Here is a 57,671-nt window from a genome sequence, read left to right on the forward strand (position 1 = left end):
TCTGCTGGAAGGCGAACCGGGCACGGGCAAGACCACGCTGGCGCTGCAGTTCCTGATGGAAGGCGTGCGCGCCGGCGAAGCGGTGCTGTACGTGGCGCTGGCCGAATCGGAAATCGAACTGCGCGGCGCGGCGCTGTCGCACGGCTGGGACCTGGCCGGCATCGGCATCGAAGAGGTGGCGCCCAGCGACGACATGCTCGATCCGGAGCGCCAGTACACCATCTTCCACCCGTCCGAAATCGAACTGGCCGCCACCAACCAGCGCATCCTGGCCGCCATCGACAAGCACCGGCCCGCCAGGCTGGTGCTCGACTCGCTGTCGGAACTGCAACTGCTGGCGGAAAATCCGCTGCGCTACCGGCGCCAGGTGGTGGCGCTGAAACAATACCTGGCCAGCCGCCATTGCACCACCATCCTGATCGATGACCGTTCCGCGCAGGACGATGGCCTGCAGGTGCGCAGCGTGGCGCACTGCGTGGTCTCGCTCGAACTGCAGAACCAGGACTATGGCAATGACCGGCGCCGCGTGCGCGTGGTGAAATACCGCGGCGTGCCGTTTCGCGGTGGCGCGCACGACTATAAAATCGCCCGCCACGGGCTGGTGGTCTATCCGCGCCTGGTGGCGGCCGAGAGCCGGCGCGAAGTCCAGGGCACTGTCCTGTCCTCCGGCGTGCCGGAACTCGACGCGATGGTGGGCGGCGGCCTGGAAGAAGGCATGAGCACGCTTATTTCCGGTCCGGCCGGCAGCGGCAAGTCGACGCTGGCGGCGCAGTTCGTGCACGCGGCCACCGTGCGCGGCGAGCCGTGCGCCATGTTCTTGTTCGAAGAAGCGCGCAGCAAGCTGCTCAAGCGCACCGATGGCGTGGGCATGCGCCTGCGCGCAGCGCAGGACAGCGGCCTGCTGCTGGTGCGGCAGGTCGACCCGGCCGAACTGCCCCCTGGCGAATTTGCCCATGCGGTGGTCGATGCGGCCGAACGGGGCGCGCGCGTGATCGTGATCGACAGCCTGAACGGCTACATGAACGCGGTGCCCGACGAGCGTTTCCAGAATACCTACCTGCACGAACTGCTGAACTACCTGAGCCAGCGCGGCGTGGCCACGCTATTGGTGGGGGTGCAGCAGAACATGCTGGGTACGGCCATGACCACCTCGGCCGACGCCAGCTACCTGGCCGACAGCGTAATCATGCTGCGCTATTACGAAACGGAAGGCGAGGTGCGGCAAGCCATTTCGGTGTTCAAGAAGCGCGGCAGCGTCCATGAGCGCAGCATCCGCCGCTTTGAAATCGGCCCGCAGGGTGTCCATATCGGTCCGCCGCTGGCCGGCTTTCACGGCATTTTGTCCGGCATGCCCACGGTCGGCGGCACGCCATTCCCCTGAGGCAGGCGATGGAACAGCGCATCCTGATCTACGCGCCGGCCGGCCAGGACGCCGCCCTGGCCGTCAAGGTGCTGGCCAGCGGCGCCATCGACAGCCTGGCCTGCCAGTCGGCCGGCGAACTGGCGCAGCAGCTGAACCAGGGCGCGGGCGGCGTGGTGACGGTGGAAGAAGCGCTGCAGGCGGGCGCCTGGCAAGTATTGGACGATTACGCACGGCAACAGCCACAATGGTCGGACCTGCCCATCATCGTGCTGACCCATAGCGGCCAGGACACCCTGCCCCTGCGCCAGGCCATTTCCACGCTGGGCAACCTGACCCTGCTGGAACGCCCGGTGCACACGCTGACGCTGATTACCTCGGCGCACGCCATGCTGCGCGCGCGCACGCGCCAGTACCAGGTGCGCGAAAGCCAACGGCGCAAGGACGAGTTCCTGGCCAGCCTGGGGCACGAACTGCGCAATCCGCTGGCGCCGATCCGTACCTCGGCCGCCGTGCTGGGCCGGCTGTATCCCGCATCGGAACAGATCGCCAGGGTGCAAGGCGTGATCGAGCGGCAAGTCACGCAACTGACGCGGCTGGTCGACGACCTGCTCGACGTGGGCCGCATTACCAGCGGCAAGGTAGCGCTGCAGCGCCAGCAGGTGGGCTTCGAGCAGATCATCCATCACGTGATCGAGCTGTGCCAGGAAGCGGCCGCCAGCCGCCAGTTGGCCCTGACAGCCGACCTGCCGCCCCGCCCTGTCGTGCTGCATGCCGACTATGCGCGCATGGTGCAGATCTTCACCAACATCGTCTCGAATGCGATCAAGTTTACGCCGCCGGGCGGCCATATCCATATCAGTGCGCAGATGGCGGACGGCCTGTTGCATACCACGATCGAGGACGATGGCATCGGCCTCGACGCGGAGGCGATTCCGCGCATCTTTTCCCTGTTCGAGCAAAGCCGTACGGTGGCCGGGCAACTGGCCAGTGGCCTGGGCATTGGCCTGAGCCTGGCACGCCAGTTTGCCGAAATGCATGGCGGCAGCGTGCAGGCCTACAGCGCCGGCCCCGGGCGTGGCAGCCGCTTCGTGGTGACCCTGCCGGCCAGCGTGGAAGCGGCGCCGGCAGCGGCGGCGCCGGCGCCAGCCGTGTCGCCGGACGCGCATGGCGCGTTGCAGGTGCTGGTGGTGGACGACAATATGGATGCGGCCGATGCGCTGCAGACCCTGTTTCAGCTGGAAGGCCATCGCGCCGATGTCGCCTACGACGGCCGGCAGGCGTTGCAGGCCATCAGCCACAGCTGGCCGCAGCTGGTCGTAATGGACCTGGGCATGCCCGGCATGGATGGCTATGAAACGGCGCGCCAGATCCGCCAGCTGGCCCATGGCCGCCCGACCCTGATGATCGCCCTGACCGGCTGGGGCCAGGGCGACGCCCGCCAGCGCACGCTGGAAGCGGGCTTTGACCACCACCTGACCAAACCGGTCGACTTCGAGGCGATCGATGCGCTGCTGCAACAGTATCTTGCCGGGTCAGCGTCGCAGTGAGCTTACTTCCACTTGCCCCGCAGGTCCTGCACCTTCTGCTGCAGCAGTTCCGGCGTGGCCAGCTCGGGCGCCACCGGCACGCCGACGGCCAGCGCCAGGTGCGAACGCAGCCCCGCCTTGAAGGCGCGCTCGAACAGATGGCCGTTGCGGTGGCTCAGCAGATGGCCCCACAGGCCGCGCAGCGCCAGCGGAATCACCGGCACCTTGCTGCGCGCGACGATTTTCGACACGCCGCCCTTGAATTCGTTGATCTGTCCGGTGCGCGTGAGCTTGCCTTCCGGGAAGATACACACCAGCTCGCCTTCGTGCAGCGCTTGGGCGATATCGACAAACGCGCGCTCCATCAGGAAAGGATCGTCCTTGGCCGAGGCGATCGGAATCGCCTTGGCGGTGCGGAAGATCCAGCCCATCAGCGGCATCTTGAATATCTTGTGGTCCATCACGAAGCGGATCGGGCGCGGGCTGGCCGCCACGATGACGATGGCATCCACATAGCTGACATGATTGCACACCAGCACGGCCGCCCCTTCGGCCGGAATGCGGTCGCCATCGACCACTTTCACGCGGTGCACGGTGTGGATCAGGATCCAGGCCAGGAAGCGCATCAGGAATTCCGGCACCAGCGAGAAGATATATGCGGCCACCAGCGCATTGAGGATGGCGGTCACCAGGAACAGCTGCGGAATGGTAAAGCCTTGTCCCAGCAGCACGATGGCCACGCCGGCCGCCGCCACCATGAACAAGGCGTTGAGGATATTCATGCCGGCGATCGTGCGCGATATATGTTTCGGGTCGCAGCGCGTCTGGATCAGCGCAAACAGCGGCACGATAAAGAAGCCGCCAAACACGCCGATCATCACGATGTCGAACAGGATGCGCGGCACGCCGGCCTGGCCGACAAACGCCAGCGCATCGACGAGCTGGGTATTGGCATAGGCATTGCTGGCGAAAAACAGGTCGATGCCGAACAGCGACAGGCCGATCGAGCCGAACGGCACCAGGCCGATCTCGACCTTGTGTCCGGACAATTTTTCGCACAGCAGCGAACCGGTGCCGATGCCGACCGAAAACACGGTCAGCAGCAGCACGAACACGCCATGGTCGCCATGCAGGAAATCCTTGGCGTAGACGGGGAACTGCGCCAGGATCAGCGCGCCATAAAACCAGAACCACGAGTTGCCCAGCATGGCCAGGAACACGGGACGGTTCTTGCGCGAGAAATTGAGGTTGCGGAACGACTCGGCGACAAAGTTGATGCTCACTTTCAGGTCGGGTTCGGGCGCCGGCGTGCGCGGCACGCGGTAGCTGGCGATCAGGCCGAAGACGGCCACCACGATGGTGGCGCCGGCCACCAGCTCCACGCCCAGCGGTTTGTGCACGATCAGCACGGCACCAAGGATTTCGCCGAGCAAAATGCCGACAAAGGTACCCATCTCGATCAGGCCATTGCCGCCGACCAGCTCCTCGGGTTTCAGCTGCTGCGGCAGGTACGCGTACTTGACGGGCCCGAACAGGGTCGAGTGCACGCCCATGCCGACCACCGCGGCCACCAGCAGCCACAGGGTATGCGTCATCCAGCCGGCGGCGGCCACCGCCATGATGGCCAGTTCCATCCATTTGACGAAACGGGCCAGGCCCGCCTTTTCAAACTTGTCGGCCAGCTGGCCGGCGGTGGCCGAAAACACCACGTAGGGCAGGATGAACAGGCCCGGGATCAGGTTGGTGATGGTGGAGGCATCGAGCTTGGTCCAGCTCAGCGCGTCGTAGGCGAGGATCACCATCAGTGCCGTCTTGAACAGATTGTCGTTGAAGGCGCCAAAGAACTGGGTCCAGAAAAACGGCCCGAAGCGGCGCTGCGACAATAAGGAGAACTGGCTGCTTTGACTCATGGCGTGGGAATGGAAAGTGAACGAATTGCTAAAATACAGCACTATCCTGCGCACGACAATCTGAATGTCGGGGTCTTGCTTCTAATCAATACCGCCAGCGGCCCGGCATTACATGCTCGCATCGAGGCCAAGAAATTTCCACATGGCTATAAGAAAACCGTCATTCTTAATAATAAGGTAAGGTGCGCATACACATCGGGGGCGGCGCGCGCCCTGTCCTGCCAGGAAAACCAAACTATGTTCGTACTGATACCGTTGCTATTGGTGGTCGTGTTGTTCACGGCTTTCGTTATAACGATGAGAAACCGCGGCAAGGTCGCGGAGCTGGAAGCGCTCACGGTGCGCCTGCGCCGCGAAGTCGACAGCATGCAGCAGCGCCTGCAAGCGCTCGAGCGAGGGTCGGCCGCCACAACGCCGGCCACAATGGTGGCGGCCGCGCCGGTAGCAAGCACGCCGGCAACGCCCGTGCCCGAACCGGCTGCGCCTGCCCAACCTGCCGTGCCGGCGCCGCCTGCACAGCCAGCCGCGCCCGCGCCAGCGTTCATCCCGCCCGCCATTACCATTTCGCTCGACAAGCCACGGCCTGCCAGCACCGCCGCGCCCGCAGCCGCCGCGCCGCCAGCCCCCGCGCCAGCGGCCACTCCACCGGTCCGGCCTGCTCCAGCGCCTGTTCCGGTGCGGGTCACGCCAAATACCCCCGCCTGGGCCAGCGATGCGGAAGACATGTTTGCCAAGGCCAAGGCCTGGCTGTTTACGGGCAACCTGGTCGCCAAGCTGGGCCTCTTGATCCTGTTCCTTGGCGTCAGCTTCCTGCTCAAATACGTGTCGGCGCAGATCACAGTGCCGATCGAGCTGCGCCTGGCCGGCATCGCGCTGGCCGATATTGCCCTTTTGGCCTGGGCCTGGCGCATCCGCCTCGCGCGTCCCGGCATCAGCCTGCCGCTGCAGGGCACGGCGCTGGCGATCCTGATGCTGGTGACGTTTGGCGCCTTCCGCCTGTACGAACTGATGCCGGCCAGCCTGGCCTTTATTTTGCTGTTCGTGCTGACCGGCTTTACCTGCCTGCTGGCGGTGGTGCAGAACGCCGTCTGGCTGGCCGTGTTCGGCATTATCGGCGGCTTTGCCGTGCCGATACTTGTCTCCACCGGCGGCGGCAGCCATATCGGCCTGTTCAGCTATTACGCGCTGCTCAACGCCGGCGTGTTCGCGATTGCCCTGAAACGCTCGTGGCGCGTGTTGAATGTGCTCAGCTTCGGCTTCACGTTCGTGGTGGCCACCGCCTGGGGCCTGCTGCGCTATGTGCCGGAAAATTATCTGTCGAGCCAGCTGTTCCTGATCCTGTTCGTGCTGTTTTATGTCGGCATCGCGATTGCCTACTGCGCGCGCCAGGCGCCGCGCCTGAAACACTATGTGGACGGCACGCTGGTGTTCGGCACGCCACTGGCCGCAATGGGCCTGCAATTTGGCCTCGTCAAGCACATGCATTTCGGCCTGGCGTTTTCGGCGCTGGTCGCCGGCCTGTTCTATACGGGCTTGGCGGTGGCGCTGTGGCGCCGCCGCAGCGGCCACTTCAAATTGCTGGCCGAAGCGTTCCTGGCGCTGGGCATTGTGTTCGGCACGCTGGCGATTCCGTTCGCGCTCGACGGCCGCTGGACCTCGGCCGCCTGGGCGCTGGAAGGCGCCGGCATCGTCTGGGTCGGCCTGCGCCAGCGCCAGCCGCTGGCCTGGGCGTTTGGCCTGCTGGTGCAGGCAGGCGCGTGGATCTCTTTCCTCGGCATCCTGGCCGACATGAATACCGACATCGCGCTGCAATCGAACCTGTGGCTGGGCTTTTTGCTGCTGGCCGCCGCCGCGCTGCTGATGGCGATCAACTTCCGCCGCCAGCAAGGCGTGGCACACGCCAAACTGGGGCCGGAACTGATGCAGGGCCTGTCGGTGGTGTTCCTGGCCGGCGCCACCGCCTGGCTGCTGGGCGGACTGTGGACCGAGATTTTGCTGCGCACCGACGCCATCACGCAGCTGAACCTGCTGACCCTCAGCGCGCTGGCGGTGGCCGCCGGCCTGTTCTGGCTGGCGCAGCGCCTGCAATGGACGGTGCCGCGCGTGCTGTTGCTGCTGGTACAACTGCTGGCCGGCGCCGTGCTGTTGCTGCGCATGGGGCTGGAATGGAACGATCACCCGAGCAACCTGTTGCATGGCACCTTCGTCAGCGCGCTGCTGCTGGGCGCCGCCGCGCTGGCCAGCGCCTGGTTTGCCCAGCGCCAGGCGCGCGTGGAAATCAATGCAAAACTGTCGCTGGCCGCGCTGCCATTGCTGCAGTGGAGCGGTCTGCTGTGGTTTGTCGGCGTGCTGTTCCCGCTCACCAGTTGGCTGCTGCGCATGCTTGATGGCAATGACAGCATGCATCCGCATGCGGGCGAACACTGGCTGGCGCTGTATCTGATTGCCGTCAGTCTCGTCACGCCGCTGTTCGCGCTGCTGGCGCGCCGCCTGGCCTGGCCGCAGCTGCGCTGGCTGACGCCGCCCGTCTGGATCGGCCTGGGCCTGTGGAGCGCCAATATGCTGATGGCCCTGTACCTGCGCGAATACCTGCCGACCGGCCTGTCCTGGCTGGCGCTGGCCTGCATGCTGGCCAGCGGTGAATTCATGCTGCGCACCTGGTCGCGCGCCGGCTGGCACCTGAACCTGCGCGTGCTGCGCCTGCTGCACACGGTGCGCATTGCCGGTCCATGGCTGATGCTGTGGCCGGTCGGTGCGATCCATATCGACGCCTGGCTGGCAGGGCAAGGCGAGGCCGTCAGCCCGGCCTGGTCGCGCTATCTGCCGGCCTGGGCCATGATGCTGGCGCTGGCCTTGCTGATCCGCCGCTGCCGCGCAGGCGGTTGGCCGGTGGCGCCGATTGCCAGCTGGTACCAGCGCTATCTGATACCGCTGGGCGCGCTGTGGTCGGTGGTGCTGATCGCCGCCTGGAATTTCATGGACAACGGCGCCATGGCGCCGCTGCCCTACCTGCCTCTGCTCAATCCGCTCGATATCAGCAGTGGCCTGGCGATTTTGCTGGGCATTGCCGCCTACCGCCTGCTGCGTGCCGGCCAGCCGCTGTGGCTGGAGCCGCTACAGGCGCGCGTAAAGGTGGCCGCCGCCTGCTTCGTCTACGGCTGGTTCAACCTGATGCTGCTGCGCACGGTATCGAATTACATGGGGGTACCGTATGCATTCGACGACATGATGGCGTCGCAGTTCGTGCAGGCCATGCTGTCGCTGGTGTGGAGCATTACCGCCCTGCTGCTGATGCGCCATGCGGCCCAACACCAGCGGCGCCAGCAATGGACGCTGGGCGCCGTGCTGCTGGCGCTGGTGGTGGCCAAACTGTTCCTGGTCGACCTGTCGAACGTGGGCGGCATTGCCCGTATCGTCTCGTTTGTCGGCGTGGGTCTGCTGATGCTGCTGATCGGCTACCTGGCGCCGTTTCCCAAGGCGGCAGACAGCATCGCCGAACCCGCAATCAAACCGGAGAGCGCATGAAACTTGTCCTGTCGATCGTGAGCCTGCTGGCGTGTGGCACGGCGCTGGCGCAAAATGTGCCGGACCATCCATCCAGCTATGGCTGGAGCATGCCGGTCACCGTGCCGGCCGGCGCCGGCGTGGCGCGCCTGCCGTTGCCCAGGGAGGTGTATCTGCATGCGCGCACCGGCAACCTGGCCGACGTGCGGCTGGTCGACCGCGACGGCCAGCGCCTGCCGTTTGCCATCAGCACGCCGCCGGCGCAGTCCAGCACGCAGCGCAGCAGCGTGGCCGCGCGCATCTTTCCCGTAACGGGCAGCACGGCCGGCGGTGGCGGCTTGCAGAACGTCGAGATCCGCACCGGCAGCGATGGACGGCTGCTGTCGGTCAGCGCCAGCGCCGGTGCCGGCAGCGGCGCCGTCGGCAAGACGCTGCAGGCGCTGATCCTCGATATCGGCCAGCAGGCGCCTGGCAGCCGCATCGGCGCGCTGCGCTTTACGCCACCGGCCAACACCGGCGACTACAGCGCGCAGGTGCTGCTCGAAGCGAGCGACGACCTGAAACAATGGGATGCGGTCGGCACCACCACCCTGAACTGGCTCAGCAACAGCGACACGCAGACGCTGGCCAATGACAGCATCGCCTTTGCGCCGCGCGCCTTCCGCTATGCGCGCCTGAGCTGGCAGGAAGGCGCGCCGCTGGTGTTTGCCGGCATCGCGGCGCAGGCCGTGAGCGAATCGGAAGCGGCGCCGCCGCGCGCTTCCATCGTACTGCGGGGAGCGCCCGGCAAGCAGGCCAATGAATGGAGTTACGCCACGCCGGTCGCGATTCCGGCCGACAGCATCGCGCTGCAATTTACGCAATCGAATGTGGTACTGCCGGTGACCTTGGGCGTGTATCGCCGGAGTAATGAGGTGCCGCAGCGCCGCCTGCATCTGCACCGCCAGACGCGCCAGCAGCCGACCGGCGACTATTTCGATCCGCTGCTGAGCACCAGCTTCTACCGCATCAGCGACGCCGGCAAGGAGCGCGTCTCGGGCGAGCTGGCGATGCCGGTGGTGCAGACCACGCAATGGATCTTGCGCCCGCAGACGCAAGGCACGGCGCTGCCGGCCGAGGCGCCCTCGCTGCGCCTGGGCTGGACGCCGGAAACGCTGGTATTTTTGGCCGGCGGCAAGGGACCCTACCGCCTGGTGTTCGGCAAAGCCGACGCGCAACCGGTGGCGCAGCCGCTGTCGCAGGTGGCGCCCGGCTACCGCGACGGAGAATTGCAGGCGCTGCCGGTTGCCACGGCCGGTGCGCTGACGGCGCATGCCGGCACCGGCGACACGGCGCCTTCCCCGGCTGACCACGGCGCGCCATGGCGCCTGGCCGCGCTGTGGGCGGCCCTGCTGCTGGGCGTGGGCGTGCTGGGCTTTTTTGCCTGGCGCCTGCTGTCGCAGATCAAGGACGAGCAGCCGCCCGCGCCGTAAGCCGTTACTGCCGCAATAATGCCTTGAAGGTCTGCGGCATCCACGGCCGCGCCGCCAGCATGAAGCTGATGGCCAGGCGCTCCTCGCCCGGCAGGCGCGCGTCTTCCTGGTGCTGGCGCGAAAACTCGACCGCCACCTGCTGCAGCCGTTCCAGCAGGGCCGCCGTGGATTTTTTCGACAGCATCACGTTGACCAGGCGCAGCAATTCGCTGTCGCCGTCGAACTGCGAGTTCAGGTAGTCGTCATACGCTTCCTGCTTGAAATAGGTGTGAATGGGGCCGTTCGGTATCCAGGCGAACGTGCGCGCCACCAGCAGCTTGACGCGGTTGTTCGGCAACAGTTCCAGGAAACCGATCTTGTCGAGGCGCAGCAGATATTTCACGGCCTGCGCCTCGCTGATGTCGTAGATGGCAATGATCTGTTCCAGCGGCAGCAGGTTCAGCGCCGAGACGGCCACGATAAACAGCTTGGTGTCCTCGATGATTTCCTTTTCCTGTGCATACGTCAGACCCGTGATCAGGGCCGGCGCCGCCTGCGCTGCCTGCACGGCCAATGCCAGTTGCTGGAAATCGCTGTCGATCGCCACCAGGATCTGCTCCAGCCGCTGCAGGGTAAATTGTTTCAGTGAAAACATGCGCTTGACGCTGGCTTCGGACACGCTGATCCTGCGCGCCAGTTCGGCATACGTCACGGCGCGCTGCTTCAGCAGTCGCTTCAGGGCTTCGATCAGGGCGTGGGTATGCGGCATGGCCATCCTTGGCGTGATAAAGAACAACATAGTATCAAAAAGTGATACCCGCAGTACGGCTGCCCACTACGAGTAGCATTCCGATTGACCAAACACCTGCCATCGACAATCATGACGTTGCCAATTGGCACATATGAAGGAGACCTTGATGAACCTGACCACCAAATACCTGTTGCCCCTTTGCCTGACCCTGGCGCTGTCGGCCGCCATGCCGGGCCTGGCCCATGCCGACGGCTCGCGCAATCTGTCGCGCGGCTCCGAAGGGCTGAGCGAAGGGTCCGCCATTGTTGTGGCTGGCTCGCTGTCGATGCTGGTAGCCTCGGGCCAGGTAGTCGTCGCCAGCGTCGAAACGGTCGGGGAAGGCATCGTGGTGGTGCTGAAAGGCGCGTCCGAAGCGGGCGGCGCCTCGATCCGGATGAGCGCGAAAGCGGCCGAGGGCCTGTCGCTGGCCGCCGGCACGATGGTCAGCGTGGTAGCCATGTCGACTGGCCATATGCTGGTGCTGTCCGGCAAGGCCATCGCCTTTATTCCGAACGAAGTGGGCAAGGCGCTGTTGCACCATTCGAAGGCATAAGACCATGAAACGCCTGACGATACTCGTTTTCAGCCTGCTGCTGGCCGGCGCCGCCCACGCGGGGCGCTCGTGCGAAGAAAAACCGACCGACGCCGGCACGCTGGTCAAGTCGATGGAGCTGGCGCAAAAGACCTGGCAGGCGCTCGACGCCTCCGGCGCGCAGGTGGCGCTGGTGGCACGCGCCGGGCAGGATCTGTCGAAATACAATCTGCGCTACTCGCACATGGCGCTGGCCTGGCGCGACCATCCGCAGGGACGCTGGCTGGTGGTGCATGAACTGAACGAATGCGGCACGGCGCAATCGTCGCTGTACAACGAGGGCCTCGGCAATTTCTTCATGGATGACATCTTCATGTACGAAACGCTGATCATGGTGCCATCGCAGGAAACCCAGCAGCAGCTGGCGCGCCTGCTGGCCTCGAACACGCCCAAGCGCCTGCATGAAGGCCACTACAATATGCTGGCCTATCCGTTTTCCACCAAATACCAGAATTCGAACCAGTGGGTACTGGAAACGCTGGCGGCCGCCAGCAACGACCCCGGCAAGATCGAGACGCGCGGCGAAGCGCAAACCTGGCTGCGCAGCGCCAGCTACGCGCCGCAGACGCTCAGCATTCCCGCCGCCACGCGCCTCGGTGCGCGCATGTTCCGCGCCAATATCGCGTTTGACGACCACCCGTTCGAGCGCCGCATGACGCGCCAGATCGACGTCGTCACGGTTGACTCCATCGTGCGCTTCCTGCGCCAGCGCGATCCCCAGGTGCAGGAAATCGTGGTGCGGTGACTCGGCCGGCCAGCGCGGCGACCTGCAAGTCGGGCAAGCCCGCCAGCGGTGCGGCGCTGCACAGCACGATCGACAGTTCGGGATGGGCCAGCGCCACGCAGCTGGCCGCCTCCCCGGCCTCCCCGCCCAGCTTGTAGCGTGCCTCGGACTCGCTCCAGCGCCGGTAAAACGACGCCAGCTGTTGCTCACGCGGCATGGCCGCCAGGTGGTTTGCCACCGCGTCGCCGAAGGCCTGCCGCGCTAGCGCCAGCACATCGCGCTTGGCATCCATCACCTCGATATCGAGCCCCAGCGCCGTTTGCCGGCTGACCGCGCAGGCGATCCAGTGGCCGCTGTGCGACAGGCTGAAAGATGGCGCGCCGGCAGGCGACAGCGGCGCCTGCCCTGCCCGCTCTTCCAGCACGATGATGGCGGGCGGCACGCCGAGCGCCTGGGCCAGCACCGTGCGCAGCAAGGCGCGCCCCAGCACGAACTGGCGCTGGCGCTGCGGCCGCATGAAGCGGGCATGGCGCGCCAGTTCGCCGGGCGACAGCCAGGACATATATCCGCGCAGCAGAGCGTCACCGATGGTACGCGCGTCAAGGAGCCAGACGGCGGCCACTGAGGTGTCAGGCATGGGAGACAGCGGCGCCACCATGCTTGCGCTATGAAAGATCGGCAGGCTCGAGCAGCGCCAGCAACAGCGCCTGCGTGGTCTTGCCCTGCGCATTGATCGGCAACTGCTCCAGGTAGCGCCAGCGGCGCGGCATGGCCACCGCATCTACCTGGCCATGCAGCGCCTGCCGCAGTCGCCGGTTCAGTGCCAGCTTGCCTTCGCCGGCCAGCAGCGCGCGGCCAGCTGCGCTGCAGACGATAACAGCGGCTACTTGCTGGCGCTCGCCAGCCGGCGCTTCGCACACCAGTACGCGCGCGTCCGCGACCTGAGGCGCAGCGAGCAGCGCCGCTTCGATGACGGACAGGGAGATGCGCTTTTCCTCGATCTTGACGATGCGGTCGCTGCGCCCCAGCAGCACAAAATGACCACCATCAGTGTGCTGCGCGCGGTCGGCCAGCTGCAGCCAGCCCTCGTCGGCCAGGTGCGCCGAGCGCACGTGCAGCGCGCCATCCTCGTCAATGCGCCAGGCCACGCCGGGCAACGCCTGCCAGCTGTCGTCGCCGGGCACTGCATGCGAGCGCTGGCGCCAGGCCACGCCGCCCGTCTCGGAACTGCCATATATTTCAAATGGCACGCGACCCAGCAGAGCGCCGGCGGCCAGCGCGCTATCGTATGGCAGCGGACCGCCAGACGAAAACACGGCGCGCAGCTGCGTGGCAGCCGCACGCCAGGCAAGCTGGTCCGGCAGGCGCTTCAGGTGGGCCGGGCTGGCAACCAGCACGCACGGCCCGTGCGCGAGCAGCGGAGCCAATTGTTCCGGGAACGCCACGCTATGGGCATGCACCGGCCGCCCGGCCACCAGCGGCCACAGTACCTTGAACAGAAGGCCATAGATATGCTGGTGCGTGACGGTGGCGACCACGGCGGCGCCTGCGGCATGGCGGCCGAAGAGTTGCTCGAGCGTCTGCACTTCAGTGCCCAGCTGCGCCAGCTTTTTGGGGATCGCCTGCGCGGCGCCGGTGCTGCCGGAGGTATGCACGACCAGCGCGGGAAACTCGTCGGCCAGCTGGCCCCAGTCCGGCGCGGCGCAGCCGCCGGCGCTTGCCGTCAATGGCGCGTGCTCGGGCGGAAACTGGCCCAGGAATCCGTCGACCGAGGCCGCCAGCGCGGCGCAGCTCGCAGGCAGCACGTCGGCGGTCAGCCAGATTGTCTTGCCGGCCTGCCATGCGCCCAGCAGGGCTGCGCCGAATTCCAGGCTGTCGTCGAGATACAGCGCGAACTGCTGTCCAGGATGCCGCTCCAGCAAGGCTGACCAGTCGGCCATGCGCGCGGCAAGTTCGCCATACGATACCATTTGACCGGCGCGCCAGCCGGCCAGGTCCTGCACAGGGCGGCCACTGATCGTTTGCGCCAGCCTGGCCAGGGAAAATACGGATTCAGCCATGGAAACTGTGAAGCATGGCCGCCAGCGCCCGCACTGACGCAAAATGATGGCTCGCATCGGCCGGCAGGGAAATCCCGTATTTCTTTTGCACAGCCAGGCGCAATGCAAGAGCATCGATCGAGTCCAGTCCCAGCCCTTCGCCGAACAGGGGCGCATCCGTATCAATATCGGCGACACTCAGGTCTTCCAGTTGCAGCGCCGCGATGATCAATTGCTTCACTTCCAGTTCAAGCATGGTGTTCCTGTATCGAGCCTTGGCAATGTCGCAGATGATAAGCCACATTGCGCACCGACATAGTCGACAGGATAAATAAAAACACCGTGGCGATAAAACAACAAATCACTTTTTTTGATATTTGAAAAGTGCTTGCCTTACATAAAAACACACCAGCATATAAAATCCGGCTCCCTTCAAACGATGAATTCCTCATCGTGTTGATACTCAAGGATTAAAAATGAAAAAGCAGATGTTTGCAGTTATCGTTGGCGCCGCTTTGGCCATGCCTTTGTTTGCACAAGCACAAAACGCTTATGTCGGCGTCAATGCCGGCAATGCGGAATTGAAATTGTCGGGCGATTTGGGTTCGGGCAAGGAAGATAAAACTGGCTATAAAGCCTATGCCGGCTACGACTTCAACCAGAATTTCGGCCTGGAAGCCGGTTACGCCAATTTCGGCAAGCTGAAAGACCGTGAAGCCGGCGCGTCGGTCAGCATGGAAACGAGCGCGTTCTACCTGGCCGCCACTGCTACCCTGCCTGTCAACCCGCAATTTTCCGCATTCGTCAAAGGTGGCGTTTCGCAAAACCGCACCAAGGCTGTCCTGAGCGGTTTCGGTCAGCGTTTCAGCGGTTCGGAAGACAAGACTTCCGGCATGTTCGGTATTGGCGCCGCTTACCATTTCAACCAGAATATCTCGGCCGTTGCCGAATACGAAAACTTCGGCAAGACCTACAGCGAAAATGGCGCGAAACTGAAAGCCAGCCTGGTATCGATCGGCGTGCGTTACAAGTTCTGATTCCGTAATTCATCGGAAGCATCAGCCAGTCATGGCTGAAATAAAAAACCGGCCGGGTGCATTGCGTCCCGGCCGGTTTTTTTATGCGCGCATGGTGTGCGGCCGCGGCCGATGTTACCATCGCGCCTTGAAGAACTGAATGAAGGCGCTCGCCATGATGACCAAAGAAGAAGTAGCTGAACTGTTTGACAATATCGCCGAAAACGCACCGTGGGACCTGACCCAGCCGCTGCTGTGGGGCTATTACTTCACCAACCCGACCCCGGAAGCGCTGGAACAGGCCGCCGGCGTGCTGGCCATCGACGGCTACCGTCCCGTCGAGCTGTACCAGCCCGAGCTGGAAGACGCGGCCGCGCCACCGGTGTGGGTGCTGCACGTAGAGAAAGAAGAAGTGCACAATGTGGACAGCCTGCATGCGCGCAATGGCGAACTGCAGCAGTTCGCCCAGGAGCAGAAGCTGGCCAGCTATGACGGCATGGATGTGGGGCCGGTGGGCGAAGCAAGGCAATGACCGCGTCCATCGCGGCATGCAGGTCGCGCAAGTGGCGCAGGTCGGGTAGGTCGGGTAGGTCGGGTAGGTCGGGTAGGTCGGATTAGCGGCAAAGCCGCGTAATCCGACACCACCGGCAAAGTCAACAAGGTCGTCGGATTACGCGCTCGCGCGCTAATCCGGCCTACGCGAGACGCATACGCAACTTCATCGAGCATGCAGGTCGGATTAGCTCAGGTTTTCCAGCCTGATCTTGGTCACCGCGCCCTGCACGCTGTCCAGTGCTTCCATTTTTTCAATCGCCGCCGTGACGTTCTTTTCCTGCGTCTGGTGCGTCAGCATGATGATGTCGGTATGCGTCTCGCCTTCGGCCGGCTCTTTCTGCAGCATGGCGTCGATCGAGATGCCGCGGTCGGCCAGGATACGCGTCAGGTCGGCCAGCACGCCCGGCTGGTCGGCCACGTGCATGCGCAGGTAGTAGCTGGTGGTGATTTCCGACATCGGCAGGATCGCAATGTCCGTCATCGCATTCGGCTGGAACGCCAGGTGCGGCACGCGGTGCTCCGGGTCGGCCGTGGCCAGGCGCGTGATGTCGACAAGGTCGGCGATTACCGACGAAGCGGTCGGCTCGGCGCCGGCGCCGCGGCCCGAATACAGGCTGGCGCCGACGGCGTCGCCATGTACCAGCACCGCGTTCATCGCGCCTTCGACGTTGGCGATCAGGCGCTTGGCCGGGATCAGGGTCGGGTGCACGCGCAGCTCGATGCCTTCCACGCCGTCGACGGTAGCGCGCTTGGTGATGCCCAGCAGCTTGATGCGGTAGCCCAGCTCTTCGGCGTAGCGGATATCGATGGCATTGAGATTGCTGATGCCCTCCACGTAGGCCTTGTCGAACTGCACCGGGATGCCGAAGGCGATCGCCGACATGATGGTGGCCTTGTGCGCCGCGTCCACGCCTTCGATGTCGAAGGTCGGGTCGGCTTCCGCATAGCCCAGTGCCTGCGCCTGTTTCAGCACGGTGGCAAAGTCCAGGCCCTTGTCGCGCATCTCGGACAAAATGAAATTGGTGGTGCCGTTGATGATGCCGGCAATCCATTCGATGCGGTTGGCGGTCAGGCCTTCGCGCAGCGCCTTGATGATCGGGATGCCACCGGCCACGGCCGCCTCGAACGCCACCATCACGCCCCGGTCCTGGGCGGCGGCAAAGATTTCGTTGCCGTGCACGGCCAGCAATGCCTTGTTGGCGGTGACCACATGCTTGCCGTTGGCAATCGCCTGCAGCACCAGGGTTTTCGACAGGTCGTAGCCGCCGATCAGCTCGACAATGATATCGATCTCGGGATCGTTGACGAGGATGGCCGGGTCGTTGACGACCTTGCAGGCGCCCTGAATCAGGCCCTCGGCGCGCGCCACGTCGCGCACGGCGACGGCCACCACTTCGATGCCGCGGCCGGCGCGGCGCTTGATTTCTTCCTGGTTGCGCTGCAGGACGCTGAACGTGCCGTAGCCTACATTGCCCAGGCCCAGCAGGCCGATCTTGATGGATTTCATAATGGTCTTGTGCTCATGAGTGGCGCAGGCACCCTGCCCGCGCCAGGTTGATCGATGCTGTTGCTGGCCGGTTCAAACCCGGCTGTGGCGCTTGCGGTAGCCTTCCAAGAAGCGCGCAATGCGTCCCATCGCCTCGGTCAGGTCGTCCGAATTCGGCAGGAAGACGACGCGGAAATGGTCGGGCGCGATCCAGTTGAAGCCGGTGCCCTGCACGATCAGCACCTTGGCCTCGGCCAGCAGTTCATAGGCGAACTGCTGGTCGTCGGCGATCGGGTAGACGGCCGGATCGAGCTTCGGAAACATGTACAGCGCCGCTTTCGGCTTGACGCAGGTAACACCCGGAATATCGGTCAGCAGCTTGTGCGCCAGGTCGCGCTGCTTGAGCAGCCGCCCGCCCGGCCCCACCAGGTCGTCGATGCTCTGGTAGCCGCCCAGCGCCGTCTGGATCGCAAACTGCCCCGGCGCATTGGCGCACAGCCGCATCGAGGCCAGCATGTTGAGGCCCTCGATGTAATCCTTGGCATGGCGCTTTTCGCCCGACACCACCATCCAGCCGGAACGGTAGCCGCAGGAGCGGTAGTTCTTCGACAGGCCGTTGAGGGTAATGAACAGCACGTCGTCGGCCAGCGAGGCGATCGACACGTGCTGGGCCTGGTCGTACAGCACCTTGTCGTAGATCTCGTCGGCGAAAATGATCAGCTGGTGCTGGCGCGCCAGTTCGACGATCTGCTGCAGCACCTCGACCGGATACAGCGCGCCGGTCGGATTGTTGGGGTTGATGACGACGATGGCCTTCGTTTGCGGCGTGATCTTGCGCCGCATGTCCTCGATATCGGGATACCACTCGTTCTGCTCGTCGCACACATAGTGCACCGGGTGGCCGCCCGACAGGCTGACGGCCGCCGTCCACAGCGGATAGTCGGGCGCCGGCACCAGCACCTCGTCGCCGCTGTTGAGCAGCGCGTTCATCGACATGACGATCAGTTCCGACGCGCCATTGCCCAGGTAAATATCCTCGATGGTGACGCCGGCGATGTTCTTGCCCTGCGTGTAGTGCATGACGGCCTTGCGCGGCGCGAACATGCCTTTCGAATCGGTATAGCCGGCGGCGTTCTGCAGGTTGAGCATCATGTCGCGCACGATCTCGTCGGGCGGATCGAAGCCGAACACGGCCAGGTTGCCGATGTTGAGCTTGGTGATCTTGTGGCCTTCTTCCTCCATTTGCCTGGATTTTTCCAGGACCGGGCCGCGGATGTCGTAGCAGACATCCGCCAATTTATTCGATTTCTGAATCGGTCGCAAAATAAATCCCTGTCGTGATGCGGCGCGCCACTCACCAACGCTGCGCGCCTGAAGCCAATAACTATAATTTGCCAGTCGAAAACAATCATTCTCGCCGAAAGCAGGCCATTTTATCAAATTAAACATGGTCAACCGCAGCATTTCGCGCCTATCCTGCCACGCCTGCCTGCAAATCGGGCAGTACCCACTGCCACGGTTCTTCATGTTCTCTTAATCTTTGCCCGCTAGCATGATAACGCTTACCAGGATCAAGATTGCAGTTTGGAAAGGATGACCATTTCCGTTCGCGCTTTGACCTGGTTTATGGCATCCTGACGGCCCTTGCCGCGGCATTGCCCAGTCGGCCCGGCACCCGATCAACTGAACAGAATACGACCGAATCGCCATGAAACTGCACGCTTCCAGCACCCAGCAATACCAGACCGTGACCGGCTACGATGCCACCGGCGTCGAGATCAATGCCCAGCACTATGACTATAGCCTGATCGTGATGCCGGAGACGCCGCCGCGCGCCTGGGAAGTGGCCAGCTTCGAAGAGCTGACCGAGGCCCATTTCGAGCAGATCCTGGCCGATGCGCCGGACGTGGTGATCCTGGGCACCGGCGAGCGCCAGCGCTTCGTGCATCCGAAACTGACGGCGGCGCTGACCATGCGCCGCATCGGCGTTGAATGCATGGACAGCCAGGCTGCCTGCCGTACCTATAACATCCTGATGGGCGAGGGCCGCAAGGCCACGCTGGCCCTGATTTTGCCTGTGACCTCGCCTGTGACCGCTGGTCAGCCTGCATGAACACCGCTGTCCGCGAGTTCCATGCATCGAAGACGGCGATGTGGACCCTGTTCGGGCTCTTCATCGCCGTCACCTTGTATGCATTGAGCATCCGCACCCTGGTGCCGCCCGACGAAGGCCGCTACGCCGAGATGGCGCGCGAGATGTTCGCCAGCGGTGACTGGATCACCACGCGCCTGAACGGCATCAAGTATTTTGAAAAGCCGCCGCTGCAGACCTGGATGAATGCCATGACCTTTGCCGCTTTCGGCCTCGGCGACTGGCAGGCGCGGCTGTGGACGGGTCTGTGCGGCATCCTTGGCGTTTTCATGACCGGCTATGCGGGCAGGAAAGTGTTCGGTACGCGCGTCGGCCTGTATGCGGGCCTGGTGCTGGCGTCGAGCCTGTTCTGGCTGGCCTCGGGCCAGATCAATTCGCTCGACATGGGCCTGTCCGGCATGATGACGGTCACGCTGGCCAGCCTGCTGATCGCCCAGCGCGACGAGGCCACTGCCAGCGAACGCCGCAACTGGATGCTGCTGTGCTGGGCCGGCATGGCGCTGGCGGTGCTGGCCAAGGGCCTGATCGGCCTGGTATTGCCGGGTTCCGTGCTGATCCTGTACAGCCTGCTGGCGCGCGACTGGCGCATCTGGCACCGCTTGCATCTCGTCAAGGGCATGCTGGTGTTCTTCGCCATTGCCGCGCCGTGGTTCGTGCTGGTGGCCATGCGCAATCCCGAGCAGCCCTACTTCTTTTTTGTGCATGAACACTTCCAGCGTTTCCTGATGAAGGGCCACAAGCGCGAAGGCGCGTGGTACTACTTCGTGCTGCTGCTGATTCCCGGCATCATGCCGTGGCTGGGCGTGTTGCCGCAAAGCCTGGCCGCCGCCTGCAAGCGCCAGGCCGGCACCTTCCAGCCGCGCCTGATGCTGTTGATCTGGGCCGTGTTCATCTTCCTGTTCTTCAGCTATTCGACCTCGAAGCTGCCCGGCTATATCGTGCCGGTGTTTCCCGCGCTGGCCCTGCTGACGGCATTGTTCCTGGAAACGGCCTCGCACCGGCAGCGCATGCTGGCGGCCGGCGTGCTGGCCCTGCTGGGACTGGTGGTGCTGGTCGGCGTGCCGGTGACGCTGGCGGCCATCCGGGCCCGCGACGAGGCCCACCTGGCGGCCTTGCAGGGCTACCAGCCGTGGGTCATGACGGCGGGCGCACTGGCGCTGGCCGGCGGCGTGCTGGCGCTGCTGCATGAACGTGCGCTGCGGCGCGACATGACGATATTGACGATCGCCGTGGCCGGCTTCCTGGCCACCCACAGCATCCTGGCAGGCTCGGAACTGTATGGCCAGAACCGCGCCGGCAGCGACCTGCTGCCGCAGATCCGGGCCGAGCTGAAACCCGGCACCAAGCTCTATTCGGTCAGCATCTACGAACAGTCGCTAACCTACTATCTGCAGCGCCCGGTGACCCTGGTGGCTTACACGGATGAATTCGCTTTTGGCCTGCAGCAGCAGCCCGAATTGTCGATTCCGAAGATAGAGACTTTCATCACGCAATGGACCAATGACGCTACCGCAGGCGTACACAGCCTGGCCATCATCAGCCTGGACCGCTATGAAGACCTGAAACACCGCGGTGTTCCCATGCGCGTGGTTGCCGAAGATGCGCGCCGCATGATCATTGCCAACTTGTAATAAAGCCCTGGCGCCTGCTCGCGCCACCGCCGCAACACCGCCAGGAACGGCCTGCCATCAGGGTTTGCCGGTTTTGACGACCCTTCCGCAGTACGGCCATCAGCCCCGCCCCCGCTGAAATCGGCCGTACTGCAAAATTGAGAAGCTTTAGAATGGAAGTGCCTGCAGACGCGGTCTGGCGGGCAGCTTTCGCGACCACGCTGCATGGCGAAAACTACGCCAAATTTGAGAACAAGTGAGTACCCCATGACCTCGACCCTGCCCTTTTTGCCCTTCTCCAGGCCCACCATCGACGAGGCCACCATCGCCGCTGTCGGCGAGGTGCTGCGCTCGGGCTGGATCACCAGCGGCCCGAAGGTGCAAGCCTTTGAAGCCCGGCTGTCCGACTACTTCGGCGGGCGCCCCGTGCGCACCTTCAATTCCGGCACCTGCACCATGGAAATCGCGCTGCGCGTGGCCGGCATAGGCGCCGGCGACGAAGTCATCACCACGCCCGTGTCGTGGGTGGCGACGGCCAATGTGATCATCGAAGTGGGCGCCACGCCCGTGTTTGCCGATATCGATCCCGTCACGCGCAATATCGACCTGGACAAGCTCGAAGCGGCGATCACGCCCAGGACCCGCGCCATCATCCCGGTCTACCTGGCCGGCCTGCCGGTCGACATGGACCGCCTGTACGCGATTGCCAGACAATACAATCTGCGCGTGATCGAAGACGCGGCGCAGGCGCTCGGTTCGTCCTGGAACGGCAAGCCGATCGGCTCGTTTGGCGACTTCGTGTCGTTCAGCTTCCAGGCCAACAAGAACATCACCACCGGCGAAGGCGGCGCGCTGGTGCTGAACAACCTGGAAGAAGCAAAGCTGGCCGAGAAATTCCGCCTGCAAGGCGTCACGCGCAGCGGCGTCGATGGCATCGATGTCGATGTGCTGGGCGGCAAGTACAACATGAGCGACATCATGGCCGCCATCGGCCTGGGCCAGTTTGCCAATCTCGACGCGATTACCGCGCACCGCCGCGCGCTGGCGCGCCACTACTTTGCCCAGTTCGGCAGCGGCTTCGAAGCGGCCAGCGGCGCGCAACTGCCGGTGACGGACTTCGAGCACAGCAACTGGCATCTGTTCCAGATCATCCTGCCCGATCATGGCCCCGACACGCGCGCCAGCTTCATGCGCCAGATGAGTGAACTGAACGTCGGCACCGGTTTTCACTATGCGCCGATCCACCTGTTCAGCCTGTATCGCGCACGCGGCTTTACTGACGGCATGTTCCCCCATGCGGAAAAAGTCGGTCGCCTGACCGTGACCCTGCCGATGTTCTACGCCATGACCCTGGCCGATGTCGAGCGCGCAGTGGCCGCCGTCAAATCCATCCTCATCAAGGGGGAGTGAGCATGAAACCCGAACTGTCGGTCATCATTCCGATCTATAACGAGCAGGAAGGCCTGGCCAGCCTGTTCGCGCGCCTGTACCCGGCGCTCGACGCGCTGCAGACCAGCTACGAAATCATTTTCGTCAACGACGGCAGCCGCGACAATTCCGTGGCGCTGCTGGCCGAGCAGTTCCGCCAGCGCCCGGAAGTCACGCGCGTGGTGCTGTTCAATGGCAACTATGGCCAGCATATGGCGATCCTGGCCGGCTTTGAAGCATCGCGCGGCCAGATCATGATCACGCTTGACGCCGACCTGCAAAACCCGCCCGAGGAAATCGGCAACCTGGTGGCGAAGATGCGCGAAGGCTACGATTATGTGGGCTCGATCCGGCGCAAGCGGCAGGATTCCGCCTGGCGCACGGTGGCCTCGAAGCTGATGAACCGCCTGCGCGAGCGCATCACCAATATCAAGATCACCGACCAGGGCAATATGCTGCGCGCCTATGGCCGCAATGTGATCGACCTGGTCAACCAGTGCGCCGAAGTGAACACCTTCGTGCCGGCGCTCGCGTATACCTTTGCCCGCAAGCCCACCGAGATCACGGTCGAGCACGAAGAGCGGGCAGCCGGCGAATCGAAGTATTCGCTGTACAGCCTGATCCGCCTGAACTTCGACCTGGTGACGGGCTTTTCGCTGATCCCGCTGCAAATCTTTTCCATGCTGGGCATGCTGCTGTCGTTCAGCTCGGCGCTGCTGGTGGTCTACCTGCTGGCGCGCCGCTTCGTGTTCGGCGCCGAAGCCGAGGGCGTGTTCACCCTGTTCGCGATCGCCTTCTTCTTCATGGGCGTGATCCTGTTCGGCATCGGCCTGGTCGGCGAATACGTGGGTCGCATCTTCCAGCAGGTGCGCGCCCGTCCGCGCTACGTGGTGCAGACCATCCTGCAGGATGGCATGGCGCAGGCGCAGGCCGAGGCGGTACCCTACGTGCGCCTGGAAAAACGCCAGGTGGCCCGCTGATGCGCGCCGTCGTGTTTGCCTACCACAGCGTGGGCGTGCGCTGCCTCAAGGTGCTGCTGGCCGGCGGCGTCGATGTCGCGCTGGTCGTCACGCATGAGGACAATCCGCAGGAAAACCTGTGGTTCGACTCGGTGGCCGCCCTGTGCCGCGCCGAGGGCATTGCCTTTGTCACGCCGCCCGATGCCAACGCGCCCGAATTGCTGGCGCAAGTGCAGGCGGCGCAGCCGGACATGCTGTTCAGTTTTTACTACCGCCATATGCTGCCGGCCAGCGTCCTCGACGTGGCGCCGGGGTACAACATGCACGGCTCGCTGCTGCCGCAGTTCCGCGGCCGCGCGCCCGTCAACTGGGCCGTGCTGCACGGCGCCAGCGAGACGGGCGCCACCCTGCATGCGATGACGGTCAAACCGGACGCGGGCGCCATCGTGGCGCAGACCGCCGTGCCGATTTTGCCCGACGATACCGCCTTCGAGGTGTTCGGCAAGGTGACCGTGGCCGCCGAGCAAACCTTGTGGAAAGTCTTGCCGGCCTTGCTGGACGGCAGCGCACCGCTTACGCCCAACGACCTGCGCCAGGGCGGCTACTTTGGCGGCAGGAAACCGGCCGATGGCCGCATCGACTGGAGCTTGCCGGCACAGCAGGTCTACAACCTGCACCGCGCCGTGGCGCCGCCCTACCCCGGCGCATTTACCGAGCTGCACGGCATCACCTATGTGATCCAGCAAGCCAGATTGAGCCGTGCGCCAGCAGTGGACTTGCCGCCCGGCCTGGCCGTGGTCGAAGGGGCCATGGTCGGCGTCTGCGGCGATGGCCGCATGCTGGCCATTTCCTCGCTGCACGCCAACGATCAACCGATTTCTGCCGCACAACTGCAAGACCAGCTGACTTCCCATGCCAGCACCCCCCATACCACCCAAGAGAAATTCACATGAAAAAAGTCCTTATCCTCGGCGTCAACGGTTTTATCGGCCACCACCTGTCCAAGCGCATCCTGGAAACCACCGACTGGGAGGTGTACGGCATGGACATGAACAGCGACCGCATCAGCGATGTGCTGGACAATCCGGCGTACAAGTCGCGCATGCACTTCTTTGAAGGCGACATTACGATCAACAAGGACTGGGTCGAGTACCACGTCAAGAAATGCGACGTGATCCTGCCGCTGGTGGCGATCGCCACGCCGTCGACCTACGTCAAGCAGCCGCTGCGCGTGTTCGAGCTGGACTTCGAAGCGAACTTGCCGATCGTGCGCTCGGCCGCCAAGTACGGCAAGCACCTGGTGTTCCCGTCGACGTCGGAAGTGTATGGCATGTGCCACGACGAGGAATTCGATCCGGAAAACTCGGAACTGATCTGCGGCCCGATCAACAAGCCGCGCTGGATCTATTCGAACGCCAAGCAGCTGATGGACCGCGTGATCTGGGGCTACGGCATGGAAGGGTTGAACTTCACCCTGTTCCGCCCGTTCAACTGGATCGGCGCCGGCCTCGATTCGATCCACACGCCGAAGGAAGGTTCGTCGCGGGTGGTCACGCAATTCTTCGGCCATATCGTGCGCGGCGAGAATATTTCGCTGGTCGACGGCGGTGCGCAAAAACGCGCATTTACCTATATCGACGACGGCATCGATGCGCTGATGCATATCATCGCCAACCGGAACGGCGTTGCCAGCGGCAAGATCTATAATATCGGCAATCCGAGCAATAACTATTCGATCCGCGAACTGGCCGGCATGATGCTGCGCCTGGCCGCCGAATATCCGGAGTACGCCGACGGCGCGCAACACGTCAAGATCGTGGAAACCACCTCGGGTGCCTACTATGGCGCCGGTTACCAGGACGTGCAGAACCGCGTGCCGAAGATCACCAATACCTGCGAAGAACTGGGCTGGGCGCCGACCACCACCATGGGCGACGCGCTGCGCCATATTTTCGACGCCTACCGCAGCCAGGTCACGCAGGCGCAAGCGCTGATGGATTAATGTTGAGCAAACCCTTACTGACACTGAAAATCGACGTCGACACCTATCGCGGCACCCGCGAAGGCGTCGCGCCCCTGGTGCGCATGCTGGCCGCGCACCAGGCCAACGCCACGTTTTTGTTCACCATGGGACCCGACCATACGGGCTGGGCCCTGCGCCGGGCCTTGCGTCCCGGTTTTTTCAGCAAGGTCTCGCGCACTTCGGTGGTCGAGCACTACGGCCTCAAGACCCTGATGTACGGCACGCTGCTGCCGGGCCCCGACATCGGCAAGCGCTGCGCGGAAGAGCTGCGCGCCGTGCGCGACGCCGGTTTCGAATGCGGCATCCACACCTGGGACCACACCTTGTGGCAGGATAATGTGGCGCGCCGCGACGCCGCCTGGACCAGCACCATGATGCGCAAGGCCGCCGCCCGCTTTGCCCAGGTCTTCGGCATGCCGGCGCGCACCATCGGCGCGGCCGGCTGGCAGATGAATGTCAGCGCCTTTGCCGAACACGATACGGCCGGCTATGCGTATGCCTCGGATGGCCGCGCCATGCTGGACGAACGGGGCGCCATGCTGCGTGCCGGCGACGGTCCGCACCGCGTGCGCAACGGCAATACGGTGCTGCGCTGCGTGCAGCTGCCCACCACCCTGCCGACCCTCGACGAATTGCTCGGCTGCCAGATTGATGGCAAAATGCTCACCGCCAGCAATATTGCCGACCATATCCTGTCCCTGACGGCGGAAAATCGCCGCGATCATGTCTATACTTTGCATGCGGAGCTTGAAGGACAGAAACTCGCCCCCATTTTCGAGCAACTGCTGACAGGCTGGCAAGCCCAGGGCTACCAATTGGCCTCGATGGCCGAGTATCATGACAAGGTGAAACAGTCCGAATTGCCCGTCTGCCCCATCACCTGGGACGAACTGCCGGGCCGCTCGGGACGCCTGATCGTGCAGGGTAAAGCCGCCTGAATGCTGTATTGTTCCACCTGGATGCGTTGCCAGATTTAAAACAGCGCTGAAGATCACCGTTCAGGAGAGAACCTGTGGCTGATAGCCTATCCCTCGTTGCCGTACCCGATTTCACTGCCGCCATGACCAGCGGCAAGACCTTCCAATTGCTGGGCCGTCCAGCCAAGGCCAGCGTGCTGTTCTTTTATCCGAAAGACAATACGCCGGGCTGCACCACCGAAAATATCGCGTTTCGCGATGCTTATGAAAAATTTACCGCCGCCAATGTGGAAATCTATGGCATCAGCCGCGATTCGCTGCGTTCGCACGAAAGTTTCAAGACCAAGCTGGACCTGCCGTTCGAACTGATTTCCGACCCCGACGAAACCATGTGTTTGCAATTCAATGTCATGAAGATGAAACAGATGTATGGCAAGACGGTGCGCGGCGTCGAGCGCAGCACGTTTGTGATTGACGCTGAGGGCCGAATAGTGAAAGAATGGCGAGGCGTGAAGGTCGCAACTCACGTGGAAGAAGTGCTGGAATTCGTGGCGCGTCTGAACTGATGCGCATGTCGGGTTTCCAGCAGGCGTCGTTCAACCTATCGTTCAGTTCACAGCAGCTATCGCCATTTTGAGTCAACGAAGCGCCTCACTCCACTCCGCCAGCCGGGCTTTGCGCCCGCTGATGGACCTCCTTACCGGCTCAGCAAGCCGGCCAGCCGGCAGTCATATCGTCCTGTTCCATTGTTGTTCCCGCATCCACCCCATGCTGCGCCGCCATGAATTGGCGGCCCGTGGGCGATTCATTCCAGAAATTTTTTGATTGAGATCCTGATGCCACTGCCAAAATTACCGAGCAAGCCAGCCACCATCCTGGCCACAGAAGATTACCCAACCGCAGGCGCAGCGCGCCCGGCCACCAAAACCCCGGCAGCCAAGAAAGTGGCTGCACCGATGATTGAAGCGGCGATCGCCGAAGCAGCAAAACCGGTCCGCAATGCGGCTACCAAAATCAAGCAAGTGGCGGCCCTGATGGTTGCCAAGCCGGTGCCCGCACCAGTTCCTGCGCCTGTGCCTATGCCTGCGCCCGAAGTTGTGGCAGCCCCGGCGCCAGTCGCCAAAGCCAAGCCTGCCGTCAAGGCAAAAGCCCCGGCCAAGGCCGAAGTCAAGGCAGAAGCCCCGGTCGCCAAGGTTACGCCGATCAAGTCCGCCAAGCAGGCCGAGCAGGCCCATCCGGCCAAGCACAAGCCGGTCGAAGTGCAGCTCAAGTCGTCGGCCAGCCGCGCCGCCGACCAGCGCGGCGTGTCGAAACTGTTTGTGCTCGACACCAACGTGCTGATGCACGACCCGTCGTCGCTGTTCCGCTTTGAAGAGCACGACGTGTATCTGCCGATGATGACATTGGAAGAGCTGGACAACCACAAGAAGGGCATGACGGAAGTGGCGCGCAATGCCCGCCAGGTATCGCGCACGCTCGACGCGCTGATCAGCAATACCGACGACGACGCGATCGAACACGGCATCCCGCTGGCCAAGCTGGGCAACAAGGACGCCAAGGGCCGCCTGTTCTTCCAGACGCGCCTGCAAAGCGCCGACCTGCCAGCCGGCCTGCCGGTTGGCAAGGCCGACAACCAGATCCTGGCCGTGGTGCGTTCGCTCGAATCGGAGCAGGACGGCCGTCCGGTGGTGCTGGTGTCGAAAGACATCAACATGCGCATCAAGGCGCGCGCGCTGGGCCTGCCTGCCGAAGACTACTTCAACGACCATGTGCTGGAAGACACGGACCTGCTGTATTCGGGCATCGTGCAACTGCCGGACGACTTCTGGAACAAGCACGGCAAGGACATGGAATCCTGGCAGGAAAGCAAGAACGGCTACAGCTCGACGTTCTACCGCGTCACCGGCCCGTTCATCCCGTCGCTGCTGGTCAACCAGTTCATCTACCTGGAACCGAAAAACGGCGAAACCCCGTTCTATGGCCAGGTAAAACAGATCAACGGCAAGACGGCCGTGCTGCAAACCTTGCGCGACTTCAGCCACACGAAAAACAACGTGTGGGGCGTCACCGCGCGCAACCGCGAGCAGAACTTCGCGCTGAACCTGCTGATGAATCCGGAATGCGACTTTGTCACCCTGCTGGGCCAGGCCGGTACCGGCAAGACCCTGCTGGCGCTGGCGGCTGGTCTCGCGCAAGTGCTGGAAACCAAGCTCTACAACGAAATCATCGTGACCCGCGTCACGGTGCCGGTCGGCGAAGACATCGGGTTCCTGCCGGGTACGGAAGAAGAGAAGATGTCGCCATGGATGGGCGCGTTCGACGACAACCTGGAAGTGCTGAACAAGTCCGATACGGACGGCGGCGAATGGGGCCGTGCGGCAACGCAGGACCTGATCCGCTCGCGCATCAAGATCAAGTCGCTCAACTTCATGCGCGGCCGCACCTTTGTGAACAAGTTCCTGATCATCGATGAAGCGCAGAATCTGACGCCGAAACAGGTCAAGACCCTGGTCACGCGCGCCGGTCCTGGCACCAAGATTTTGTGCTTGGGCAATATCGCCCAGATCGACACGCCGTACCTGACCGAAGGCTCGAGCGGCCTGACCTATGTGGTCGACCGCTTCAAGGGCTGGTCGCACAGCGGCCACGTGACCCTGGCGCGCGGCGAACGTTCGCGCCTGGCCGATCACGCCAGCGAAGTGTTGTAAATTTTATCGGGCAGCGCCAGCTGTCTTCGGTAACAGAAAGCCCCGGCTGCAGCGATGCAGCCGGGGCTTTTTTCTTGCCGGGCGCTTTATGCGCTGTCCTGCGGCCTCGGTTCAAACACCTCGCCATTCTTTTGCAGCAAGCCGCGCAGCAGCAGCGCATCGAGACGCAGCCTGATGGTTTCACGCAGCTGCGGGCTGGTCGCCTTGAAGCCGAACAGCCGCGCCACATACTGGGCAATTTCCACCAGGCCTGCGCCATAGTTCCTCTGCAAGGTGCCGAGAATGGCCACGTCGATCTCCTGCGGCGGCAGCATGTCGGGTTTGCGCAAGGTATCGGACAGCACGGCGCCGCGGTCGCGGATGGCCACCACGGTGCCGGGCAGGCTCAGGAAACGATCTGTCATGAGCATGCCGTCAAAACGGACAGCGGCATTGATGGCCCGGTCCACCGCCGCCTGGATGCGCGCGCCGCTGCGCTTCAGGCCCCAGGCGGCGCGCAGGCGCACTACGACTTCATCGGCATGCACGGGGCCTTCCAGCATCACGATCTGTTTCACCAGTTCGCTCAGGGCCGCCACCGGCAGCTCATGCAGCTCGCCGGCATAGGCAGGCTTGGCGGGTATCGCCTCGACATACGCTGCCGGGCGCTCGGCGCCACTGCGCTCCAGGCCGATTTCCGCATGATCTTCGCGTTCCACCGCCACCACCGACACGCCCGGCTTGCGCTGCTGGCGTCCCTGAAGTTCCGCGCGCGCCGCCAGTTCCACCTTGGCCGCATCGATGGCGAGGAGCAGGCGCTGCAGCTCATTATTGGGCCGTTGAAACCAGTCCAGGCTCCAGATGCGGTGGATGATCCAGCCGTGGTCTTCCAGCACCGCCTGGCGCAGGCGGTCGCGGTCGCGCGCCGAACGCGAGCGGTGATACGACTCGCCATCGCATTCGATGCCCAGCAGGTAGCGGCCCGGATGTTCGGCATCGGCAATCCCCAGGTCGATGAAAAAGCCGGCGATGCCCACCTGCGGATGCACTTCGTAGCCGCAAGCCTTGACGGCATCGGCCACCTGCACTTCGAATGGGCTGTCGACTTCGCGGCCCGATGTGCGCGACAGGCCCAGCTTGCCGGTGCGCGCAAAATGCAGGAACAGCTTGAAGGCGGCCACGCCACGCCCCTTGGCCCGCTCCAGGTCGATGTCTTCGTCGGTAATCGAGGCAAACACCTCGCAGCGGCGCTTGGCGCGGCTGATCAGGACATTCAGGCGCCGCTCGCCACCCTCGGCGCTCAGCGGCCCGAAGCGCATGGCCATGGTGCCGAGCTTGTTGCGCCCGTAGCCGACCGAAATGAAGATCACGTCGCGCTCGTCGCCCTGCACGTTTTCCAGGTTCTTGATAAAGAACGGCTCGCTCGGGTGCTGCTGGAAGAACGGCTCGACATCAGGCTGCTGGCGGCGCAGCAGTTCCAGCTCATCCTGGATCGCGCGCCGTTGCTTCACCGAAAACGTGGCTACCCCCAGCGAGTGGCCGGGCGAGGTGCGCGCATGCTGGATGATCGCCTCGGCAATCACCTTCGCCTCTTCCGCATTGGTGCCGGTATTGCCCGAATCGAACACGCCGTTGGCGATATGGTGGAACTGCAGGCCCATGCCCGCTTCCTGCGTATACGGACTGGGCACGATGAACAGCTTGTTCTCATAAAACTGGCTGTTCGACACGGCAATCAGCGACTGGTGCCGGCTGCGGTAATGCCAGCGCAACATGCGCTGCGGCAAGCCGCGCGCCGTAAACAGGCCCAGGATGCTTTCGATATCGGACACTTGGGTGTCGTCGTCGCCATCCTCGTCGGGCTCGGCGCTGGTCATCTTGGAAAAGAATTTGGTCGGAGGCAACTGGCGCTCGTCACCGACCACCACCACCTGGCGCGAACGCGCAATTGCCCCCAGCGCATCGACGGGCTGGATCTGGCTGGCCTCGTCCATCACCAGCAAGTCAAAACTCAGTTGCCCGGCGGGCAGGAACTGCGCCACCGACAAGGGGCTCATCATGAAAACGGGTTTCAGGGCCTGGATGGCGGGCGCCGCGCGCTGCATCAGGCGGCGGATCGGCATATGGCCCTTGCGCTTGGCCATCTCGCCGCGCAGCACGCCCAAGGGGCCAATGGCGCCGCCGCCCTGCGGAATGCGCCGGTGATGGGCGCGCACCACTTCCAGGCTGGAGGCGGCGATGCGATCCCGGTCCAGTTGCGCGAAACTGGCGGCCAGCCGGCCGTGCAGGTGGCCGTCAAAATGCGCCAGCGCCTCGTCGCTGCGCACCTGCTCGGCAAACAGCGCCTCGAAGTAGGCCATCGTGAAGGTGCGCATGGCCTCGCGCGGCACCAGCACGCCCGCTTCGAGCCGGGTGACGATCTCGCCGATGCCCAGCTGGCGCGCCCTGGCGCAGCGGTCGCGGTACATCACCCACTTCGACAATTCCTCGGCGAACTCGATCCACAGTCCCATGCGCCCCAGCAAGGCAAACGCGGGCAAATCAAGAATGGCCGGCACCTGGAACAGTTTTTCGTTATTGGTGCACAGCTCGCCGTACAGCGCATCGAGGTCGGCCAGCAACTGGCGCTGCGTGGCGTCGATTTCCAGCGCACGCTGCAGGGGTGCGCCGCGGTCGTCGTGGCGCGCCACCGTCTGCCGCAACTGCCGGTGGCCTGCCAGCCACAGCGCGCTGCTGCGCAAATGGTTCCAGTCCGATTGCGCGCCCTGCCATGCTTCGCCGAAAGCCGCACGGGCCAGCTCACCGGCTGACTCAAGCCGCTGTTGCAGCGCCTGCATCGCGATCAGCAGGTCGAGCCGGGCAATCTTGTCAGCCAGGCCAGGCGGCACGTCCAGCATCACGGAGGCGCAGTCCGCCTGGCACAGTGCCAGCCGCGCCACCTGTTCCGTGATCCGTTGCAGCGGCGCCGCGTCCACGCTGGTCCACTCGCGAAACGCGGCTTCATCCTGCCAGCCGTTGAACCACATCGCGTCGAGCAGCGGCCGGATTTCCTGCAGCAGGCTGCCGACCAGCGCCGCGCGCCGGCTGATTTCGGAGCGGTCCGGCAACCTGCTGGCGATCATGCGCGGCTGCGCACCGAGGCCGCGCAGGCTGCGCATCCATTCCACCAGTGCCAGCAGCGGCGCCGAACGCGTCTGTCCGCCGCGCCAGTCGGCGCCAAACGCGCCGCTGCCAAAGGTATCTTGCGCGGCGATGCGCTCCATCAGTTTCCTGCCTTCGGCCAACTGATCGAGCATTTCCAGCTGCTCCGGCAACGGCGCGTCCGGATTGCGCAGGATGCCCTTGACCTGCTTGCTGGCGGCGCGCCATTCACTGTTGACGAAGCGCAGCAGGCTGTCGCCATGGGCGGCCAGCGCCTGGCGCGCCGGAACCAGGTCAAGCTGCCAGGCGCCGCTGCTGACCTTGCCGTCGAGCCGCGCCTGCAAGCCTTCCAGCGCGGCGACCGCCTGCGCCAGGTCGGCCGCCTGCTCTACCCCCTGGTCCCACACGGTCGAGACGAATACATCGGGGCTGACATCGGGCGCGGTGGCCACTTTCTGCGCCGTCAGCACCAGGCGGTTGATTTCGCCGTAGTTGGCCATCTGGCCGGCCGCATCGACGCCGAGCAGGCGGCCCAGCAGGGCCACTTCGCCGTCGAGCTTGCTCAGCAGCACCTGCAAGGCGCCAGCACGCTCGAATGCCAGCGCATTCGCGTGCGCCGGCAAGCCGGCCAGCTGCTGGCGCAGCGCCTGCACATCCGTATTCCAGGCATCGGGCCGGATCTCGCCGGCCAGCCCGGCCGTGACGCGCTGCAGCTGCAGGCCAGCGTCGACCAGTGCCGTCAATTCCTGCGCCTGGCCGTCCCACACGGGCGAGCGCAAGGCGGCGGCGCACAGCGTGGGCGCTTGCGCCACCTCGCGCGCCAGCTCGGTCAGATAGTCCATATCGCGCAGCACGGCCGGCGCCAGTGTATCGAGCGACAGCGCCAGATCGGCCTGCTGCGCGGCAAGCTCCTGGCAGCGCGCCCGCAAGGCCGTGATGCGCGCCACCAGCCGCTCCACGTCGTTCGGCAGTATCACCTTGAGCGCCACGCCGCGCCATGGATGGTCGAGCGGCTCGCCGATATCGACGATGCGCTGCGCCAGTTCCTCGACCACGGCCAGGCGCTGCTGCACTTCATCGGGCGACCAGCTTTCCGGCTGCTGCAGCCGGATATCGACCGGCTGCACCTTGTCCTGGCGCAGCTTGCTCAGTTCGCCGATCACCTGGTATGGCGTCAACCGGGCGGCGGGGTGCGGCTGGTGCAGCCGCGCGCTGTGTGCGTTCAGTTCGTTGCGCGCCGCCAGCAAGCGGCTGTTCAGGGTGGTGGCAGTATCGCCCTTGGGCGAACCCAGTTCCGAGGTGCGGCGCAGCTCGTCGAGAAACATTTTTTTGTTGGCCTTGTTGCTGTGCAGCTCGATGCAGGCGTCGCCCACGCCGGCCTGGTCCAGGCGCCGCTTGACCACTTCCAGCGCGGCCATTTTTTCCGCCACGAACAGCACCGTCTTGCCGTCGGCAATCGCCGAGGCAATCACATTGGCAATCGTCTGCGATTTGCCGGTGCCGGGCGGTCCCTGGATTACCAGGTTGCGCCCGGCGCGCACATCGTGCACGGCCAGCGTCTGCGAGCTGTCGCAATCGACGATATGCAGCAGCTCGGCCGGCGCGATATGGTCGTCCAGGTTGGCGTCTTCGGGAATGGCCGACTCTTCAAAGGCAAACCCATCAGACAGCAGCCCGCGCATCAGCGGCTGGTTCGTCAGCCCGCCTTCCGGCCAGGTGGCCGGATCAAGATCGCGGTACATGAGAAACTTGGAAAAGGAAAAAAAGCCGAGCACGATATCGTCGCCATCGACCACCCAGCCTTCCTTTGATTTGACGGCGTCGCGCACGGCTTCGATATAGGCGAGCGGATCGAATTCGTCGCCCGCTTCATAGGCCGGCATTTTCAGATGATGCACACGTTCGAGGAACGCCTCGAGCGACAGATTCGAGGAATGCTCTTCCTGGCGCCATTTCAATTTGAACTGTTCGGCGGCATTACCGCGTTCCAGGCTGACCGGTATCAGTATCAGCGGTGCATGGCGCACGTTTTTCGCATTGAGCGGGTCGAGCCATTTCAAGGTGCCAAGCGCCAGGAACAAAATATTGACGCCCTGCTCTTCTTCCAGCGTGCGGGCGTCGAGATACATGTCGAGCAACCGTTTTTGCAGCCCTTTCGACGTCAGCCGCGTCTGCAGCTTCGTATCGGCATGGCGATTGAACACGCCACGCTCATTGACACTGTCATCGGCACTGTCATGACCCGGCTGCGCCAGGTCGCCGATTTCATCGGCGTCTTCTTCATTTTCCGTTTTATCGAGCTCGACCTTGTTGGATTCCCGGCCCGGCAAAAAGGTAAAGGGCCGGCCTTCCGACACCATCAGGCGGAACACTTCGCTGGTCTTTTCATCGACCACATCGATCGTGCGCGCGGTGGTGGACGAACGGGGAATATTCAACAGGCGGTTGCGCGCCGTCAGGTCCAGCAATTCGGTGCGGGCGCGTTCCAGTTTCGCATCCGCCGGCAGGCTGGCCTGTAAAAACGTTGATTCAAATGCTGGCACTACGACCTCGGCATCATTCATTGTCGTCTCATCACTTCACTATAAATTGGACCGCTCGGGTTTTGTCTGCAACTTTACTCCCTAACGATGGGCAATAAAGCAAAAGCGCAGTGGAATCTGTCCGCGCCCGTGTGCTGTCGCGACGTCGAAACATTATTCCCAGATGATTTCCAGCGGCTTGCCCGGCTCCAGTTCCGCTTCCTTGCCGGTCAGCGGATATTCACGGTGCCCCAGCAGAACCCCGGTAACCAGGACCTTGTATCTGCCGTCGTGCAGGAAATGCACGACAAAGTAGTTGGCATCGGCGTCATAACGGGGTACAGGCACGACCTTTTCGACCCGGATGTCCTGGCCGTTTTTTACGGTGGACATGGTGATGGTAACCGTAATGCCCGGCTTCCATTTTCTTGGCAGCGAGACGGTGCCCATCATGCCGCCGCCGCCCTGGCCCGTATCCAGATAACCGGCCTCCAGCCACGCACCGTCGGATGTCGTCACGATATAGCTGCCTATCCCATGCTCGGTATGGTTATAGCCGACCAAAGCGAAAAGTTTTGTCGGCTCGCCGCAGCCAGTGCCGAGACAGCACAAGACCATTGCCAGCAACGCCATGACGCATCTGTTTGCGAATCTCATCCCGTGTCCTCCCTGTCATGCCCGCCATGCCGCAGTCTTCCCGCATAAGATTGCACATCCTACAAGAGTTCAGGCGGAGCGCAGTTTCTGCAGGCAACATGCTCTAATACGGTTCGTCAACTCTCTTCCTCCGCCATGCACCCGGTCTTCCAGTTCCTGCTCGCCACTTTCCTGTTCATGCTGATCCATGTGTCCGTGATGGCCTTGTCTGCCCGCGCCTTCGGCATCACGATACGCCGCATCGCCTATGGTGTGGGGCCCACCCTGTTTTCAATCGGCAAGGCGCAGCTCAGGCTGCTGCCGTTTGCCGGCAGCGTGGTGCTGAAAGACACGCGTGAAGAACAGATTGACGATGACGAAGCTGGTGGCGACATCTACAACGAACGGCCGCTATGGCAGCAACTCGCCGTGTTGCTCAGCGGCGTGGCGGCACCCTTGATACTGGCGCTGGGTTTGCTGGGGGCGCAAGGCTGGCACAGCTTTACGGGCGCGTTTGTTCAGATTATCGCGGGGGCGCTGGCGCCGTTGAGCACGGCGCAACAGCTGCTGGCCGACGGCGACGCGTTTGCCCATGCGCATGGCTTCATGCTGGTGTTCGCGCTGGTCAGCGTGAAACTGTGCGCGCTCAACCTGCTGCCGTTTGGCGGGTTGAACGGCGGCCAGGCGCTGCTGGCCATCGCACGCGGCGGCAAACCGTCTGTGGCGTGGGAAGAGACGGTGGCGAAATGGCTGCTGCTGCCGGGGCTGGCGGTGTTGCTGGCGTGGCTGGTGGCATTCGGACTTTACTGCTTGAAAGCGACAGGTGCATGATGAACAGAGCCGCAGCCTGCTTCCTGCGCGCCAGCCGATGGCTGTGCATGCTTTTCCTGCTGCAATCGACGCCCGCGTATGCGACGCTGTCCGTTCCGGCCCTGCAATCGCATGTCAACGACTACGCCGGCGTACTGGCCGCGCGCGGTCCGGCCATCGATGCGACACTGAAAGCGTTCGAGACACAGACCGGACACCAGGTATTCGTGCTGACGGTCGCGCACCTGCCTGCGGACACCTCGATCGAGGCCTACGCCGTGGCCGTGTTCGAACAGTGGCAGCCGGGCCGCAAGGACAAAGATGATGGCGCGCTGCTGGTGATCGCCACCGGCGACAAAAAGATGCGCATTGAAACCGGTTATGGCCTGGAAGACAGGCTGACGGACCTGGCAAGCGCGCGCATCGTGCGCGAGGTAATCACGCCCCGTTTCAGACAGGGCGATACCGAGGGTGGCGTGGCCGCTGGCGTCGACGCGATGCTGGCCGTGATCTCGGGCCAGCCGGCAGCCGCGCCGCTGGCCAGCGCAGGCACGCAAGACAGGGAAATTTCGGGCGCCGCCAAATGGATCGTGCTGGGCCTGTTCGGCGTCCTGCTGCTGTTCGGGCTGTGCATGTCGCTGTTTGCCGGCGTGTTCGGCCTCCTGGCCAGCGTGATCGTGACGGTATCGGTGGTGCTGCTGTTCGCCAGCGACTGGCGCGGCTGGATCGGCGCGGGCGCGGTGATATTGGCCTGGCTGCTGCTGCGCTGGCGGATGGTGGCGAACAATGTACGCAAATATCACTTGCCGAAGGCGCGCAGCAAGACACTGGCGTGGCTGAAAGTTTATCTGTTTTCGCTGGGGTTTGCGCGTGGCGGGCCGGCACGCAAGCGGGAGCGCGATGACAGCCGTAGCAGTGGTAGCAGCGGATCGTCAGGCAGCAGTTCGTCGGGTGGCGGCGGCACCACCGGTGGTGGCGGGCGCTCGGGCGGAGGCGGAGCTTCGGGATCGTGGTGAGGATGGCGAATGTCGGATCAGCGTGGCGATGCCACGCTGATCCGAGCTGCGAGGTTACGGTACCTTGAGGCTTATCCCACCAGCACCAATTTACGGTTGACGAACTCCATGATGCCCAGGTCCGACAATTCGCGGCCGTAGCCGGAATGCTTGACGCCGCCGAATGGCAGGTCCGGCGCCGTGATCGCCGGCGAGTTGATGAAGACCATGCCGGTCTCGATCTGGCTGGCCAGTTTTTTGGCGCGCGCGATATCGGTGGTAATGATAGTACCGCCCAGGCCGAATGGCGAATCGTTGGCCAACGTGATCGCCTCGTTCTCGTCTTTCACGCGGAAGATCATGGCGACGGGCGCAAAGAACTCCTGGTAGTAGACGGGATTGTCGGGTGTCACATCGGTCAGGATGGTCGGCTCCATGAAGTAGCCCGTGCGGTCAACCCGCTTGCCGCCCAGCAGCACTTTCGCGCCGCCTTCGACCGCCTGGCCCACCTGTTTCACGGCCAGCTCCAGGGCCGCTTCGCTCGACAACGGCGCCAGGGTGGTGGCTGCATCCATCGGGTCGCCCGCTTGCAGTTTGGCCAGCTCGGCCTGGAAGCGTTCGACAAAGGTGTCGGCAATGCTGTCGGCCAGAATGAAACGCTTGGAGCCGTCGCACACCTGACCAGAATTCTGGATGCGGCCGATCACGGCCAGTTTCACCGCCAGGTCCATGTCGGCGTCGTCCAGCACGATAAAGGCGTCGCTGCCGCCCAGCTCCATCGTGGTCTTTTTCAAGGCTTTGCCGGCGGTGGCGGCAACCGATGCGCCGGCCCGCTCGCTGCCCGTCAGCGCCACGCCCTGCACGCGCGGGTCGGCGATGGCGGTGGCCACCTGCTCGCTGGAGAAGAAGGCATTGGTGTAGGCGCCGGCCGGCGCGCCCGCATCGGTGAACAGTTTTTCAAACGCCAGCGCGCATTGCGGCACGTTCGACGCGTGCTTGACCACCAGCGTATTGCCGGCCATCAGGTTCGGACCGGCCACGCGGGCCAGCTGGTAGTACGGGAAGTTCCACGGCTCGACGCAGAAGATCACGCCCAGCGGTGCGATTTCCACGCTGGCCTCGCCGCGCTTGACATCGAGCTGTTTCGGCGCCAGGAACTGTTCGGCATTGTCGGCATAGTAGTCGAGGATTTTCACGCACAGCGACACTTCCTGCTGCGCTTCCTTGAACAGCTTGCCCATTTCCAGGGTAATCAATTTGGCGAAATCATCGCGCTGCTCTTTCAACAGCATGGCCGCTTTCTTGACCACTTCCTTGCGCTCGGCGAAGCTGCGCTTGCGCCAGTCGCTCTCGAAGGTAGTGGCTGCCTGGGCCAGGATGGTTTCCATTTGCGCGTCGCTGTGCGGCGTGAAGGTTTGTTCGATCTGTTCGCTGTACGGATTCGTGGTCTGATAGCTCATCTGTTTTCCTTTGTCATGACGCCCCGCGATTGCATGGGTAGTTTTTCAGTATGCAGGAAAATGCAAAACCCTACCGTTCGGGGACGAACATAGCAGCGGCCGCAAATAGTTGCCGAAAAACAGGACTGAAAGTAAGCTGCCTGCTTTAAATGCATGGGAGCGCCACCATTTTTACCTCCACCGCCCTGCTCGCCATCCGGCTCTACCAGCGTTATATGTCACCGCTCAAGGGGTTTTCCTGCGCTTATCGCTTGCTGACGGGACGCGACAGCTGCTCGGCCTACGGCTACCGCGTGATCGAGCGTTTCGGACTGACGCAGGGGCTGACACTGCTGCGGCGCCGGCTGCATGACTGCGGCGAGCAGCATCGTGCACAGCGTGAACGGACGGTTTCCCATCGCACCGCCCGCCACCAGGCCCAGGCCGGCTTTTGCGATGCCGGCTGCGACCTGCCCTCTGCCGACTGCGTATCTGCCGATTGCCTGTGCGACGCCTGCGATATCGCTGACTTGTTCAAACGCCGGCCGTGCAACTGCGGCTGGCTGCAAGACAGGGGCTATGGCCTGAACCGGGAACTCAAACGCCAGCAACAGGAACACCGCCGGAAAATCAGGCATGATAGAGCGTCCGGCTCATGATTTTTATCAATTCATGAAATATACATTCATAAAATGAATAACTGGCATACCGCTTCTGAATTGGCCGCCCGCCTGCCAGCGGCCTATACTCCTGCCGTCTCCTCTACACTGCCACCCATGCACACCCATTCCAGCCCGCATTCCGTGCGGGCTTGTCGTTCGCAGCACCTGCCCTTCCCCTCCATCAGCTCCGGGAGCACGCCATGATCGTGCGCGAACGCCCTTCGGCGCTGCGGCTGTTCCTGATCGTGCGCGGCTCGATTTTGCCGCGCATCCGCGTGACCCTGATCGTCAACACGCTGATCGCCACCCTGGTCACCTGGTGCCACGGCACGCTGTTCGACCACAAGGTGATCCTGACCACCATCCCGTTTACGCTGATCGGCCTGCCGCTGGCGATCTTCCTCGGCTTTCGCAATACGGCCGCGTACGACCGCTACTGGGAAGGGCGCAAGCTGTGGGGCGAACTGGTGCTGCGCAGCCGCAACTTTTCGCGCCAGTGCCAGAGCATGATTACCAGCGACACGGCAGCGCATGCAAAACTGGGACTCGACGACGTGCGCGTGCGCATGGTCTGCCGCACCATCGCCTTTTGCCATGCGCTGCGCCACCAGCTGCGCGATTCGGCAGGCGCGGCCGACCTGCAGCCGCTGCTGCGGCCCGGCGAGTGGGCGCTGGCCTGCAAGTCGTCGAACCCGTCCGACTACCTGATGCAGCAGATGGGCCATGACCTGGCCAGCTGCGTGCGCGAAAAACGCATCGACACCATCCTGGCGGCCCAGCTCGACAATTCGATTTCGGCCATGGTGGGCGCCGGCGCTTCGTGCGAACGCATCCGCAGCACGCCGATTCCGTTTTCGTATTCGCTGCTGCTGCACCGCACCGCCTATCTGTACTGTTTCCTGCTGCCGTTCGGCCTGGTCGACTCGCTCGGCTTCATGACGCCGTTCGTGGTGGCCATCGTCGCCTACACTTTTTTTGGCCTCGACGCGCTCGGCGACGAGATCGAAGAGCCATTCGGCGAAGACGCCAACGACCTGCCGCTGTCGGCCATCTGCCGCACGATCGAGATCAACCTGCGCGAGTCGCTGCAGGACGGACAGGTGCCGCCGCCATTGCAGCCGCAAAACTACACGCTGACGTGATGCTGCCCAGGCGCCGCACGACATGTTGCACGATACGCGCGGCGCTTGACCTTCCCCCCGCAGGAAGGCCTATAGTGGAATGACTAACCACTTGAGGAGAATAGCCATGTACCAGTTACAAGTTGAAAACATGACCTGCGGCCATTGCGTCAGCGCCGTCACCAAGGCCGTGCAGTCGGTCGATCCGCAGGCGCAAGTCCAGATCGAGCTGGAAGAAAAAAGCGTCAGGGTCGGCTCCGACAAGGCGCTCGACGCCATCAGCGCCGCCATCGCCGAAGCCGGCTATCCGGTCAGCAAATCCGCCTCGGTCGGATAAGCCGGCCCCTTTGCTGGCTGGTACGGGTTGCGCCAGGGTGGCGAACCCGGCTTACCCATCGAGCTCCGGATAATGCCGGAATATCCCCTCCTCGCTGAACGGCAGCCGCCGTTTCGACTTGAGGTAGCGCGCGATATTCGGCCGCGCCGCCACGCTGTCGTGCAGGTCCGACAGCGCCTGGCAGCGCGGCGCCAGCCGTTCCATCGCCTGCGGAAACGCATAGCGCAGCCCGGCGATCATCTGGAACAGCGACAGGTCGCCATACGTCAGCCTTGATCCCACCAGGAAGCTGCCCCGGCTGCCGTTATTGGCCAGCACCTGCGTGAAATAATCGAGGAATTTCGGCAGGCGCGTTTCGCGAAAATCCTGCGCGCGCAAGGATGCGGCCGCCGCCTGGTCTTCATAATACTGCGCCATCGACAGCGGATGGTGCGTGTCGTGCACTTCCGTCAGCCAGTCGGCCATGGTCAGCTGCAGCTGGTTCAGCCACAGGCGCCCCGCTTCGGCACGCGGCGCCAGGCCCAGCTGCCTGCCCAGGTAAAACAGGATATTCGGCGTCTGCGCGATCAGCAGCTCGCCATGGCCGAGCACCGGCGGCGCATACGCCACCTGCGGCGTGGCGTCGCCATCGAGGCAGGCCAGCATGGCGGGCATGCCCTGCTGCTTGCCCTTGCGTTCGGGCAGGCGCGCCACGTCCTGGTAGTCGGCGCCCGCTTCTTCCAGCGCCAGGCGGACGAATTCGCCGCGGCCCTGGATGGTGGGCCAGTAATACAGCAGATACGGTGCGCTCATGGTTCAGCCTTTCAGGAGTCGGTTCGGGAAGGTGGTTGCACATCGTCGTGCAGCACATCCTGCACGTACAGCATGACCGTCAGGATCATCAGCACGGCGCTCAAAGGCGTGGCCAGCGCCACCCCGGCCAGGCCGAACAGGGCGCCGAACAGCAGCTGCATCACGACAGTCAGCGCCGGCGGCAGCGACACGGTTTTCGCTTCGATCAGCGGCGACACCAGATAGCCTTCCAGCAGCTGGATCGCCACGAACAGCGCGATGGTCGATACGCCCAGCGTGGGGTTGATCGAAAACGCGATCAGCACGGCCGGCACGCCGGCCATCAGCGGCCCCACATATGGAATGAAGTCGAGCAGGCCGGCAATTACGCCGAGGATCAGCGCCAGCGGCACGCCCAGCAGCGACAGGCCGATGGCGGTGGCGCAACCCACCACCACCATGGAGATGGACTTGCCCAGCAACCATTGCGCCAGCGTGCGGCCGATTTCATCGAGCACTTCGCGCGCACGGGGCCGGTGCGCCTGCGGTATCAGCGTCACGAAACCGTCGACATACACCTTGGGCTGGGCCGCGAAATACAGGCCGACAAAGGCGATGATGATCACATTGCCCAAAGCCCCCAGCACGCCGGAAAAAAACAGGCCGGCGTTCGGCACCAGGGAGAGCAGCTGCTTGCGGATCTGCTCGCTCGATGGCAGGTCGGTGGCCAGGCTGCGCAGGAAGGCATTTTTTTGTACCGCTGCGCGCAGCTGCTCGATGGTTTCCGGCACCACCGTGCCCAGCTTGGCCGCCTGCTCGCCGATCTGCGGCGCCATCAAGGCACCGCCGCCGCCGATCACGGCCAGCAGCACCAGCACCACGATGGCCAGCGCAATGCCGCGCCGGCAGCGCAGGCGATTGGCCAGGCGCCGGCTCAGTTCGTGCAGCAGCAAAGCGAACAGGATGCAGGCAAAGATCAGCAGCAGCACATCGGCGCCGAACCACAGCGCCGCCAGCGCCAGCATGAACAGCACGCCCAGGCCATACACGATGGCCACGCGCTGCACGAAGCTGCGTTCGATGACGGGCTGCGCGGCATGCGATTCAGGGCTGGACACCTCGGCACGCATATTCTCTCCTTAATCGAGACTGAGCAGGTAGGCCGCCATGTCGCGCGCATCGTCCGGCCCGACGCCCAGGTTCGGCATGGCCGTGTGCGGCTTGATCGCTTGCGGGTCGCGTAGCCACTGCTGCAGATGGGCGCTGGTATTGGGCAGGCGGCCGGCCAGGTAGCGCCGCTGCGCCAGCTTGTCGAGCGGCGGACCGACAAACACCTCGGACCCCGTGATGCCGGGGATCATGTGGCAGGCCCGGCAGGCAAATTGCGTCAGCGCCACCTTGCCCCGTTCGATGCTGGTGGCGGGATTGGGCGCGCGTTTCCTTGTGCTTTGCGGCTGGTCGTCCGGCGCAGCTGGCGCCTTCGCCAGTTGCGCATAGTCCTGTGCCGAGATGGCCGGCAACTGGCCGAGAAAGGCCACCACCGCCCACAGCTGCTCTTCATCGAGATGATGGCCCCAGGCCGGCATGCCGCTCATCTTGATGCCGTGCCGCGTGATCCAGTACAGCTCGTTCTTTTGCCAGCGCTTGGCCGCGTCCACCAGCGGACCCGGTATCGGCTGCATGCTCTGCCCGATCGCATCCTGCGCCACGCCCGGCGCGCCATGGCACTGCGCGCAATGCTGGCGGTACAGGCCGGCGCCGGCCACCAGCTGCGCTTTGGCAGCGCCAGCGGCCAGGGGCGCGGGCACCTTGACCTCGCCGGCATGGTGGCGTACCGACTCGTGCATGCCCTGCTCCAGCACGCTGTACACGGGTTGCCAGTGCTGTTTGGTGGCGCCGATGTTGTACCAGCCGCTTTTCAGCACAAACACGCCCACCAGCGCGCCAGTGGCGCCGCACAGCAGCAAGGTGGCGGCAATGGTGCGGACGATGGTCGCGCGGCGCGATGTCATCAGGGCGACTCCTTTGAAAGTGGCTGCCGGCTTGCTTCGCCGGCATTTCTATTGAACGCAAGGAAATAATAGCTTTATCGTACTATAAAGATTCAACAGGTTTCAGCAGGATGCAATCGTGCGCAACTCCCCAAGCCATCGGGCAACACTCTGGCGCTCCAGCCTGTGCCTGCTGGCCGTGCTGGCGGCCGGCTGCGACAGCCGCGATACGCCGCAGCCGCCCGCCTCAGCCGGCACTATCGGCAATGCAGAGCGGGGCCAGCGTTTGCTGGCGCAGTTCCAGTGCGGCGCCTGCCACCAGATTCCCCAGGTGCCCGCCGCACGCAGCCATGTGGGACCCAGCCTGGCCCATATGGGCAAGCAAAGCTATATCGCCGGCCAGTTCCCGAACCAGCCCGAAACATTGGTGCGCTGGATCGTCGATCCGCAGTCCATGCAGCCGGGCACGGCCATGCCGGCCATGGGCGTGTCGCCGGACCAGGCGCGCGACATGGCGGCCTACTTGTATGGACTGCCATGAGCGCACGCAACTTCCTGCAATCGGCCTTGCATCCGGCCGGACCGGACGCCACTGTCATCCACAACCTGTCGTGGCTGCTGATCATCGGCGCCAGCGTGGTCCTGATCGGCATGATGGTGTTGCTGGCGCTGGCGCTGCGGCGCAAAAAATCGGGCGCGCCCGTGCGGCCGCTGCGCTGGCTGATCGGCGGCGGCGTGGTGCTGCCGCTGGTGGTGCTGTCCGCGTTGCTGGCGTGGAGCACGCTGCGCAGCGCGCAGCTGACGCGCCCCTCGTCGCAGCATGCGGTCAAGATCGCGGTGACGGCCAAGATGTGGTGGTGGGAAGTGCGCTATACGGACCCGGCCACGGGACACGATATCGTGCTGGCCAATGAAATCCGCCTGCCGGCCGGCCAAAGCGTGTATCTGGGCCTGACCAGTACCGACGTGATCCACAGTTTCTGGGTGCCGGCGCTGGCCGGCAAGGTCGACATGCTGCCGGGCCGCCTGCACGGATTGACCGTGCGCGCCGACAAGCCCGGCGTCTATCGCGGCCAGTGTGCCGAATATTGCGGCGAGCAGCATGCGCGCATGGCGCTGCATGTGGTGGTACAGACGCCTGAAGAGTTCACCGCCTGGCTGGCCAATCAATCGAAACCTGCCGTCACGCCGGCCGGCGAACTGGCGCTGCGCGGGCGCGACGCATTTGTCGCCCGGCGCTGCGTGGCCTGCCATACGGTGCGCGGCGTGGCAGACGAGGCACGGCTGGGACCGGACCTGACGCATATCGGCAGCCGCCTGTACCTGGGCGCGGGCACCCTGCGCAACAGCCCCGGCGCGATGGCCGGCTGGATCGCCGATCCGCACGCCAGCAAGCCCGGCGTGCGCATGCCGGCCGCCAGCGACCTCGACAGTGCAACCCTGGCCGCGATTACCGCTTATCTGGAGCAATTGCAATGACACAGTCCCTGCCAAGCTCCCTGCCCCGTCCACCGGACGAACTGCCGAAGCTGGAAGCCGTCTGGCGCACGCCCACTGGCTGGCGCTTTTTTACCACCGTTAATAACAACAATATCGGCCTGCTGTATATCGGCACGGCGCTGCTGTTTTTCGTGCTGGCCGGCGTGCTGGGCCTGCTGATCCGGCTGCAGCTGGCGGTGCCGGAAAATGATTTCCTGTCGGCCGGCACCTATAACCAGATCTTCACCATGCATGGCACGGTGATGATGTTTTTGTTCGCCATACCCGTGGTCGAGGCGATTGCCGTCTACCTGCTGCCGGGCATGCTTGGCGCCCGTGATTTGCCGTTTCCGCGCCTGTCGGCGTATGCATTCTGGGCCTATGCGGTCGGCGGCCTGGGTTTCTTTACCAGCCTGTTCTGGGGCCTGGCGCCCGATGGCGGCTGGTTCATGTATCCGCCACTGACGGGCAAGGAATATTCGCCGGGCCTGAACGCCGACTTCTGGCTGCTGGGCATCGGCTTTATCGAAATTTCGGCGATTGCCGGCGCGATCGAACTGATCGTCGGCATTCTGTACACGCGCGCGCCGGGCATGAGCCTGTCGAAAATGCCAGTGTATGCCTGGGCCATGCTGGTGGTCGGCGTGATGATCGTGTTTGCCTTTCCGGCCGTCATCGCCGGCACCACCCTGCTGGAAATGGAGCGCGCCTTCGACTGGCCGTTCTTCATTGTCGAGCGCGGTGGCGACCCGCTGCTGTGGCAGCACCTGTTCTGGTTTTTCGGCCACCCCGAGGTCTACATCATCTTCCTGCCCGCCGCCGGCATGGTCTCGACCATGATCCCCACGCTGGCAGGCACCGCGCTGGTCGGCCACCGCTCGATCGTCGCGGCGCTGCTGGCGGTCGGCTTTTTCAGCTTTGCGCTGTGGGCCCACCATATGTTTACGGCCGGCCTGGGCGTGCTGGAAATGAGCCTGGTATCGGCCGCCAGCATGGCCGTGGCGATCCCGACTGCCGTGCAGGTATTTGCCTGGATCGCCACCCTGTGGCGCGGCCAGGCGTCGCCAGCCAACGCGCCCACCCTGTTCCTGCTGGGCTTCATGTTCATCTTTGTGCTGGGAGGATTGACGGGCGTGATGGTGGCCGTGCTGCCGTTCGACTGGCAGGCGCACGATACCTATTTCATCGTCGCGCATTTGCATTACGTGCTGATCGGCGGCATGGTGTTTCCGATGTTTGCCGGCTTTTATTACTGGCTGCCACTGGTCAACGGCCACCGCCTGTCCGAGCGCTGCGCGCGCTGGGTATTCGGCCTGATGTTCGGCGGCTTCAACCTGGCGTTTTTCCCGATGCACCTGACAGGCCTGTGGGGCATGCCGCGCCGCGTCTACACCTATCCGGCGGACATGGGCTGGAACAACCTGAACCTGGCGTCGAGCATCGGCGCGCTGGTACTGGCGCTGGGCATCGTGCTGTTCTTTATCGATCTTGTCCGCACCCTGCGCAAACCGAAGCAGGAACACGGCAACCCGTGGCGCGCCGCCACGCTCGAATGGCTGCCGATGGAAGACTACGCCGTGCGCAGCATCCCCGACATCCGCTCGCGCCACCCGCTGTGGGACCAGCCGGATCTGCCCGGGGAAGTGGTGGCCGGCCGGCACTGGCTGCCCGGCACCGTGACGGGGCTGCGCGAAACCATTATCACCAGCCCGATCCAGGCGCGTCCGCTGTACCTGCAGATTTTGCCGGGCGACAGCGCCTGGCCGCTGGTCGGCGCGCTGGGCACGGCCGGCTTTTTTTTGCTGCTGACCATTGAACAGACCCTGCTGGCATGGGCCTGCGGCATTGCCGCCATTATTGCCATCATTGCCTGGATGTGGCAGTCCGACAGCACGCCGCCCCTGTCCACCGCACGCGTGTCGGACAGCGTCGTGCTGCCGGTCGGCATCAGCGGGCCCGCTTCGCATTCCTGGTGCGCCACCATCATCATGCTGATTGTCGACGCCAGCATCTTTGCCGCGTTTGCCTTTGCCCATATCCATAGCGCGATGGCGCTGCAGATCTGCCCGCCGCCGGGCGCCCGCCTGCCGGCGCCGCTGTGGCCATGGGCCGCCTGCGCGCTGTTGATATTCGGTTCGGCCATGATGCTGTGGGCGCGCCGTCTGCAACTGAAAAACCGGCAAGGACTGCTGCGCCTGGCCGTGCTGCTGGCGCTGGCCTGCGCCGTGGCCGGCTTCGGCATGGCCTGGTACAGCCACGCGCAGGCGGGCCTGTCGCCGACCGCCAGCGCCTGGGCCGCCACCGTCGCCGCGCTGCTGGCCTACCAGGGTTTCCATGTAGCGATCCTGGTGCTGGTGGCGGGGTTTTTGTGCGCCCGGTCCTGGGCCAACCGATTGCTGCCGCTGCACCGCGTCACGCTCGACAACTGCAGCCTGCTGTGGCACGGTACGGCCCTGCAGGGCATCGTCGGCATTACCATCGTGCATTTGATGCCGTCGCTGATGGCGTAGAGAGGAAAAGCAACCATGGCCGCCCTCGATCATCTGTTCCGCCGCATGCTGCCACCATCGCTGCCGCTGCTGGTCTGGGGCGTGCATTTTTTCTTTTGCTATATTGTCGCGGCCGAGCAGGGACGCTTTGACAGGGTAACCCTGATGAGTATCTTGTTCATCGCGTCGCTGCTGGCGCTGGGGATGCTGGCGATGTTGTGCTGGCGCGCGCTGCGGCGGCTGCATGCGGGCGGCAACATCAGCCTGCTGCACTGGGCCACGGCCGCCTGCGCGGTGCTGGGCGCGATGGGTGTGCTGCTCAGTTGCCTGCCGATGGTGCTGCTTCAGTATTAACGGCCCTGGCCCGCACATGCACTTGCATTACCCGTCAATGCCATGGCTTGCCCCAACGGCGAAATGCCAGGGTCAGATCCTCAGGGCCTGACCCTGGAACTTTATCCGGGGTTAAAAAGAACGTCGTGGTCCAGCTTGTAAACACCGTTTTTGACATTAACCACAACATGCCTTGCTGCTACCGCCCTCGGCCATCGCCAGCCCCAGGTTCTGCAAGATCGGACAATCGGGCTGGTCGTCGCCATGGCAGGCGCTGGCCAGCTGGCTCAAGGTATTGCGCATGTCGCTCAGTTCCGCGATGCGCCTGTCGAGATCGGCCACATGGGCCAGCGCGATGGTTTTCACATCGGAGCTGGCGCGCTGGTCGTTCTGCCACAGCGACAGCAACTCACGGATTTGTTCCAGCGAAAAGCCCAGGTTGCGCGAGCGCTTGATGAAGTGCAGCGCGTGCAGGTCCTGCGGCGTGTAGATGCGGTAGCCGGCGTCGCTGCGCGCGCTCGGTTTCAACAGGGCGATGCTCTCGTAATAGCGTATCATTTTTGCCGACACACCCGTCTCGCTTGCCGCCTGGCCGATATTCATTTGCTCTCATCCTTTGTATGGGCGCCTCGCGCTTGCGCTGCGCGCCGTCCAGCGCCGCAGCAACAGGGCATTGCTGATCACGCTGACCGAGCTCAATGCCATCGCCGCGCCCGCCACCATGGGGTTCAGCAGGCCGAACGCGGCCAGCGGAATGCCGATCAGGTTATACACGAATGCCCAGAACAGATTCTGCCGTATCTTGCCGTAGGTGCGGCGCGAGATGTCGATCGCATCGGCCACCAGTGCCGGGTCGCCGCGCATCAATGTGATGCCGGCCGCATGCATGGCCACGTCGGTGCCGGTCGCCATGGCGATGCCGACATCGGCCGCCGCCAGCGCCGGCGCATCGTTGACGCCGTCGCCTACCATCGCCACTGTTGCGCCAGCGCTCTTCAGCTCCACGATTCTAGCGGTTTTATCGCCCGGCAGCATTTTGGCGGCCACCGTACCGATGCCGAGCAGCGCGCCAACCGCATTCGCGCTGCCCTGGTTGTCGCCGGTCAGCATGACAGTCTGGATGCCCAGAGCATGCAAATGGGCAATCGCGGCAGCGGCGTTCGGCTTGACCTGGTCGCTGAAGGCAAACATCCCCAGCAGTTGCGTGCCCTCGGCCAGCCAGGAAATCGTGTTGCCGGACGCTTCCAGCGCCTGTGCCTGGGCCTGCAACGGCGCCAGGTCCACATTAAGCTCCAGCATCAGCCGCGTGCTGCCCAGTTTCAGGTCGAGGCCGTCGACCTGCGCCGCCAGGCCACGGCCAGGCAAGGCGGACAATCCGCTCGCCGGCAACGAAACGATGCCGCGCGCCCCGGCCGCGTCCAGCACGGCGGTGGCCAGGCTGTGCTCGCTGCCGCGCTGGATGCTGGCCGCCAGTTGCAACAGCCGCTCTTCGGCCACGCCATGCGCATGCAGGGCCGCCAGCGACGGTTTGCCCACCGTCAGCGTGCCCGTCTTGTCGAACACGACCGTGGTCACCGCATGGGCTACCTCGAGCGCCTCCGCATCCTTGATCAGGATGCCGTAGCGCGCCGCCACGCCCGTGCCGGCCATGATGGCGGTCGGCGTGGCCAGCCCCAGCGCGCACGGACAGGCAATCACCAGCACCGCCACGGCGTTGATGATGGCCGTCTCCAGGTCGCCATTGAACAGCCACCAGCCCAGCAGGGTCAGCAGCGCCAGCCCCAGCACCACTGGCACGAAAATCGCGCTGACCCTGTCGACCAGATGCTGGATCGGCGCTTTCGCCGCCTGCGCGTCTTCCACCAGCCGGATAATGCGCGACAGGGTGGTTTCACCCCCGACCGCCAGCGTGCGCACCACCAGCAGCCCATCGGCATTAATGGCGCCGCCCGTGACCCGGTCGCCCACATGCTTGTCGACCGGCAGGCTCTCGCCCGTGATCAGCGACTCGTTCACCTGGCTGGCGCCCTCGACCACCACCCCATCGACGGCCACCCGTTCGCCGGGGCGGATCACCACCAGGTCATCGAGTTTCACCTGTTCCACAGCAACATCGCTGTCCACGCCATCGCGCCGCACGCGGGCCGACGCGGGACGCAGCACCTGCAAGGCACGGATGGCCGAGGCTGTCTGGCGCTTGGCGCGTCCTTCCAGCCATTTTCCCAGCAGCACCAGCGTGATCACCACTGCCGATGCTTCGAAATACAGGTGCGGCAGCATGCCATCCGCCGTGAGCCATTGATACAGAGACAGACCATATGCCGCGCTGGTGCCGAGCGCCACCAGCAGGTCCATATTGCCGCTACCGGCCCGCACCGCTTTCCAGCCCGCCCTGTAAAAACGCGCGCCAAAATAAAACTGCACCGGCGTCGCCAGTGCGAACTGCAACCAGCCCGGCAGCATCAGGTGCATACCCAGCCATTCGAGCAGCATCGGCGCCATCAACGGCAGCGCCAGCAGGCCGGACAGCACCACTTTCAGGCCATCGCGCGATGGCGCTGGGGGCGTGACTTCGCCCTGCTGCGGCACGCTGGCCGCATAGCCGGCAGCCGTGACTGCCGCCACCAGGGTGGACGCGCCCACGCCGCTGACCGTCACGCGCGCGCTTTCGGTGGCCAGGTTGACGCTGGCGTTCAACACGCCCGGCACTTTCAGCAACGCTTTTTCCACCCGGCCCACGCACGAGGCGCAGGTCATGTCGGCCACCTGGAGATCGATTTCCTGTGTCGCCAGCGCATAGCCTGCCTTGCTGACCGCGGCCTGCAAGGTGGCCAGCGGAACCTGCTGGCTGGACATCACCCTGGCCGTATCGGTGGCCAGGTTGATGCTGGCGCCAGTCACGCCCGGCACGGCCGCCAGCGCTTTTTCGACGCGGGCCACGCACGAGGCGCAGGTCATGCCGTCGACCGTGAAAGACTGCAAGTAGGGGGAAGTTGAAGCTGGCTGCATGGCGCTGATCCTGTAGGCAAGATTATATGCCTGCAGGATCAGCCATCCAACGATGGGAAGGTCAAGCGGAAATCAGCGTACTTCGCAATCCACGTTGTTGGACTTGCCCGGCGTGTTGCTGGCGGCCGGACCCGTGCTCGAATTGAACACGGGCGGCGGCGCGAACTGCATGCTCGGGTTGGCCGGCACGATCACCGGCGGCTGCGTGAAACCCGGGGTAAAACCGAACTGGCCGGCGCTGAAATTTTGCGTGCCGCCCGGATTGGTCACATGGATCAGTCCATCGAGCACCTGCACGTACAGGCCGGGCGCCCTGCCTGCCGTTGGTGCAGGCGCTACAGGAGGCACGGGTGATGATGCTAGCGGCGCTGGCGCAGGCACCGACGGCGCCACGTACTCGGCAATAAAATACGTGCCGCGGATACCGATGGTGGCAGCCGGTGTTTTCAGCGAGAACTTTTCCTTGTTGCGCTTGCCCAGCAGGCCGGACAGCGAACGCAGCCCGCCCTTGACCAGGTTGAACGACGCGCGGTCGCCATCGGGCTGGTCGGCCTGGTAGGCAAACTGCTCGACGACAAAGGTGGTGGACGGCTTGAGCGTGATCTCGCTGCTGTCAATGAATTTCACCATCGCATAGGTGTTTTTCTCCGTCATCAGCGTATCGCCCGATTCCACCTCGGACTTGAGCGACAGGATTTTCACCTTGCCATCGGCCTTTTTCGCCATCAGCGGCCCGCTCAGCTGCGTGACCGTGCCGGCCACCTGCGCCAGCGCCTGCAGGCTCACGCCCATCAGCGCCAGCCACAGAGCGACGCACGCCAGCATGGGCCTAGTTGCAGTAGGTCTTTTTGATGCTGTTCTTGAGATCATCTGGGGTTTCCTTGGTCGATTCTGGTGAGGTGGCGTCCGCCAGCAATGGCGTCCTGACAGTATTGGGCGTGCTGATATGGTTCAGCGGGTTGTACTGCTCGCTGATGGCCGGCACGTAGTTGCTCACGGTACCGATAACGTTGGATGGCACGGCAGGAATCACGACAGGTGGCACAACAGGTGGCACAACAGGCGGGACGACTGGCGGCACAACGGGCGGAACCACCGGCGGAACGACAGGCGGCGTGACCGGCGTTGCCACCAGTACCGAGGCCGGCACATTGACCCGGCCATTCGGCGCCAGCAGCGACACCGGGGCGCCGCGGCTGTTGATGCGCACGGTGTCGGCCGCCGTCAGGTCGCCGTTCTGCGCCAGCACATTGATGCCGCCGGTCGATTGCACATCCATGGTGGCGGCGCCGTCGAACGTGACGCCGGTGCCGGCCGTCACCGCAATCGTGCGCACCGCATTGACGCGCGCGCCGTCGCCGAAGGCCACGTTGGTGCTCGCCTGCACGGTCACGTCATTGCCGCTGATGGCGCCCTGCACATTGACGGGGCTGTGCGCGATCAGGGTCACATTGCCGGTATTGGCATTGATGACATGGCTTTCGATGCCGCCCGTGCTTTCGATGCGCACGTCGCCGGAACCGGTTGCCAGGCTGCCCAGCAGCAGCACATCGGGTGCGCTGGTAGTGGTCAGCGCAATGCCGCCCGCGCCGCTGTTGCCGGCACTGAAGGTCTTGACGCGGTTGCCGGCGTCGTTCAACACGGTGCCGGCTTGCGATTGCGTGGCGAGGCTGGCGGCGACAATCGCGCCGCTCTGGCTGATGGCGCCCGCAGCCGCGTTCAGGCTGATGCTGTTGGCCGTCAGCGAGGCCAGGCGCAGGTCGCCCGTCGCCTGCGTGATGGCCAGGTTGCCGCCGATAGCGATGGCGCCGCCGCTCTGGCTGAAGCTGTTACCGACCGTGACATTGCCCAGCCCGCCCAGCAGGCCGCCGCTTTGCGCGTAATTGGCCACCGTCAAGGCATTATTGACCGACAGGCTGCCACCGGAAAGATTCAGGCCGCCGCGCAAGCTCAAGCTGCCCAGCACGGTGTCACCCGCCGCCGCCGTGTAGACCACGCTGCCGGTACTGGCCGCGAAATCGGCCGCCAGCACATTGGCGCCAACCGGCACCACGCCGCCTTCCCAGTTGGCCGCGTCGCTCCACAGGCCGCCGTTGGCGCCGATCCAGGTCGACAGCGCGCGCTGCGCAATGCTGGCCTGCGTCACGCCGCTGTTCGAGGTCAGCACGTAATTGCCGGCATCCACGCCCGCCAGGCCAAAGCCGCTGACGGTCACGGTCTTGCCGGTGCCATAGTTGCGGTCTGCAAAGGTGCCGCTGCCGCCCGACAGGCTGACCGCATCCTGGCCGATGACGCCAGCCACGCTGCCGCCCACGCTGGCATTGAGCGTGCCGTCATAGACCTTGTCGCCGGCGCTGACACTGCTCAATACCAGCGCTGCGCGCGCAATGCTGGCGCTGGTCGCGCCGCTGCTCGATGCCAGGCGGTAATTGCCCGCGTCCGCACCCGACAAGGCGGCATTTTGCACCGTCACCGTCTTGCCCGTGCCCGCGTTCTTGTCAGCAAACGCCGCGCTGGCCGAGGCCGTCAGCACGTCGCCAGCAATGCGGTCATCGCTGAATGCCACTTGCGCGCCGGTCACGCCGTCATACACCTTGTCCACGCCCGTATAGCCGAGATTGAGCGTACGCTGTGCGATGGTGGCGGTAGTGGTAGCTGAAGTCGCATCAAGACGGTAGTTGCCGGCATCCGCACCGGCCAGCGCGATGCCGCCCACCGTGACGGTCTTGTTGACACCGGCATTCCTGTCAGCAAACGCCGCATTCGCCGAGGCCGTCAGGACGTCGCCGGCCACGCGGTTGTCGCTGATGCTGACCGCAGCGCTGCTGCTGCCGTCATAGACCTTGTTGACGCCGGCAACACTCAGGTTCAGGGCGCGCTGGGCGATATCGGCGGTGGTAACGCCACCGGTATTGACGATGGCATAGTTGCCCGCGTCGGTACCCGACAGGCTGGCACCGTTCACTGTCACCAACTTGCCGTTGCCCGCGTTCTTGTCGCCAAACGCCGCATTGGCCGAGGCGGTCAGCACATCGCCGCCAATACGGTTGTCGCCGATGGTGACGGCCGCGCCGGTCAAGCCATCGTAGACTTTGTTGACGCCGGCAAAACTGAGGTTCAGGGCGCGCTGGGATATATCTGCAGTGACCGTGCCACCGGTATTGACGATGGCATAGTTGCCGGCATCGGCACCCGACAGGCTGGCATTGCGTACCGTCACTGTCTTGCCGCTGCCGGCATTCTTGTCGCCGAAGGCGGCACGGGCCGAGGCGGTCAGCACATCGCCGGCAATACGGTTGTCGCCGATGGTGACGGCCGCACCGCTCAAGCCGTCGTAGACTTTGTTGACGCCGGCAAAACTGAGGTTCAGGGCGCGCTGGGATATATCTGCAGTGACCGTGCCACCGGCATTGACGATGGCATAGTTGCCCGCGTCGCTACCCGCCAGGCTGGCATCCTGTACCGTCACTGTCTTGCCGCTGCCGGCATTCTTGTCGCCGAAGGCGGCACTGGCCGACACGGTCAGCATATCGCCGGCGATGCGGTTGTCGCCGACAAGCACCGATACGGCCGTGCCACCGTCATAGACCTTATTGATGCCGGTAAAGCTCAGGTCGAGGCCGCGCTGGGCGATATCGGCACTTGCCGTGCCACCGGTATTGACAATGGCATAGTTGCCCGCGTCGGTGCCCGCCAGGCTGGCGTTCTGCACGGTCACCGTCTTGCCGCTGCCGGCATTCTTGTCGCCAAACGCCGCGCTGGCCGAGGCCGTCAGCATATCGCCGGCAATACGGTTGTCGCCGACAATCACAGAAGCGCTCGTGCCGCCGTCATACACCTTATTGACGCCAGCAAAGCTCAGGGTCAATTCGCGCTGCGCGATACTGGCTGTGGTGCTGCCGCCGGTATTGACGACAGCATAGTTGCCCGCGTCGCTACCCGCCAGGCTGGCGTTCTGCACCGTCACCGTCTTGCCGCTGCCGGCGTTCTTGTCGCCAAACGCCGCATTGGCCGAGGCCGTCAGCATATCGCCGGCAATACGGTTGTCGCCGATGGTAACGGCCGCGCCGGTCGCGCCGTCGTAGACTTTATTGACGCCAGTGAAGCTCAGGGTCAGGCCGCGCTGCGCGATACTGGCTGTGGTGCTGCCGCCGGTATTGACGATGGCATAGTTGCCCGCATCGGTGCCTGACAGGCTGGCATCCTGTACCGTCACCGTCTTGGCGTTAGCGGCATTCTTGTCGCCAAACGCCGCATTGGCCGAGGCGGTCAGCACATCGCCGGCAATACGGTTGTCGCCGACGATGATCGATGCCATTGTGCCACCGTCGTAAACTTTATTGACGCCGGCATAGCTCAAGGTCAAATCGCGCTGCGCGATACTGGCTGTGGTACTGCCGCCGGTATTGACGATGGCATAGTTGCCCGCGTCGGTACCCGACAGGCTGGCATTGCGCACCGTGACGGTTTTGCCGCTGCCGGCATTCTTGTCGCCGAAGGCGGCACTGGCCGAAGCGGTCAGTACATCGCCGGCAATACGGTTGTCGCCGATGGTGACGGCCGCGCCGGTCAGGCCGTCGTAGACTTTACTGACGCCGGTAAAACTCAGGTCCAGCGCGCGCTGCGTGATATCGGCTGTTGCCGTGCCGCTTGTAATCACCACAGCATAGTTGCCTGCATCCACGCCCGACAGGCTGGCGTTCTGCACCGTGACCGTCTTGCCGCCTGCAGCGTTCTTGTCGCCAAACGCCGCACTGGCCGACGCCGTCAGCATATCGCCGGCGATGCGGTTGTCGCCGACAAGCACCGATGCGGCCGTGTCACCGTCATACACCTTATTAATGCCTGTAAAGCTCAGATCCAGCGCGCGCTGCGTGATATCGGCCGTTGCCGTGCCGCTTGTATTCACTACCGCATAGTTGCCTGCATCCACGCCCGACAGGCTGGCATTGCGCACCGTGACGGTTTTGCCGCTGCCGGCATTCTTGTCGCCAAACGCAGCATTGGCCGAGGCCGTCAGTACATCGCCGGCAATTCGGTTGTCGCCGACAATCACCGATGCGGCCGTGCCGCCGTCATACACTTTATTGACGCCGGCAAAGCTCAGGTCAAGCGCACGCTGCGTGATATCGGCCGTGGTAGTGCCGCCAGCATTGACGACAGCGTAGTTGCCCGCATCCGTACCCGACAGGCTGGCACCGTTCACCGTCACTGTCTTGCCGCTGCCGGCATTCTTGTCGCCAAACACCGCACTGGCCGAGGCCGTCAGCATATCGCCTGCGATGCGGTTGTCGCCAACGATCACCGATGCGGCCGTGCCGCCGTCATAGACTTTGCTGACCCCGGTAAAGCTCAGGTTCAATTCGCGCTGCGTGATATCGGCAGTGGCCGAACCAGCGGTGCTGGCCAGCGCATAGTTGGCCGCATCGGTACCCGACAGGCCCGCATCGCGCACCGCCACAGTTTTTCCGCTGCCGGCATTCTTGTCGCCAAAGGCGGCCGTGGCCGAGGCGCTCAGGATATCGCCGCTCACGCGGTCGTCGGTGATGGCAACTGCCGCAGCGGTGCCGCCGTCGTAGACCTTGTTGGTTCCCGTAAAGCCCAGGTTCAGCGTGCGCTGCGCGATATCGGCGGTGGTGCTGCCGCTGGTGCTGGCCAGTACATAGTTGCCGGCATCCGTGCCGGACAGGCTGGCGCCACGGACTGTCACCGCCTTGGCGCTGCCCGCATTCTTGTCGCCGAACGCGGCACTGGCCGAGGCCGCCAGCACATCGCCGGCCACGCGGTCGTCGCTGATGGTCACGTTCGCCAGCACGCTGCCGTCATAGGTCTTGCCTACGCCGGCAAAGGCCAGATTGAGCGTACGCGCCGTGATGTCGGCGCTGGTGCTGCCGCCCGCACCCGTGAGCACATAATTGCCGGCATCGCTGCCTGCCAGGTTGTCGCCGGCGATGGTGTAGCTGACGGTCTTCGCGCTGCCCACGTTCTTGTCCGCGAAACTGGCGGCCGCGCCCGAGAACTGCACCTGGTCGCTGCCGATCACGCCGGACAAGGTGCCGCCGACGGTGGCGTTCGCCGTGCCGTCATACACCTTGCCTGATGCATGGATGTCGCTCACGCCCAGGCTGGCGCGGCTGATATCGCCGCTGCCGCTGGCTGTGCTCGCCAGCGTGTAGTTGCCCAGTTCATTGCCGGACAGCACGATATTGCTGGCATTGAGCAGCTTGCCGGCGCCGGCATTCTTGTCGGCAAACTGCGCCGTGCCGGTCACGCCCAGCGTATCGCCGGCCACCGTATTACCGAGTGTAAACGTGGCATTTCCCAGGCCCAGCGCCCCGTCATAGATCTTGCTGCCGCTGACGGCCAGCGTCAGGGCGCGCGGCGTGATGGCGAACGTGGTGCTGCCGGCATAGCTGATGTCGTATTTGGTCGACCACAGGCCGCCCAGCGCATAGGTGCCGACGTTCAGTGCATTGCCGTAGCCGGCCGTGCCATTGGCCGCCAGGTCGCCATTGGTCAGGCCCACATAGCCGAGGCTGCCCGCGAAGCTGGCCAGTTGGCCGTCATACACCTTGCTGCCGCCGCCGGTGGCGGTGACCTGCAATGGCGTCAGAAAAGCTTTCAGCATTGGCGTGGTATAGCCGTCGTAGATGCGCCAGACGGCATTCTCGCCAAAATTGAAGCCGCCGAAACTGCCTTGCTGCTGCATCTGCGCGGTCGAGCGGCCACTCGAGCCGCCCTGGTCGAAATAGGTACCGGAGGTTTCATAGTTGAAAAAGGCCGGCCCCACGCCGGCGCCCGGATCGGCCCGGCCGACCACGGCGCCCACCGTGCCGGAGACAAAACCGCTGCCCGACACATTGCCGCTGAAGTACAGCCGGCTGGCGCTGCTGCCGGCCACGCTCCAGCCGATCATGCCGCCGATATTCTGGCGCGTTACTGTCTGGTCGCTGTCGATGGCCAGGCCAATGGCGCCAGTGGCATAGGCGTCGGCAATGGTGCCGCTGTTGCGCCCGACCAGGCCGCCGACATTGGCCGAGCCGCCCACGCCGCCGGTGGCGTACGCCTGCGCAATGGCGCCGTCGTTATTGCCGGCCAGGCCGCCGATCTGCTCGCCAGGGCCGCTGACGGCGCCGCTGGCGCGCGCCACGCTGATGCTGCCGCCACTGTTGTTGGAACCGACCAGGCCGCCGATCATGGATCC

At 64.1% G+C, this 57,671-nt stretch carries 43 protein-coding genes (1 of these 43 running past the window's edge); 26 read left to right on the forward strand and 17 right to left on the reverse strand.

Annotated elements, in window-relative coordinates:
• The first annotated feature begins 1 nt into the window (after position 1).
• Together RTQ46_RS17955 and RTQ46_RS17960 are read left to right on the forward strand one after the other, a co-directional pair.
• Positions 2 to 1,381, forward strand: a complete 1,380-nt coding sequence (locus RTQ46_RS17955) for an ATPase domain-containing protein (protein WP_312438710.1) — start codon at positions 2 to 4, stop codon at positions 1,379 to 1,381.
• An 8-nt stretch (positions 1,382 to 1,389) separates the two neighbouring features.
• Positions 1,390 to 2,910 (forward strand): response regulator, encoded by a 1,521-nt coding sequence (locus RTQ46_RS17960; protein ID WP_312438712.1) that lies wholly within the window; start codon positions 1,390 to 1,392, stop codon positions 2,908 to 2,910.
• A gap of 2 nt (positions 2,911 to 2,912) precedes the next feature.
• Here RTQ46_RS17960 and RTQ46_RS17965 read toward each other — a convergent pair whose 3' ends face one another.
• Entirely contained in the window at positions 2,913 to 4,799 is a 1,887-nt protein-coding gene (locus RTQ46_RS17965; RefSeq protein ID WP_312438713.1) for an MFS transporter, read from the reverse strand.
• A 297-nt stretch (positions 4,800 to 5,096) separates the two neighbouring features.
• On the opposite strand from RTQ46_RS17965, the gene RTQ46_RS17970 reads away from it, so the two are divergent.
• Together RTQ46_RS17970 and RTQ46_RS17975 are read left to right on the forward strand one after the other, a co-directional pair.
• Positions 5,097 to 8,324 carry a DUF2339 domain-containing protein gene (locus tag RTQ46_RS17970; RefSeq protein WP_312438714.1) on the forward strand — a complete coding sequence of 1,076 codons (3,228 nt, stop codon included), beginning with the start codon at positions 5,097 to 5,099 and terminating at the stop codon, positions 8,322 to 8,324.
• On the forward strand, positions 8,321 to 9,775 hold the full coding sequence (locus RTQ46_RS17975) for a DUF3999 family protein (RefSeq protein WP_312438715.1): 1,455 nt from the start codon (positions 8,321 to 8,323) through the stop codon (positions 9,773 to 9,775). Before RTQ46_RS17970 ends, RTQ46_RS17975 begins: the two co-directional genes overlap by 4 nt.
• Positions 9,776 to 9,779: 4 nt before the next feature.
• Here RTQ46_RS17975 and RTQ46_RS17980 read toward each other — a convergent pair whose 3' ends face one another.
• Positions 9,780 to 10,523: a helix-turn-helix domain-containing protein gene (locus RTQ46_RS17980; RefSeq protein ID WP_312438716.1), complete on the reverse strand. Its 744-nt coding sequence runs from the start codon at positions 10,521 to 10,523 to the stop codon at positions 9,780 to 9,782.
• Between the two features lie 148 nt (positions 10,524 to 10,671).
• On the opposite strand from RTQ46_RS17980, the gene RTQ46_RS17985 reads away from it, so the two are divergent.
• Both RTQ46_RS17985 and RTQ46_RS17990 read left to right on the forward strand, forming a co-directional pair.
• Entirely contained in the window at positions 10,672 to 11,097 is a 426-nt protein-coding gene (locus tag RTQ46_RS17985; RefSeq protein ID WP_312438717.1) for a hypothetical protein, read from the forward strand.
• Between the two features lie 4 nt (positions 11,098 to 11,101).
• Entirely contained in the window at positions 11,102 to 11,881 is a 780-nt protein-coding gene (locus RTQ46_RS17990; RefSeq protein ID WP_312438718.1) for a DUF2145 domain-containing protein, read from the forward strand.
• On the opposite strand, the gene RTQ46_RS17995 is transcribed toward RTQ46_RS17990, so the two are convergent.
• The 3 genes from RTQ46_RS17995 to RTQ46_RS18005 are packed head-to-tail and all read right to left on the reverse strand — an operon-like array spanning position 11,811 to position 14,203.
• Entirely contained in the window at positions 11,811 to 12,497 is a 687-nt protein-coding gene (locus tag RTQ46_RS17995) for a 4-phosphopantetheinyl transferase (RefSeq protein ID WP_312438720.1), read from the reverse strand. The two genes, RTQ46_RS17990 and RTQ46_RS17995, sit on opposite strands and share 71 nt — an antisense overlap.
• 28 nt (positions 12,498 to 12,525) lie before the next feature.
• Entirely contained in the window at positions 12,526 to 13,920 is a 1,395-nt protein-coding gene (locus RTQ46_RS18000) for an AMP-binding protein (protein ID WP_312438722.1), read from the reverse strand.
• Positions 13,913 to 14,203: a phosphopantetheine-binding protein gene (locus RTQ46_RS18005; protein WP_312438723.1), complete on the reverse strand. Its 291-nt coding sequence runs from the start codon at positions 14,201 to 14,203 to the stop codon at positions 13,913 to 13,915. Before RTQ46_RS18005 ends, RTQ46_RS18000 begins: the two co-directional genes overlap by 8 nt.
• 184 nt (positions 14,204 to 14,387) lie before the next feature.
• On the opposite strand from RTQ46_RS18005, the gene RTQ46_RS18010 reads away from it, so the two are divergent.
• Both RTQ46_RS18010 and RTQ46_RS18015 read left to right on the forward strand, forming a co-directional pair.
• The gene (locus RTQ46_RS18010) at positions 14,388 to 14,936 is read left to right on the forward strand and encodes an outer membrane beta-barrel protein (RefSeq protein ID WP_312438725.1); all 549 of its coding nucleotides are present in this window, start codon (positions 14,388 to 14,390) and stop codon (positions 14,934 to 14,936) included.
• 154 nt (positions 14,937 to 15,090) lie between these two features.
• Positions 15,091 to 15,447, forward strand: a complete 357-nt coding sequence (locus tag RTQ46_RS18015) for a ribonuclease E inhibitor RraB (RefSeq protein ID WP_312438726.1) — start codon at positions 15,091 to 15,093, stop codon at positions 15,445 to 15,447.
• 207 nt (positions 15,448 to 15,654) lie between these two features.
• Here the strand turns inward: RTQ46_RS18015 and RTQ46_RS18020 are convergent, their stop codons facing one another.
• Positions 15,655 to 16,977, reverse strand: a complete 1,323-nt coding sequence (locus RTQ46_RS18020) for a homoserine dehydrogenase (RefSeq protein ID WP_312438727.1) — start codon at positions 16,975 to 16,977, stop codon at positions 15,655 to 15,657.
• Between the two features lie 72 nt (positions 16,978 to 17,049).
• The gene (locus RTQ46_RS18025; RefSeq protein ID WP_312438728.1) at positions 17,050 to 18,279 is read right to left on the reverse strand and encodes a pyridoxal phosphate-dependent aminotransferase; all 1,230 of its coding nucleotides are present in this window, start codon (positions 18,277 to 18,279) and stop codon (positions 17,050 to 17,052) included.
• A gap of 385 nt (positions 18,280 to 18,664) precedes the next feature.
• Between RTQ46_RS18025 and RTQ46_RS18030 the strand changes: the two genes are divergently transcribed.
• The 9 genes from RTQ46_RS18030 (at position 18,665) to RTQ46_RS18070 (ending at position 28,753) form a co-directional block, all read left to right on the forward strand.
• Positions 18,665 to 19,069, forward strand: coding sequence for an Mth938-like domain-containing protein (locus RTQ46_RS18030; protein WP_312438730.1), 405 nt, complete (start codon positions 18,665 to 18,667; stop codon positions 19,067 to 19,069).
• Positions 19,066 to 20,739: a glycosyltransferase family 39 protein gene (locus RTQ46_RS18035; RefSeq protein WP_312438732.1), complete on the forward strand. Its 1,674-nt coding sequence runs from the start codon at positions 19,066 to 19,068 to the stop codon at positions 20,737 to 20,739. The genes RTQ46_RS18030 and RTQ46_RS18035 overlap by 4 nt, the downstream gene beginning before the upstream one ends.
• A 204-nt stretch (positions 20,740 to 20,943) precedes the next feature.
• Positions 20,944 to 22,128, forward strand: coding sequence for a DegT/DnrJ/EryC1/StrS aminotransferase family protein (locus tag RTQ46_RS18040; protein ID WP_312438733.1), 1,185 nt, complete (start codon positions 20,944 to 20,946; stop codon positions 22,126 to 22,128).
• Positions 22,129 to 22,130: 2 nt separating this feature from the next.
• Entirely contained in the window at positions 22,131 to 23,126 is a 996-nt protein-coding gene (locus RTQ46_RS18045; protein WP_312438735.1) for a glycosyltransferase, read from the forward strand.
• Complete coding sequence (locus RTQ46_RS18050) at positions 23,126 to 24,058, forward strand: formyltransferase (RefSeq protein WP_312438737.1); 933 nt, start codon at positions 23,126 to 23,128, stop codon at positions 24,056 to 24,058. The genes RTQ46_RS18045 and RTQ46_RS18050 overlap by 1 nt, the downstream gene beginning before the upstream one ends.
• Positions 24,055 to 25,107, forward strand: coding sequence for a bifunctional UDP-4-keto-pentose/UDP-xylose synthase (locus RTQ46_RS18055; protein WP_312438739.1), 1,053 nt, complete (start codon positions 24,055 to 24,057; stop codon positions 25,105 to 25,107). The genes RTQ46_RS18050 and RTQ46_RS18055 overlap by 4 nt, the downstream gene beginning before the upstream one ends.
• Positions 25,107 to 26,066, forward strand: coding sequence for a polysaccharide deacetylase family protein (locus tag RTQ46_RS18060; protein ID WP_312438741.1), 960 nt, complete (start codon positions 25,107 to 25,109; stop codon positions 26,064 to 26,066). The genes RTQ46_RS18055 and RTQ46_RS18060 overlap by 1 nt, the downstream gene beginning before the upstream one ends.
• Before the next feature lie 74 nt (positions 26,067 to 26,140).
• Positions 26,141 to 26,611, forward strand: a complete 471-nt coding sequence (locus RTQ46_RS18065) for a peroxiredoxin (RefSeq protein WP_312438743.1) — start codon at positions 26,141 to 26,143, stop codon at positions 26,609 to 26,611.
• 270 nt (positions 26,612 to 26,881) lie between these two features.
• Entirely contained in the window at positions 26,882 to 28,753 is a 1,872-nt protein-coding gene (locus tag RTQ46_RS18070; RefSeq protein ID WP_312438745.1) for a PhoH family protein, read from the forward strand.
• Between the two features lie 86 nt (positions 28,754 to 28,839).
• Here the strand turns inward: RTQ46_RS18070 and RTQ46_RS18075 are convergent, their stop codons facing one another.
• Both RTQ46_RS18075 and RTQ46_RS18080 read right to left on the reverse strand, forming a co-directional pair.
• A complete protein-coding gene (locus RTQ46_RS18075; protein ID WP_312438747.1) occupies positions 28,840 to 34,437 on the reverse strand; it encodes a DUF3320 domain-containing protein in 5,598 nt (1,865 codons plus the stop codon).
• 132 nt (positions 34,438 to 34,569) lie between these two features.
• Positions 34,570 to 35,028, reverse strand: coding sequence for a DUF3304 domain-containing protein (locus RTQ46_RS18080; protein WP_312438749.1), 459 nt, complete (start codon positions 35,026 to 35,028; stop codon positions 34,570 to 34,572).
• A 159-nt stretch (positions 35,029 to 35,187) separates the two neighbouring features.
• Between RTQ46_RS18080 and RTQ46_RS18085 the strand changes: the two genes are divergently transcribed.
• Positions 35,188 to 35,862 (forward strand): site-2 protease family protein, encoded by a 675-nt coding sequence (locus RTQ46_RS18085; protein WP_312438751.1) that lies wholly within the window; start codon positions 35,188 to 35,190, stop codon positions 35,860 to 35,862.
• Positions 35,859 to 36,857, forward strand: coding sequence for a TPM domain-containing protein (locus RTQ46_RS18090; protein ID WP_312438753.1), 999 nt, complete (start codon positions 35,859 to 35,861; stop codon positions 36,855 to 36,857). Before RTQ46_RS18085 ends, RTQ46_RS18090 begins: the two co-directional genes overlap by 4 nt.
• 71 nt (positions 36,858 to 36,928) lie before the next feature.
• Here the strand turns inward: RTQ46_RS18090 and RTQ46_RS18095 are convergent, their stop codons facing one another.
• Positions 36,929 to 38,296: an NAD-dependent succinate-semialdehyde dehydrogenase gene (locus tag RTQ46_RS18095; RefSeq protein ID WP_312438755.1), complete on the reverse strand. Its 1,368-nt coding sequence runs from the start codon at positions 38,294 to 38,296 to the stop codon at positions 36,929 to 36,931.
• A gap of 149 nt (positions 38,297 to 38,445) precedes the next feature.
• Between RTQ46_RS18095 and yidD the strand changes: the two genes are divergently transcribed.
• From yidD to RTQ46_RS18110, 3 genes are all read left to right on the forward strand, one after another.
• On the forward strand, positions 38,446 to 38,934 hold the full coding sequence (gene yidD / locus RTQ46_RS18100) for a membrane protein insertion efficiency factor YidD (RefSeq protein ID WP_312438757.1): 489 nt from the start codon (positions 38,446 to 38,448) through the stop codon (positions 38,932 to 38,934).
• Between the two features lie 203 nt (positions 38,935 to 39,137).
• Positions 39,138 to 40,079: a bestrophin family protein gene (locus tag RTQ46_RS18105; RefSeq protein ID WP_312438758.1), complete on the forward strand. Its 942-nt coding sequence runs from the start codon at positions 39,138 to 39,140 to the stop codon at positions 40,077 to 40,079.
• Between the two features lie 106 nt (positions 40,080 to 40,185).
• Positions 40,186 to 40,395 (forward strand): heavy-metal-associated domain-containing protein, encoded by a 210-nt coding sequence (locus RTQ46_RS18110; RefSeq protein WP_312438760.1) that lies wholly within the window; start codon positions 40,186 to 40,188, stop codon positions 40,393 to 40,395.
• Between the two features lie 51 nt (positions 40,396 to 40,446).
• On the opposite strand, the gene RTQ46_RS18115 is transcribed toward RTQ46_RS18110, so the two are convergent.
• Genes RTQ46_RS18115 through RTQ46_RS18125 form a run of 3 tightly spaced genes read right to left on the reverse strand, consistent with a single transcriptional unit; the run spans position 40,447 to position 43,178 of the window.
• Positions 40,447 to 41,187, reverse strand: a complete 741-nt coding sequence (locus RTQ46_RS18115) for a glutathione S-transferase family protein (protein ID WP_312438762.1) — start codon at positions 41,185 to 41,187, stop codon at positions 40,447 to 40,449.
• An 11-nt stretch (positions 41,188 to 41,198) separates the two neighbouring features.
• Positions 41,199 to 42,296: an AI-2E family transporter gene (locus RTQ46_RS18120; protein ID WP_312438763.1), complete on the reverse strand. Its 1,098-nt coding sequence runs from the start codon at positions 42,294 to 42,296 to the stop codon at positions 41,199 to 41,201.
• A gap of 9 nt (positions 42,297 to 42,305) precedes the next feature.
• Entirely contained in the window at positions 42,306 to 43,178 is an 873-nt protein-coding gene (locus RTQ46_RS18125) for a c-type cytochrome (protein WP_312438765.1), read from the reverse strand.
• 118 nt (positions 43,179 to 43,296) lie between these two features.
• On the opposite strand from RTQ46_RS18125, the gene RTQ46_RS18130 reads away from it, so the two are divergent.
• Genes RTQ46_RS18130 through RTQ46_RS18145 form a run of 4 tightly spaced genes read left to right on the forward strand, consistent with a single transcriptional unit; the run spans position 43,297 to position 47,479 of the window.
• Positions 43,297 to 43,698, forward strand: coding sequence for a cytochrome c (locus RTQ46_RS18130; RefSeq protein WP_312438766.1), 402 nt, complete (start codon positions 43,297 to 43,299; stop codon positions 43,696 to 43,698).
• Positions 43,695 to 44,636 carry a cytochrome c oxidase subunit II gene (gene coxB / locus RTQ46_RS18135; RefSeq protein ID WP_312438768.1) on the forward strand — a complete coding sequence of 314 codons (942 nt, stop codon included), beginning with the start codon at positions 43,695 to 43,697 and terminating at the stop codon, positions 44,634 to 44,636. Before RTQ46_RS18130 ends, coxB begins: the two co-directional genes overlap by 4 nt.
• Positions 44,633 to 47,146 (forward strand): cbb3-type cytochrome c oxidase subunit I, encoded by a 2,514-nt coding sequence (locus tag RTQ46_RS18140; protein ID WP_312438770.1) that lies wholly within the window; start codon positions 44,633 to 44,635, stop codon positions 47,144 to 47,146. The genes coxB and RTQ46_RS18140 overlap by 4 nt, the downstream gene beginning before the upstream one ends.
• Before the next feature lie 15 nt (positions 47,147 to 47,161).
• The gene (locus tag RTQ46_RS18145) at positions 47,162 to 47,479 is read left to right on the forward strand and encodes a hypothetical protein (RefSeq protein ID WP_312438771.1); all 318 of its coding nucleotides are present in this window, start codon (positions 47,162 to 47,164) and stop codon (positions 47,477 to 47,479) included.
• A 156-nt stretch (positions 47,480 to 47,635) separates the two neighbouring features.
• Here RTQ46_RS18145 and cueR read toward each other — a convergent pair whose 3' ends face one another.
• The 4 genes from cueR to RTQ46_RS18165 all read right to left on the reverse strand — a co-directional run.
• The gene (cueR, locus tag RTQ46_RS18150; protein WP_312438772.1) at positions 47,636 to 48,061 is read right to left on the reverse strand and encodes a Cu(I)-responsive transcriptional regulator; all 426 of its coding nucleotides are present in this window, start codon (positions 48,059 to 48,061) and stop codon (positions 47,636 to 47,638) included.
• 6 nt (positions 48,062 to 48,067) lie between these two features.
• A complete protein-coding gene (locus tag RTQ46_RS18155) occupies positions 48,068 to 50,467 on the reverse strand; it encodes a heavy metal translocating P-type ATPase (protein WP_312438773.1) in 2,400 nt (799 codons plus the stop codon).
• Between the two features lie 72 nt (positions 50,468 to 50,539).
• Positions 50,540 to 51,292: a FecR family protein gene (locus tag RTQ46_RS18160; RefSeq protein WP_312438774.1), complete on the reverse strand. Its 753-nt coding sequence runs from the start codon at positions 51,290 to 51,292 to the stop codon at positions 50,540 to 50,542.
• Between the two features lie 4 nt (positions 51,293 to 51,296).
• Positions 51,297 to 57,671 carry the 3' portion of a YDG domain-containing protein gene (locus RTQ46_RS18165; RefSeq protein ID WP_312438776.1) on the reverse strand. Its footprint extends 3,183 nt past the window's final position, so the window shows 6,375 of its 9,558 coding nt (coding positions 3,184-9,558); its start codon lies beyond the right edge, outside the window; the stop codon is at positions 51,297 to 51,299.

The organism is Janthinobacterium sp. (assembly GCF_031995485.1).
Taxonomy (GTDB): Bacteria; Pseudomonadota; Gammaproteobacteria; order Burkholderiales; family Burkholderiaceae_D; genus Janthinobacterium.

What these genes read in the sequence shown, in the direction of transcription:
- RTQ46_RS18090 (WP_312438753.1), top strand. Translation starts at nt 35,859, where the DNA reads ATGATGAACAGAGCCGCAGCCTGCTTCCTGCGCGCCAGCCGATGGCTG.
- RTQ46_RS18080 (WP_312438749.1), bottom strand. Translation starts at nt 35,028, where the DNA reads ATGGCGTTGCTGGCAATGGTCTTGTGCTGTCTCGGCACTGGCTGCGGC.
- RTQ46_RS18035 (WP_312438732.1), top strand. Translation starts at nt 19,066, where the DNA reads ATGAACACCGCTGTCCGCGAGTTCCATGCATCGAAGACGGCGATGTGG.
- RTQ46_RS18105 (WP_312438758.1), top strand. Translation starts at nt 39,138, where the DNA reads ATGATCGTGCGCGAACGCCCTTCGGCGCTGCGGCTGTTCCTGATCGTG.
- cueR (WP_312438772.1), bottom strand. Translation starts at nt 48,061, where the DNA reads ATGAATATCGGCCAGGCGGCAAGCGAGACGGGTGTGTCGGCAAAAATG.
- RTQ46_RS18120 (WP_312438763.1), bottom strand. Translation starts at nt 42,296, where the DNA reads ATGCGTGCCGAGGTGTCCAGCCCTGAATCGCATGCCGCGCAGCCCGTC.
- RTQ46_RS18005 (WP_312438723.1), bottom strand. Translation starts at nt 14,203, where the DNA reads ATGTGGCTTATCATCTGCGACATTGCCAAGGCTCGATACAGGAACACC.
- RTQ46_RS18030 (WP_312438730.1), top strand. Translation starts at nt 18,665, where the DNA reads ATGAAACTGCACGCTTCCAGCACCCAGCAATACCAGACCGTGACCGGC.
- RTQ46_RS18115 (WP_312438762.1), bottom strand. Translation starts at nt 41,187, where the DNA reads ATGAGCGCACCGTATCTGCTGTATTACTGGCCCACCATCCAGGGCCGC.
- RTQ46_RS18110 (WP_312438760.1), top strand. Translation starts at nt 40,186, where the DNA reads ATGTACCAGTTACAAGTTGAAAACATGACCTGCGGCCATTGCGTCAGC.
- RTQ46_RS17995 (WP_312438720.1), bottom strand. Translation starts at nt 12,497, where the DNA reads ATGCCTGACACCTCAGTGGCCGCCGTCTGGCTCCTTGACGCGCGTACC.
- RTQ46_RS17965 (WP_312438713.1), bottom strand. Translation starts at nt 4,799, where the DNA reads ATGAGTCAAAGCAGCCAGTTCTCCTTATTGTCGCAGCGCCGCTTCGGG.
- RTQ46_RS18020 (WP_312438727.1), bottom strand. Translation starts at nt 16,977, where the DNA reads ATGAAATCCATCAAGATCGGCCTGCTGGGCCTGGGCAATGTAGGCTAC.
- RTQ46_RS18045 (WP_312438735.1), top strand. Translation starts at nt 22,131, where the DNA reads ATGAAACCCGAACTGTCGGTCATCATTCCGATCTATAACGAGCAGGAA.
- RTQ46_RS18010 (WP_312438725.1), top strand. Translation starts at nt 14,388, where the DNA reads ATGTTTGCAGTTATCGTTGGCGCCGCTTTGGCCATGCCTTTGTTTGCA.
- RTQ46_RS17960 (WP_312438712.1), top strand. Translation starts at nt 1,390, where the DNA reads ATGGAACAGCGCATCCTGATCTACGCGCCGGCCGGCCAGGACGCCGCC.
- RTQ46_RS18060 (WP_312438741.1), top strand. Translation starts at nt 25,107, where the DNA reads ATGTTGAGCAAACCCTTACTGACACTGAAAATCGACGTCGACACCTAT.
- RTQ46_RS18015 (WP_312438726.1), top strand. Translation starts at nt 15,091, where the DNA reads ATGATGACCAAAGAAGAAGTAGCTGAACTGTTTGACAATATCGCCGAA.
- RTQ46_RS17970 (WP_312438714.1), top strand. Translation starts at nt 5,097, where the DNA reads ATGAGAAACCGCGGCAAGGTCGCGGAGCTGGAAGCGCTCACGGTGCGC.
- RTQ46_RS18095 (WP_312438755.1), bottom strand. Translation starts at nt 38,296, where the DNA reads ATGAGCTATCAGACCACGAATCCGTACAGCGAACAGATCGAACAAACC.
- RTQ46_RS18070 (WP_312438745.1), top strand. Translation starts at nt 26,882, where the DNA reads ATGCCACTGCCAAAATTACCGAGCAAGCCAGCCACCATCCTGGCCACA.
- RTQ46_RS18050 (WP_312438737.1), top strand. Translation starts at nt 23,126, where the DNA reads ATGCGCGCCGTCGTGTTTGCCTACCACAGCGTGGGCGTGCGCTGCCTC.
- RTQ46_RS18075 (WP_312438747.1), bottom strand. Translation starts at nt 34,437, where the DNA reads ATGAATGATGCCGAGGTCGTAGTGCCAGCATTTGAATCAACGTTTTTA.
- RTQ46_RS17985 (WP_312438717.1), top strand. Translation starts at nt 10,672, where the DNA reads ATGAACCTGACCACCAAATACCTGTTGCCCCTTTGCCTGACCCTGGCG.
- yidD (WP_312438757.1), top strand. Translation starts at nt 38,446, where the DNA reads ATGCATGGGAGCGCCACCATTTTTACCTCCACCGCCCTGCTCGCCATC.
- RTQ46_RS18040 (WP_312438733.1), top strand. Translation starts at nt 20,944, where the DNA reads ATGGCGAAAACTACGCCAAATTTGAGAACAAGTGAGTACCCCATGACC.
- RTQ46_RS18160 (WP_312438774.1), bottom strand. Translation starts at nt 51,292, where the DNA reads ATGCTGGCGTGCGTCGCTCTGTGGCTGGCGCTGATGGGCGTGAGCCTG.
- RTQ46_RS17975 (WP_312438715.1), top strand. Translation starts at nt 8,321, where the DNA reads ATGAAACTTGTCCTGTCGATCGTGAGCCTGCTGGCGTGTGGCACGGCG.
- coxB (WP_312438768.1), top strand. Translation starts at nt 43,695, where the DNA reads ATGAGCGCACGCAACTTCCTGCAATCGGCCTTGCATCCGGCCGGACCG.
- RTQ46_RS18140 (WP_312438770.1), top strand. Translation starts at nt 44,633, where the DNA reads ATGACACAGTCCCTGCCAAGCTCCCTGCCCCGTCCACCGGACGAACTG.
- RTQ46_RS17990 (WP_312438718.1), top strand. Translation starts at nt 11,102, where the DNA reads ATGAAACGCCTGACGATACTCGTTTTCAGCCTGCTGCTGGCCGGCGCC.
- RTQ46_RS18000 (WP_312438722.1), bottom strand. Translation starts at nt 13,920, where the DNA reads ATGGCTGAATCCGTATTTTCCCTGGCCAGGCTGGCGCAAACGATCAGT.
- RTQ46_RS18145 (WP_312438771.1), top strand. Translation starts at nt 47,162, where the DNA reads ATGGCCGCCCTCGATCATCTGTTCCGCCGCATGCTGCCACCATCGCTG.
- RTQ46_RS18155 (WP_312438773.1), bottom strand. Translation starts at nt 50,467, where the DNA reads ATGCAGCCAGCTTCAACTTCCCCCTACTTGCAGTCTTTCACGGTCGAC.
- RTQ46_RS18125 (WP_312438765.1), bottom strand. Translation starts at nt 43,178, where the DNA reads ATGACATCGCGCCGCGCGACCATCGTCCGCACCATTGCCGCCACCTTG.
- RTQ46_RS18085 (WP_312438751.1), top strand. Translation starts at nt 35,188, where the DNA reads ATGCACCCGGTCTTCCAGTTCCTGCTCGCCACTTTCCTGTTCATGCTG.
- RTQ46_RS18055 (WP_312438739.1), top strand. Translation starts at nt 24,055, where the DNA reads ATGAAAAAAGTCCTTATCCTCGGCGTCAACGGTTTTATCGGCCACCAC.
- RTQ46_RS17980 (WP_312438716.1), bottom strand. Translation starts at nt 10,523, where the DNA reads ATGCCGCATACCCACGCCCTGATCGAAGCCCTGAAGCGACTGCTGAAG.